This is a genomic window from Thermobifida fusca NBRC 14071 = JCM 3263 (assembly GCF_001592045.1).
GTDB classification, from domain to species: domain Bacteria; phylum Actinomycetota; class Actinomycetes; order Streptosporangiales; family Streptosporangiaceae; genus Thermobifida; species Thermobifida fusca.
The window spans coordinates 1-57,346 of sequence record NZ_BCWB01000044.1 but is presented as its reverse complement, the minus strand read 5'-3'; the positions used below and the strand labels follow the sequence as shown (position 1 = coordinate 57,346).

The following is a 57,346-nucleotide window of genomic DNA, read 5'->3' as shown; positions in this document are numbered from 1 at the left end:
CGCCGCCTGCTCCCGCACCGAAGACACTGTGACCCTCGACAGCCTGCGGAAACAGGGCTACATCCAGGTCGCGATCAACAACGAAGCCCCCTTCGGCTACATCGACGAGAACGGCGAAGTCACCGGCTCCTCCCCCGAACTGCTCCGCGCGATCTTCGCGGAACTCGGCGTTCCCGAAGTCCGTGCCGAATCCGTGGCCTGGGACGGGCTCATCCCCGGGCTGAAAGCCAAGCGGTTCGACGCGGTCGCCGCCGGAATGTACATCACCCCTGAACGGTGCGCCGAAGTCGCTTTCGCGGAACCGACCTACCGCGTCCTCCAGGCGTTCCTCGTCCCCGCCGGCAACCCGTACGGCCTGACCACCTTCGACGACATCGCCGCCAACCCTGACGTGACCGTGGCCGTGCTCAACGCCTCCGTGGAACAGGGCTACGCCAAAGGCGCGGGAGTTCCCGAAGCACAGATCGAAACCGTGGACAACCAGACCAGCGCCTACGAACTCCTCAGCAACGGCCGGGTCGACGCGGTCGCGCTGAGCACCCTCTCCCTCAACCGGCTCCTCAACCAGCGCGGCGGCGACTTCGAAGTCACCGAAGGCTTCATCCCCGTCGTGGACGGGGAAGAAGTCACCCCTGCCGGCGGTCTCGCCTTCCGGCAGAGCGACACCGAGCTCCTCGCCGAAGTCAACCGGGTCCTCGCCGACTTCAAAGCGAGCGGCCGTCTCCTCGAAATCCTCGAACCGTTCGGCTTCACCGAACAAGAACTCCCCGGAGACCTGACTACGGAGCAGCTCTGCCAGGCCTAAGGACGGATACCGCCGTGGAGTTCCTCATCGACCGGCTCCCGCTCTACCTGAGCGGGGCCGGAACCACCCTCCTCATCACCCTGCTCGGGGCCGTGCTCGCCTTCGCCCTCGCCATGGTCGTGGGGGTCATGGGCACCCTGCGCAACCCCGTAGCGCGCGCCATCGCCACCGGCTACACCGAAACGTTCCGCGGCGTAGCCGCGCTCGTCCTCATGTACTGGATGGCGTTCGCGATCCCCCAGCTCGTCCCCTACAAGATCGACGCGCTCTTCGCCGCCGTGCTCGCGCTCGGCCTCAACGTCGGCGCCTACGGGGCGGAAGTCGTGCGGGCCGCCATCAACGCGGTGCCCAAAGCCCAAGTGGAAGCCACGATCGCGCTCAGCATGTCGTGGTGGCGGCGCATGCGAGCGGTCGTGCTGCCCCAAGCGTGGGCGCAGATGCTGCCCACCTTCGGCAACCTCGTCATCGAACTGATGAAAGCCACCGCCATCGTGTCGCTCATCGGCGTCAGCGACCTGACCCGGGTCGCCCAAGAGCAGCGGGCCTCCACCGGGGAGACGGTCGCGGCCTTCACCGGCGCCCTCATCGCCTACTTCCTCATCGCCCAGCTGCTGATCGTGGGAATGCGGCTCCTGGAACGCCGCGCCAACCGGCGGCTGGGACGGCCCGTCGCCACCGGCTTCCTCGCCCTGCTGCGGCCCCCGCCCGCGACCGCGACAGGAGGTGGCCGGCGATGACCTGGGACTGGGAGTTCACCGGGCGGATCATCCCCGACCTGCTCAACGGCCTCGCTGTCACCGTGCAAGCCACGGTGCTGGGCTACACCCTGGCGCTCGTCCTCGGCCTCGCGGTGGCCCTGGTACGCCGCATCCCCGTGATCGGGACCGCGGTGTTCGCGGTCATGGAGTTCATCCGCTGCACCCCGCTGCTCGTGCAACTGGTCTTCGTGTTCTCCCTGGCCCCGAACACGCTGTCGGCGTTCACCATCGGCGTGGCAGTGCTGGGCGTGCACTATGCCGCCTACACCGCGGAGGTGTACCGGTCGGGCATCGAAGCCGTGCCCGCAGGCCAGTGGGAAGCCTGCCGGGCGTTGAGCCTGCCCCTGCACCGCACGTGGGGCGCGGTCATCCTCCCGCAGGCGATCCGCCGCGTCATCCCTCCGCTCGGCAACTACCTGATCGCCATGTTCAAAGACACGCCGCTGCTGTTCGCGATCACCGTCGGCGAACTGATGTACCAGGCGTCGCAGATCGGCGGCGTGTACTTCCGCTACCTGGAGGCCATGACCCTCGTGGGTCTGTTCTTCCTCCTGGTGAGCGTGCCTTCAGCCATCCTCATCCGACAACTGGAGCGACGCTATGCCGCAGTCTGACCCCCGCACCAGCACCGGCACGCACGAACCGCTCATCCGCTTCGACCAAGTCGTCAAACGGTTCGGCTCGCTCACCGTGCTCGACCGGTTGGACTTCACGGTCGACGCCGGCGAGCGGGTCACCTTGATCGGCCCCAGCGGGTCCGGGAAAACCACGATCCTGCGCCTGCTGATGACCTTGGAACAGGTCACCTCCGGGGTTATCTGGGTCGGCGGGGAGCCGCTCAGCCACCGCTACCAGGGCGACCGCCTGGTACGCGCCAACGAGAAACACCAACGCCGGGTCCGCAAACAGATCGGCATGGTCTTCCAGCAGTTCAACCTGTTTCCGAACATGACTGTGCGGCAGAACATCACCGAAGGTCCCATCCACAGCCTGGGGATTTCGCGCGAGGAAGCCGACCAGCGGGCTAGGGAACTGCTGGAGATGGTGGACCTCTCCGACAAGATTGACGCCCACCCTGCCCACCTGTCCGGCGGGCAGCAGCAGCGGGTCGCTATCGCTCGCGCCCTAGCAATGCGGCCGAAGATCCTGCTGCTTGACGAGGTCACCTCCGCCCTTGACCCCGAACTCGTCACCGGGGTCCTCGACGTGCTGCGCACAGTCGCCGAGACGACAGACATCACCATGCTGCTGGTCACCCATGAGATGCAGTTCGCCCGGGACGTCTCGCACCGGGTACTCATGTTCGACCACGGCCGTATCGTCGAGGAAGGCCCGCCGGAACAGATCTTCGGCGACCCGAAAGAAGAACGCACCAAAGCCTTTCTCCACGCCGTCCTCGACTGACCGGTCAGGCGGGTCCCGGAGTGAGATAGCCAGCCCAGTGCAGAAAGCACGCGGACTCCCGATAGCCCCGGGACCCTCTACTGTTGGGGGAAACCGTCGTCACCACCGTCCTGCGCCGGGACCGGTCCCGGCGCAGGACCAAAGTGGCGCCACGCAAAACACGGTGATAACTCCAGGGGGTCCCGGCTGCGCTAGCCACGGCACGGAAATCAACCGCGCCTAGTGGATCCAAACACTCACCGCATGCGCCGCCCCCGCACCTGCGAGGCACCCGGTCCTGCGCCCGCCCGGGAGCGAAGTGCCCAGCCAGATCGCGCTGCGGGGCCGGCCATGTTGACCGCTATCGTTGGGAATATGCCCGCTGCTGATGTGGTGATTCTTGGTATCCCGCCGATATTAGTTACCTGCTCGGCGCCCTCAAGCATTTTTTGATGTGATGCACTACCCCCTGCTTGGGAGACTTCGGTGGCTACCTTATGCGCTTTATACGCATGGCCATAACGACACCACTGGGCGGGATTGGCACCAGAAACTCTTGCTAAGGACATGTCCTGACGTCGGTATCTGTCACCAGCTGCCGTGGCAGGGGAATCCCACAAGCGGACCGGTCAGTATTGCGCAATACGCGTCTGGGTACACTCCCCCCGACTAAAAGCAAAAAGAGCGTCGGGTGCAGGCAATCCGGTCAAAGTCCGGAGCGGTCGCGCCACTGTAGACGGGCTCAAGCCCGTGAGCCAGAAAACTCACCCGGCGTAGTGGTCTCTGTAGGACGCGTCATCCTGTAAGGAGGACCATGTCGGCCGTCCATGCCCCTTATGTTGAGGCAGAGCTGGGGCCCATCCCGCTCGCACTCACCGCTACAGCGGTAACCCTTCTTGCTCTTCTCGTTCTCTACCTGGTCGGTTTCGACCAAGGAGCTGTCTCGCGTACAGGAATGTTCCTGCACGAGCTGATGCACGACGGCCGACACCTCATGGGGGTGCCGTGTCACTGACCTCCGCTACCCCCTCTGCTTCGGTCCGTCCGCTGCGGGGAACCTATCTGCGATTGCTTGTCCGCGGGCTGTTGGCCGGGCTACTGGCCGGCCTGGCCGCGGGCGTGGTCGCTTTCTTCCTCGGTGAACCCCACATCGAGGCGGCTATCGCTTTGGAAGAGCACGCTTCCCACGACCATGGCGCGCACGGGGGACACTCCCACGGAGACGATGCCCTAGTCAGCCGTACCGGGCAGCAGGTGGGGTTGTTCCTCGCCACCGGGTTTGCCGGCATGTCCCTAGGGGTGCTCTACGCCTCGGTGCTCTACGCGGTCCGGCGCCACAGCCGGCTTAGCGGACCGGCACTGGCGTTGGTCGCCGCTGGCCTGGGATGGGCAGCCATCGCTGCGGTGCCCTTCGTCAAGTACCCGGCCAACCCGCCTGCCGTAGGTGTCCCCGAGACAATCGACCAGCGCACCCTACTTTGGGTAGCCGCGGTGCTCCTCGGGCTCGTCGCGGTTACGGCGGCCGTTGCCCTCGCACGCGCACTGCCAGCAGAGACATCGCTGACCTCACGGATTGTGGCCTCCCTCGCCGTGTTCCTCGCGGTGGTCTGCGTCGGCTACCTCGCTCTTCCCCACATCAACGACGTCGGCGAAGACTTTCCAGCAACCCTGCTGTGGGAGTTCCGCATGGCCTCACTCGCCACCCAAGCCAGTCTTTGGCTGGTGCTAGGACTGGCCTTCGCCTGGTTGACCGAACGGTTTGACCGCCGCTTCGCGGCGCAAACAGTGGGAGTCCGATGAGCAAGGCGCAGGGGCTGCTGGTGGCCGGGACCTCCTCGGATGCAGGAAAATCCCTGGTCACCAGCGCCCTGTGCCGGGCCTTGGCCCGGCACGGGATCAAAGTAGCGCCGTTTAAGGCGCAGAACATGTCGAACAATTCCATGGTGGTCCCCGGGCCCGATGGCACAGGAGCCGAGATCAGCCGCGCCCAGTGGGTGCAGGCGCTCGCCGCGCGCGCCGAACCCGAGACCGCCATGAACCCGGTACTCCTCAAACCCAGCAGCGATCGCGGGAGCCACGTCGTGCTGCGGGGCCGTCCGTTCGGCCGCTTAGCCGCAGGCGAGTTTGCGGGCACGCGTGCAGTGCTCGCCGAGGCTGCGTACGCCGCTCTCGCAGAGCTGCGTTCCCGCTACGACGTGGTGGTCTGCGAGGGCGCGGGCGGCGTCGCAGAGATCAACCTGCGTGCCCACGACTACATCAACATGGGACTTGCCCGCGCCGCCGACCTGCCTGTCATCGTGATCGGCGACATCAACCGGGGCGGGGTCTTCGCGTCGCTGTACGGGTCGCTCGCCTTACTCGATCCCGCTGACCAGGCACTCGTTGCCGGGTTTGTGATCAACAAGTTTCGGGGGGATCCTTCGCTGCTGGATCCGGCGCTGAAAACCCTGGAAGACCTCACCGGTCGACCCGTTCTCGGCGTCCTGCCGTGGCAGCAGAACCTGTGGCTGGAATCCGAGGATTCGCTGGCGCTTACCGCACGCGAGGACGGTAGTGCGGGCACACCCGTGTTGCGGGTCGCTGTCGTACGGCTGCCCCGGATCGGCAACACCACCGACGTTGACGCCCTGGGCGTGGAACCAGGACTGCGCGTCGACTTCGTTACCAGCCCTCGCCTGCTAGCCTCCGCCGACATCGTCGTGCTCCCCGATACGCGGGCCGTGCTCACCGACCTGGAGTGGCTGCGGTCCCGCGGTTTGGCCGACGCGATCGCCAACCACGCCCGCCACGGCGGCACGGTACTGGGCATCGGTGGCGGCTTCCAGATGCTGGGCCGCACGATTGTCGACGCCGAGGGGGTGGAAGGACCGGCCGGGCGCACCGTTGCTGGGTTGAGCCTGCTGGACCTGGAGACGGTTTTCACCCGAAACCAGACGCTGAACTACTCTTCCGGCACCTGGCAGGGCATACCGGTCGGCGGATACCAGAGCCACTACAGCCGCATCCAGACCGGTGATGGCGAGGCGTTTCCCGGCGGGCTCCGCAACGGCTCCGTATTCGGCACGATGTGGCACGGCAGCCTAGAACACGACGCGTTCCGCGGTGCGTGGCTGGCTGCCGCGGCCGAGAATGCGGGATACGACGGCAGCGAATACGGACAGGTGTGCTTCGCTGAGGTCCGTGACGCCTACCTTGACCGGCTCGGCGACCTCGCGGAAGAACACCTCGACATGGATGCTGTGCTGCGGTTGATCACTGAAGGCGCGCCAAAGCTGCCGACCGTGCGGGGAGAACTGCGGTGAAAGTGCTCATCCTCGGCGGAACAGCCGAGGCGAGAGCCCTTGCTGAGGCGTTCGTCGCCGCGGGGATACCGGTACTGTCTTCCCTCGCCGGGCGGGTCAGCCACCCCAGGCTGCCCGCCGGTGAGGTACGCATCGGTGGTTTCGGGGGAGCCGCAGGACTCGCCGGATTCCTTCGCAGTAACGGGATCACGCGGGTCGTGGACGCTACCCATCCCTTCGCTATACGGGTGTCCACTAACGCGGCCGAGGCGTGCACCCAGGCCGGTGTGCCGCTGCTGCGTCTCGTGCGCCCCGGGTGGGAAAACGAACCTGCGGCGTCCCGCTGGATATGGGTGGACGACCACGACGAGGCAGCCTGGCAGGCCGCGAGACTAGGGCGCCGTGTCTTGCTCACCACGGGACGGCAGACCCTGCACCACTTCATTGGGCCGCTGGCCGAGCACACGGTGTTAGCCCGAGTGGTGGAAGACGTAGAGCTCGCATTGCCGCCTACGTGGATCCTCATACGCAGCCGTGGCCCTTACACCTGTGCAGGGGAACGGAAGCTCATGGCCGAGCATGCGGTGGAAGTTTTGGTCACCAAGGACTCTGGCGGAGTTCACACCCGGGCCAAGCTGGACGCCGCAGACGAGCTGGGGGTTTCCGTGGTGGTGGTGCGCAGACCTCTCTACCGGGGGGACGTTCCCACTGTTGCGGACGTTCCCGCTGCCCTGGAATGGCTTGGACTGTCTCAGACTCGCTGACCCCGCTGACACGACTGCTAAACGTGTTCCTTCTGTGGCGGTCGACGGCCATGCCCCTGGACATGGGTAGGACCGTTGCCGCGGGTTCGTGCTGTTGCTCTCGAGCAGCCAAGCCCTGCACTGTGAGGCTCAGTGCAGGGCTTGGCTGTGACGAGCGATCGTGTGCAAGCTGCCTGGGCATGTGCGCGCCGGTCCCGGCACTCTCAGCCGGGGCACGGTGCGGGATCAACAAGGCCGCTGGGTGGAGACTGCAGCCGCGAACCGGGCCGCGGCCTGCGGGCAGCCTGCCCAGTGGGTGTGCAGGTAGGAGGCGTGGAGTGTGGGACGGCCGATGCCTGCCGGATCGGAGGAGAAACCGTCGGGCTGCCCGTCCAACAGCCAGGCCGGACCCGCCTGCTCTCCAGTGGAGGTGACTGTGGTGCGGTGGAACGTGTGCCCGGGCACCCGGTCTCCCTCCGCCGCCACGAGTGTTTCTGCGGGGGCCAGCGCCGAGTAGTAGCCGAGAGCCAGGCGGGACGTCATGCGTCCCACCGCGTCCAAGGCCCCCACCATGGGGGCGCCATCCACGTCACGGCACAGATACAGCAGGCCCGCGCATTCGGCAACCGTCGGCACGCCTGAGCGCACCGCATCCCGCAGCGCGGTGCGCAGCGCCGTGTTCCCCGCCAGTTCTGCGGCGTACACCTCGGGGAATCCGCCGCCCAGGTAGATTCCCGCGGTGCCGTCGGGCAGCGCAGGGTCGGACATTGGATCGAACACCACCGGGCGGCAGCCCGCGGCGCGAAGCAGCTCCTCGACTTCGGCGTAGCGGAAGGTGAAGGCTTGCCCTCCAGCTACCGCGACCACGGGGTGGTCTCGCTGCGCGGAGACAGGGTGAAACCCTGCGGCACGGAGCGCCTCCTGCGCGGACCACGCTTGGGCGTGCAGCGGTGGCGCGGATCGTGCCACCTCTACCACGGCAGTCAAATCCACCTGTGCGGCGATGCGTTCCGCCAGCAGCTCCACGGCCGCTACTGCCTCGGCCCGTTCCTCGGCAGGAACCAAACCCAAGTGCCGGGAAGGAACAGCAAGTCCGCTGTCATGGCGCAGTGCCCCCAGCACGGGGACACCGACGTCCTCCACCGCGGAAGCGACCTCGGCGGCGTGCCGTCTGGAGCCCACCCGGTTCAAGATGACTCCGGCGATCCGAATCCGCTGGTCGAACACTGCCATGCCCGCCACGATCGCCGCGGCCGACCGCGACACGTGAGACACGTCTACGACCAGCACCACCGGAGCGTCCAGCAGGGCGGCGACATGCGCGGTGGACGCAAACCCGCGCCCCCCGAGCTTCCCGTCATACAGGCCCATCATGCCTTCGATCACGGCCAGGTCGGCCGGCCGCGGATGGGAGGCGCCGTGTAGCAGCAAGGGGCCCAGCAGGTTCTCACCGTGCAAGTGCACATCGAGGTTGCGGCCGGGCCGCCCGGTTGCCAGGGAATGGTAGCCGGGGTCGATATAGTCCGGTCCGGCCTTATGCCCGGACACGTCGTATCCGGCAGCGCGCAGCGCCGCCATGAGCCCGGTAGCCACGGTGGTCTTACCCGCCCCGGACGTGGGAGCGGAGATCACTAGCCGTGGCAGGACCGCGGCGGGAACGTCACCACTCAATACCGCGCTGCCCCTTCTGCCCGGAGTCCATGGGATGTCGCACTTTCACCATTTCCGTGACCAGATCGGCTGCGTCCAGCAGCGCGGGATGCGCGCGGCGGCCGGTGATCACCACGTGCTGGCGTCCCGGACGCTCACGCAGCGTCGACACCACGTCGTTGACGTCGACCCAGCCCCAGGTGATCGGATACGTGAACTCGTCGAGTATGTAAAGGTCGTGCCGTTGCTCGGCGAGGCGGCGCTTGATCTCGGCCCACCCCTCTGCGGCAGCGGCCGCGTGGTCGGCTTCCGTGCCCGGCTTGCGCGACCACGACCACCCTGACCCCATTTTGTGCCACTCGATGGGGCCTCCCACCCCTTGCGCACGGTGTACTGCGGCAAGCGTGTCGAATGCGGTCTGCTCCCCAACCCGCCACTTCGCGGACTTCACGAACTGGAACACCGCGATCCGCCACCCCTGGTTCCACCCGCGCAAGGCCAGGCCGAACGCTGCAGTGGACTTTCCCTTGCCGTCACCGGTGTGCACGATGAGCAGCGGACGGTAGCGGCGCTGGCGGGTGGTGAGTCCGTCGTCGGGGATGAACGATGGTTGTCCTTGAGGCATCAAGCCGCCCTCGTGGTTGCTCCGGCTACTGCTGACGTGATGGCTTCGGCGCTGACCTCGCCAACGTGGACGTACTCGGCACCCATGCGGCGGGCGAGCGCAGCGGCCAACCCCATCCGGAACCGTCCCGTCTCCGAGTCGATGACCAGCGCGGAGACCCCTTCGCGGGCCAGGTGGTCGGCGGCGTGCAACGAGCGCTCCACTGCCTTAGGGCCGGCAGTGGCCCGGCCGTCGGTGACGACCACGAGCAGGGCGCGGCGATCCGGGTCGCGTAACCGTTCGCGGCGCAGTGTCTCCGCGGCCTTCAATAGGCCCTCAGCTAGTGGGGTACGGCCTCCGGCAGGCAACTCCCGCAAGCGGGCTGCTGCTACGTCCACTGATCCGGTGGGTGGAAGTGTGAGCGTAGCCTCATGGTTTCGGAACGTGATCAACCCCACTCGGTCCCGTCTGCGGTAGGCGTCCAGCAGCAGTGCGAGAACAGCTGTCTTCACCTGGGACATGCGCCGCCGGGCAGCCATAGAACCGGAAGCGTCCACGCAGAGCAGCACCAGGTTGGATTCCTTGCCTTCACAGAGGGACCTGCGTAGATCACTGAGGGCAATAGAAAGCCGTGTGGTGTCCGGGGAAGAACGAGATGTCGCGTGCCGCAGCGCGGCTGTCCGAACCGTGGCGGCCAAGTGGATCGGCCCAGTTCCCCGGCCCGCGGGAACGTCGCCGACGGTGCGCCCCGATGTTGTGATAGCTCGTGAACGGCGGCCTAGCGTGCCTTTCCCCGTGCCAGCGACCGTGAAAAGCCGAGGGCGGTACGGTTCCTCGGGTGCTGTGACCGACACCGGGGCCGGAGCATCCGGCCGGGGATCGTCGTTGGACGAGGTGGGGGATCCGAGGCCGCTGGCGGGAGGGTCAGGAGTGGAGCCGGCGGTGGGCGGCGGAGTATCAGAACCGCTGTCCGATGGTGGACCGCCTGGCCCTCCGGAACCGTCCGGCCCAGGGTCCGGATCGTGATCTTCGCCGAGGATCTCGTCCAGCAGGCCCTCATCCATGCCGGGACTGTCGAAGGGGGTCCGCCTCCGTCGGTGCGGTAAGGCAAGGCGGGCGGCAGCGCGCACATCGGCTCGGGTGACGTCGGTGCGGCCACACCACGCGGCGTGGGCCACCGCGGCCCGGGCACACACTAGGTCGGCACGCATACCGTCCACATCGAACGCGGCGCACACCTCGGCGATAGCCAACAGTGCCTCCTGGCCGAGCACCACCTTGGGCAGCCGGAGACGTGCGTCCGCGATACGTTCCGCCAGTTGCTGCTCGGCAGTGGCGTAGGCGGAGGTGAAACCGGCGGGGTCGGCGTCGAAGGCGAGACGTCGACGGATGATCTCCGCCCGCACGGCCGGATCGCGGGGTGCTGCAACCTCCACGGACAAGCCAAACCGGTCCAACAGCTGGGGCCGTAGCTCCCCTTCCTCCGGGTTCATCGTTCCCACAAGGGTGAACCGGGCGGCGTGGCTGAGCGAGACACCGTCACGTTCCACGGTGGCCCGCCCCATCGCTGCCGCATCGAGGAGCAGGTCCACCAGGTGGTCGTGGAGTAGGTTGACTTCGTCGACGTAGAGGATGCCGCGGTTGGCACGGGCCAACAGTCCGGGCTCGTATTCGACACCGCTGCCCGACAGGGCTTTTTCCAGGTGTAGGGAGCCCACGACCCGGTCCTCGCCCGCGCCTACAGGAAGCTCCACGAGACGCACTGGGCGGGTCGCGGAAGCAACTGAAGGGGGATGCGGTCCGTCTGGACAGTCAGGGTCGGGGGCGGCAGGGTCGCAGGAAAACCGGCAGTCGGTGACTACGGTGATCGGGGGCAGCAGAGCTGCCTGCGCGCGTACCGCGGTTGATTTTGCGGTTCCCTTCTCGCCGCGGATAAGGACGCCCCCGATGTCAGGGCTGATACCGGTCAGAATGAGGGCCAGCACCAGGTCGTCCGAACCGACGATGGCGCTGAACGGATAGACGTGCACACGCTCCTCCACAGGCTCCCGCTGGGGGATCGGCAAAAACGGCAGCCATGCCGAGGCCGGTCTTCGGACTTCCTGATCAACACCGTCCGATCGCCTTCCCAGACTGCCGTCCAGTGGCTGCGCGATGCGCGTGATCGGCGGCTCCCAGGTCACCGCAGCGGGCCTGTGCCGGATTCGCACCGGCTTCCCGATTATCCCCGTGGATTGGGGCACCTCGGCGGTTCCGCCGTCGCCGAGTCTAGCCAGCGGCGGTCCGGGTGCCCAGAGCGCTGGGAGACTTCCCCGATCCGTTAAGGTGGCCCGCCATGAAGACACCGGTCACTGTCGTCGGCATAGGCGCTGATGGCTGGGAAGGGTTGCCGCCGGCGTCCCGCGACGCTATCCGCGAAGCCCAGGTACTCCTCGGCGGTACTCGACATTTGGCTTTGGTGCCCGACACGGGAGCGGTACGCGAACCGTGGCCGTCCCCGTTGCTGAGCGGTCTTCCAATGCTCCTGGACCGGTACCGTGACCGCCGTGTCGTCGTGCTGGCTTCCGGGGACCCCCTCCTGTCGGGGATCGGCACCACCCTGGTGCGACTGCTCGGCGCAGACCGGGTGCGGGTGCTGCCCGCGGTGAGCTCGGTCGCCCTGGCCCGGGCACGGATGGGGTGGAGCGCGGAGTCTGTGGATGTGGTGACGCTCGTGGGACGCGACGTCGACGCGGTGCGCCGCTACCTCACCCCCGGGCGGCGGCTGGTGGTGCTCTCCTCGGATGGGACGACGCCTGCCGCGGTCGCAGCCCGGCTGGTCGAACACGGCCTTGGCGATAGCCGCATGACGGTCCTGTCCGACCTGGGGAGCAGCAGAGAGGAACGGATCGAAGCCACCGCGGCCGAGTGGCGGGGCCGGGACGCGCCGCCGTTGAACGTGGTGTGCGTGGCGGTCACCGGAAACGGTGGGTACCCGCTTACCCCCGGGCTGCCGGATGAGGCGTTCGACCACGACGGGCAGCTCACCAAACGAGAGATACGGATTGCCGCGGTCTGTGCGCTCCGCCCCCAACCCCAGGCCCTGCTGTGGGATGTGGGAGCGGGAGCAGGGTCGGTGGCCGTGGAATGGCTGCGCGCCGACCCGCGGTGCCGGGCTGTTGCGATTGAGCGGCACCCCGAACGGGTGCACCGGATCACGCGTAACGCTGCCCGGCTTGGTGTGCCCTCCCTGCGCGTGGTCCACGGTAGTGCGCCTGACGCGCTGAGCGGACTGGAGCCACCCGATGCGGTGTTCGTCGGTGGTGGGGCTACCGACCCGTCCGTGCTGGACCGGTGCTGGGCGGCCCTGCGGCCCGGGGGCCGCATCGTAGTGCACGCCGTGACTTTGGAGACGGAAGCAGTCTTGGTGGAACGGTGGCGGCGCCACGGCGGAGAGTTGACACGCCTCTCGGTGGAACGGGCTGCCCCCCTGGGGTCGTTCACGGGATGGCGTCCGGCCCGTCCGGTTGTCCAGTGGGCCGCGACCAAAACAGATCAGGGAAGAGAGACATGACGGTTCATTTCGTGGGTGCTGGCCCCGGCGCAGCTGACCTGCTGACGCTACGCGCGGTCGAACTGCTGCGCACCACTCCTGTCTGCTTGTATGCGGGTACCTATATCGACGCTGAGATCCTGGCCCACTGCCCTGACGACGCGGAACTAGTGGACACCCAGCACCTCGACCTGGACCAGATCATCGCCCACCTGGTCGACGCGGACCGGCGCGGTTTGGACGCGGTCCGGCTCTGCTCTGGAGACCCGTCGCTTTATAGCGCGCTAACCGAGCAGACACGAAGGCTTGACGAGGCAGGGGTGGCGTGGGACGTCACCCCTGGGGTGCCCGCCTATGCGGCGGCCGCGGCCCTGCTCGGCACCGAGTTGACGGTTCCGGAGGTGGCGCAGACGGTGGTGCTTACCCGCACCCGGGCACGCTCCACGAAAATGCCGGAATCGGAGGCGTTGGAGAACGTCGCGAAGATCCACGGGACTCTCGTCTTGCACTTGGCGATCCGACACATCCGGGTTCTTGCCGAGCAGCTGGTCCCCGAATACGGGGCTGATTGTCCTGTGGCGGTCGTCGCTCACGCGACCCGACCCAACGAACTCGTGCTCCGCGGCACCCTCACCGATATCGCCGACCACGTGGAGGCGGCAGGGCTGCGCCATACCGCGGTCATCCTGGTGGGGCGGGCGCTGGCCAGCCGCGAGTGGGATGTGTCGGAGATCGTCTGCTCGCACTTGTACGACCCGGCCCGTGAGCGGAACCGCGAGGCGAGCTAAATCCCCTGGCAGCGGATGTGGGGAAACCGGGACGTCCGTGAGCGAACCGCAGTTGGGGCGGGAAACGGGTAGAGCAGGCCGTGGGCGGCTAGGACCTGCCGAGAGGGTGTGGGCGGGTGTACCCGGCCGCGCAGTGCCGCCCTGTGCGGCGCGCGCACCGCACCCCGCCAGCCGCGGCACGGCCACGAGAGTTCCCCGCTGCAGCGCAGGGGTGTTTCCCGCCGCGTGCTTGCCCGGAAGCGGGATTTGCGTGAGCTATTCCGCCACAAACCGCGGTGTCCACACCGCTCCCGCAGCCGTCACGGAGGTGCTGGAGGAGCCCACGATGAGCAGGCACCGCATGTCGATGCCTTCCGGGTCGAGCTTTCCCAGCGTGGTGACCTCCACCGACTCGCCCTCGCGGCCCACGTCACGGCCGACCACCACCGGGGTGTTGTCCCGCCGGTGTCGCAACAGGACGTCGCGGGCTCGCGCCACCTGGGTGCGCCGGGAACGGGACGCAGGGTTGTAGATCGCCAGCACTAAGTCGGCGCGGGCTGCCGCCTCCAACCGGGCTTCGATCACCTCCCACGGTTTGAGCCGGTCGGACAGGCTCAGCACCGCAAAATCCCCGCCAATGGGCGCGCCCGCTCGTGCCGCCACTGCTTGCACCGCGGTCAGCCCTGGCAGTACCCGCACAGGAACGTCCGCGTAGCGGGGATCCTGGGCCGCTTCGAAGACCGCCGAGGCCATCCCGAACACGCCAGCGTCCCCGCCTGAGACCACGGCCACCCGCTCCCCGGCTAAGGCCAGGTCAAGAGCGAACCGGGCCCGATCCAATTCGACCGTGTTGCCGCTGGAGTGCCGCTGCTGACCGGGACGCACCGGAACGCGGTCCACGTACGGGCCGTAGCCGACCACGTGGTCGACGTTGGCGAGCGCCTGCGCTGCTTCCGGGGTCAGCCACTGCTCGCCAGCGGGGCCGAGACCCACCACGAGTAGTTCGGCGGGCGAGTCCGGATGATGGGGGGCTGGGGTGCGCTGCGGTGCACGGACTCTGCCTCGCGGTCTCCGGTTGCGTGGCGTGCTGTCCCCGGAGCTGAGAATCAGCGAGAAATAGGGGACATCGTCGGAAGCTACGTCCCCTACTGGAAGTATCCGCTGTTCAGCCATGGAGGCGCGTTCCACGTAGACAGCGTCCTCCAGTCGCCCTGCCTGGGCTAGCGCCTCGCGCACACCGGCGAAGGTGCGGCGGCCGAGCTTCAGTACTGCGGCAGCGTCAGTGTCGGCCAGTCGCCGGGCCAGCTCGGGTGGGGGCAGGGTCCCTGGGAGGATCGTCAACACGTCGGTGCGGCGCACGAGCGGGCACGCCGCCGCAGCAGAAGCCGCGGATATCGACGTCACACCGGGGACGATCTCGGTGGGAAACCGGGAGGCCAGCCGGTCGTGCAGGTACATGTACGAGCCGTAGAACAGCGGGTCGCCCTCACACAGCACCACGACGTCCCGCCCTTGTGACAGGTGGGCGGCGAGCCGTTGGGCGGACGCGTCGTAGAACTCGGTGATGGCGCCCTCGTAGCCGCCCGGATGGTCCGTGGTTCCGGTCGTCACCGGGTAGACGAGTTTCTCCTCGATCACTCCCTCCGGGATCACATCTGCGGCAATAGATCGGGCGATAGAGCGGCCGTGTGTCCCTGAGTAGTAGGCGATGACGTCGGCTTCGGCAATCAGTCGGGCTGCTTTGCGGGTGATGAATTCCGGGTCTCCAGGACCTAGGCCGACGCCGTACAGGCGGCCGGGGGTGCTGCTCATTCCTCCTCCTGCGCGAGAGCGTTGACCGCGGACGCGGCTAGCGCCGAGCCTCCGCGGCGGCCACGTACCACCAGGTAGGGGATGCCTGCGGGGTGGGACATGAGGGCTTCTTTGGATTCGGCCGCGCCGATGAACCCGACGGGCACGCCGATGATCGCGGCTGGTCGGGGCGCGCCGGAGTCGATCAGCTCTAGCAGGTGGAATAGGGCGGTGGGGGCGTTGCCGATCGCGATGACTGCGCCTGCCAAGCGGTCCGTCCACAGCGACACCGCGGCCGCGGAGCGCGTCGTCCCCCACGCCGTGGCGAGTTGGGGAACACGAGGGTCGTTGAGCAGACACAGCACCTCGTTGTCGGCGGGGAGCCGGGAACGGGTCACCCCGGACGCCACCATGCGTGCGTCGGTGAGGATGGGGGCCCCGCCGCGCAGCGCGTCTCGGGCCGCGGGCACCAGGTTGGGGTGGATGACCAGGTCACGGGCGAGGTCGGTTTGGCCGCAGGCGTGGATCATGCGGACCGCAATCTTTTCGGCGTCCGTGGGGAGCCCGGACAGGTCGGCTTCGGCCCGGATGGTGGCGAAGGAGTGCGCGTAGATGGTTGCGCTGTCGGTCTCGTAGGTGTAGCGCCGAGGCGGCGGGGAGAGCGGGGTGGGCCTGTCGGAATGCGGTGTCACGTGCTGCTCCCGAGAAGGACGAGGGTGTGCGGGGTGTGCGGGGCACCGCAGGCGCGTTCGCACCCGGCGATGTGGTAGGGGGATCCGTCGTCGGATGTGTCGGGGGAGGATAGGCGGCGGACGAGCTTGACGGCTTGAGACCGGGTGTCGCCACGGCTGCGAGCACAGCCGGGGGAGCCGATGCAGGCGCTGATCCGGCTCCACGGCGATGCCGGGTCGAGGACCAGCCCGGCTTCCTGGAGCAAAGCTGCGACGTTGCTGGCCTGGTCGGTGGGGACAGGGGTGACGATCACTCCCCGCCACGGGGTGAGGATGATCGTGCTGTCGCTGTGCTCCGCTGCATCCAAGAGAGCCCGCTGCATGGGCGGGGTGAGAACGCCTAGCGGCACTGAACCCGCCACAGCGGATTCAGCGGTGGAAATGGTGATAATTCCGTGAAGGATGTTTCTTCGAAACCGTTCAACGCTCCAGCGATCGCCGCTTTTTGTATGGCGTAAAAAATTGGAAAACTCGACGTTGTTGAGTAGTTCTCGTCCTTTTTTTGGTAGCTGAACGACATTCCATTTTCCCTCGCTTATATCGAGAAAACGGTGAGCGAGATCAAGGATTATATCAACGATTTCTGTAGATGAAATCACAGGCCCTGAAAAGGTGCCGACACGTATTTGTGCCGACCGTTCGTCGATCGCGTAAATTCCTAAGTCGATAGGCATTCCAGCGAGATCGCCGCGGCCGTCATCAAGACCGAAAAGGAACCGTCCGGGCAGCTCTGCCAGTCGTGGATCAGTGCACAGTGCCCGGTCTAGAGCGGAGACGAGGGGGCGAACATCCATTCTGCCACCGATTATTCCGGAAAGGGGAGAAGCGACAATATTGCGTACCCGATCATGGGTAGATGAAGGCAGGAATCCGGATGCTGCCACAATATGAGGTAATTCGTTGGGAATCTGTTGATCATCTGTGACGGGAATCCCTCTGATTTGCACGTTTCCACGTGAAGTTAAATGGAGATTACCGTCGCCGAATTTTGCGGTGATCTGGCTAAGCGTGGCTATCCCGCGACGGCTAATATGCCCCCCGGGAATACGAATACGCAGCAGAGCGCCGTCGGCTGCGAAATGGGGACGCAGCACGCCGGGGCAGCGGTCAGGTGGCTGTAGACAGAACACCGGAACATGGTTGCATACGCTTTCTTGCCCTGCGCTATGGTGGTCGCGTCGTGGTGAACGGGAAGACCGGTGCAAGACCGGCGCGGCCCTCGCCACTGTGATCGAGGAGTCGTCGAGCTTTGCTTGGGGAAACCACCCCGCGGCCACCGGGCACCAGCCTGGGAAGGTCAGCTCGGCGGCGGTGACTCGTCAGCCAGGAGACCGGCCACGACGCGTCATGTCCACGAGGGTTTGGAGACCATGACCATGGCTGATGCTGTGCCGCGTCCTGTACCGCCCGCCGCGGGTCCACCGACTCCCTCGATTGTTGGGGCTGGGACAGGTCGCCGATGCCTCGCATAGCACTGCTTTCCACCTCGGACACCGACCTGCTGTCGGCACGTGCCAGCGGCGCAAACTACGTCTGGGGCAACCCGTCGCGTCTCGACGTCACCGGAACAGATCCCGGTTCGCTCCACGCCCTGCTTCACGGCGCTGACCTGGTAATTGTGCGCATTCTGGGGTCTGCGCGCTCGTGGCAGGAGGGCCTCGACCAGGTTTTAACCCATGGCGTCCCCGTTGTGGTGCTGGGCGGAGAGCAGACCCCGGACGCGGAGCTGATGAGCCATTCCACCGTACCCGTCGGGATCGCTGCTGAAGCCCACCGCTATCTGGCCCACGGGGGGCCCGACAACCTCGCTGCGCTGCATGCCTTCCTCAGCAGCACCGTGCTGCTGACCGGTGGGAGTTTTGATCCGCCGACAGAACTGCCCGAATGGGGCCTGCTTGAGCGGTCCACGCCACCACAGGCGGACCGGGACGGGCTGCCGAGGATTGGCATCCTCTACTACCGCGCCCACCAGGCCAGCGGGAATACTCGTTTCGTCCACGACCTGGCTGACGCGGTCGACGCTACCGGCGAAGCGGTCGCCGTCCCCATCTACTGCACGTCGCTGCGCAGCGCATCCCCGGAACTCCTCGCGGAGCTCGGCACCCTGGATGCGCTGGTCGTCACCGTGCTCGCCGCGGGAGGAACCCGCCCGGCCACAGCCAGTGCTGGAGGCGACGACGAGGCGTGGGACGTTGGTGAACTAGCGCGACTCGACATTCCGATCCTGCAGGCGCTCTGCCTGACGTGGGGGCGTGATCAGTGGAAGGCTTCCGACGAGGGGACGTCCCCCCTCGACTCTGCATCCCAGATCGCCGTCCCCGAATTCGACGGGCGCATCATCACCGTGCCGTTCTCCTTCAAGGAGTTCGACGACGAAGGACTGCCCCACTACGTCACCGATGCGGAACGGTGCCGCCGAGTAGCCGACATCGCCGTCGCTCATGCCCGGCTGCGGCACATCCCACCCGCCCAGCGCCGGGTCGCGATCGTGCTGTCGGCCTACCCCACCAAGCATTCCCGAGTCGGCAACGCCGTGGGCCTGGACACCCCCGTCTCCGCGGTGCGGTTGCTGCGGGCCATGCGGGACGCCGGATACGACCTGGGAGACGGGTTTCCCGGTGTGGACCTGGCGGACGAGACCGAAGCGGGTAACACCCTCATCCACGCCCTCATCGAAGCCGGTGGACAGGACGAGGAGTGGCTGACCGCCGAACAGTTAGCGGGAAATCCGGTGCGCATCCCGGCCGAACGCTACCGGGAGTGGATCGCCGACCTGCCCGGTGAACTGATTGACGCGGTGAACGAGCACTGGGGAGAGCCGCCCGGCACGCTTTTCGTCGACAACGGCGACATCGTGCTCGCTACCCTCCAGGCAGGCAACGTGGTGCTCATGATCCAGCCGCCGCGTGGTTTCGGAGAGAACCCGGTGGCGATCTACCACGACCCCGACCTGCCGCCGTCCCACCACTACCTCGCCGCATACCGGTGGCTGGAATGCGGCTTCGGCGCCCACGCCATCGTCCACCTCGGCAAACACGGCTCCCTGGAGTGGCTGCCCGGCAAGAACGCCGCACTGTCCGCGGCGTGCGCCACCGATGCCGCACTCGGCGCGGTGCCGCTCATCTACCCCTTCCTCGTCAACGACCCGGGTGAAGGGGCGCAGGCTAAGCGGCGGGCCCACGCGACGATCATCGACCATCTTGTGCCCCCGATGGCACGCGCCGAGTCTTACGGCGACATCGCCCGGCTGGAGCAGCTCCTCGACGAGCACGCCAACATCGCCGCGATGGATCCGGCGAAGCTTCCCGCGATCCGGGCGCAGATCTGGACTCTCATCCAGGCCGCCAAACTCGACCGTGACCTGGGGCTGTCCGAGCGGCCGCATGACGCGGAATTCGACGACTTCCTGCTGCACGTCGACGGCTGGCTGTGCGAAGTCAAAGACTCTCAAATCCGCGACGGACTGCACGTGCTAGGTGGGGCGCCTGTCGGCGAGGCCCGCGTCAACCTGGTGCTGGCCATCCTGCGTGCTGTCCAAGTGTGGGGTGGGCAGGCCGGTGCTGTGCCTGGACTGCGCCGTGCTCTCGGCCTGGCGGGAGACACCGGAAACCGGGCGGAGGTTGACGCCGTCGAAGCCCGGGCCCGCGCCCTGGTCGAGGCCATGGAGGAAGCCGGCTGGGATCCGGAACAGGCACAGGTCGTGGCGGACCGGCTCGGCGAGACCGCTCCGGACGTGGTCCGGGTGCTCCGGTTTGCGGCCGAGCACGTCATTCCACGGCTCGCAGACACCCGTCAAGAAATCACCGCGGTACTCCATGCCCTCAACGGCGGCTTCGTTCCCGCCGGACCGTCGGGATCGCCGCTGCGTGGCCTGGTTAACGTACTGCCCACCGGCCGCAACTTTTACACCGTCGACCCCCGGGCCATCCCGAGCCAGCTCGCCTACGAGACCGGGAAAGCATTGGCTGACGCGCTTATTGAACGCTACCGCGCCGAAACCGGCGAGTATCCGCGTTCGGTGGGGCTATCAGTATGGGGAACCTCAGCTATGCGTACCTCTGGAGACGACATCGCTGAGGTGCTCGCTCTCCTCGGGGTGCGCCCCGAATGGGACGAGGTGTCCCGCCGGGTGCGGGAGCTGAGCGTCATCCCGCTGCCCGAGTTGGGACGCCCACGCATCGACGTCACCGTCCGCATCTCCGGGTTCTTCCGAGACGCCTTCCCTCACGCGGTCGCCATGCTCGACGACGCCGTCCGCATGGTGGCGGAACTCGACGAACCGGACGACGCTAACTACGTGCGGGCTCACGTCCGCAGCGACCTCGCGGAACACGGTGACCGTGAACGCGCGCTGCGGCGCATCTTCGGTTCCGCCCCCGGTGCCTACGGGGCAGGCCTGCTCCAGCTGATCGACTCTGGTGACTGGCGTAGCGACGCTGATCTCGCCGAGGTCTACACCGCGTGGGGCGGTTTCGCCTACGGGCGCAACCTGCACGGTGAGCCTTCTGCGGAAGACATGCGTGCCAACTATCGGAGGATCGCGGTAGCCGCGAAGAATACGGACACCCGCGAGCACGACATCGCCGACTCGGACGACTACTTCCAATACCACGGCGGCATGGTCGCCACCGTGCGCGCCCTCACCGGCATCGAGCCGAAGGCCTACATCGGCGATTCCACCACACCGGACCAGGTGCGCACCCGGTCGCTGCGGGAAGAGACCGCCCGGGTTTTCCGTGCCCGAGTGGTTAACCCCCGGTGGCTGGCGGCGATGCGGAACCACGGTTATAAGGGCGCATTTGAACTGGCCGCCACTGTCGACTACCTGTTCGGCTACGACGCGACCGCGGGGGTGGTCGACGACTGGATGTATGAGACCCTCGCCCAGACCTATGTCCTGGACACCGAGAATCAGGAGTTCCTCCGGCAAGCGAACCCCTGGGCGCTCCAGGGCATTGTGGAGCGGCTCACCGAGGCTGCTGATCGTGGCCTGTGGCGGGAGCCCCACCCACAGACAATGGAGGCGCTGCGCCGCGTCTACCTGGAAGTCGAGGGAGAACTGGAGGACCGGGGGACGAATCGGACGTGACCCGGAAAGCCCTGCTCATCGGTATCGGGCCGGGCGGACCCGACCAGCTCACGGTCGAGGCTGTCCGGGCGCTCAACGAGGTCGACGTCTTTCTTGTCGCGGACAAAGAGGCAGCGGCAGGCCGGGAAGGCACCGGTGACTTGGTGGCGCTGCGGGAAGAAATCTGCCGCCGCCACATCACTGGAAACAACTACCGGATCGTGACGGTGCCTGACCCGCCGCGAGACCGTGCCCCCGTGGCGGACCACGGCTACGGCCGGCAGGTCCGGGACTGGCATGCTGCCCGAGCACGCGCCTATACGGACGCCATCGTGAAACACACCCGCCCCGATGAGGTGCTTGGTTTTCTCGTCTGGGGTGATCCAAGCCTCTACGACAGCACGATCCGGGTGGTGGAACGCATCCGATCTTGCGGAGTGGACCTGGACTACCAGGTGATTCCGGGAGTGAGTAGCGTCCAGCTGCTCGCAGCCCGACACCGGATCGTGCTCAACCGCATCGGCGGCCCGATCACGGTGACGACCGGACGGCGGCTCGGCACCGATGTGGCCCGCGGGGCCGACACTCTGGTGGTGTTTCTCGACGGCTGCCTGTCCTGTGCTGAGCTGCCCGGTGCGGGCTGGGATATCTGGTGGGGCGCCAACCTTGGCACCGCAAGCGAGGAGCTGGTCGCAGGACGGCTTGGTGAGGTGATGGACGCGATCCGCGCCGCCCGAAAACGCGCCAAGGCGGCGCAAGGCTGGGTGATGGACGTCTATCTGCTGCGCCGGGCCGCTGTGAGCTGAGCAGTGGACGGACGGAGCCGTGGGAAGAGGCACGGCGGCGTGGCGTACGGGCCTGATCGGCTTGGCCACGGTGGTGCGGGGATACTGGGGACATGGCCCGACTGTTGATCGTGCACCACACCACGTCTCCTAGCACCCAGGCGATGCTGGAAGCGGTCCTGGAAGGAGCACGAACCGACGAGATCGACGGCGTCGAAGTGGTGACCCGCGCGGCACTGGCCGCTACCGCCGTGGATGTGCTCGCCGCCGATGCGGTGATCCTCGGCACCCCCGCCAACATCGGCTACATGTCCGGCGCCCTCAAACACTTCTTCGACCAGGTGTACTACCCGTGCCTCTCAGAGACCGCGGGCCTGCCCTACACGCTCTACGTGCACGGCAACAACGACACCACCGGCGCGGTCCGCTCCGTGGAGACCATCGCCAAAGGCATGTCCTGGCACCGGCACCGGCCGCCCGTCACCGTGGTCGGCGAACTGTCCCGCGCGGACCGGGAAGCGTGCTGGGAGTTGGGCGCGGTCACTGCACTGGCCGCGGCTGAGCGTGCCGCTTCCCGCACCGCCTGAGCCTGGCCGCCGCGGACGGGCGGCGCCGATTCCGACCGGGCCGCCCCGCGGCACGGACACGGCGGTGTCAGCGGTCGATCCACCCCAGGAAATGCCACCGGTACACAATGTCCCCGGGCACCGGCTCGTAGACCGCCCGCTGAGTGTGCCCCGGAATGGTCAGGTAGGCGCCGACCGTGACGTCCTCGTCTGGCCCGAGCTCCACGATCTTGCCGTCGAGCGGGCCGCCAATGTACTCCACACGTTCGCGTCGCATACGTCCCAGGATGGCGGGAACAACCCGCTGCTGTCCGTGAAATAGCGAAAACACCCCGCTACCAAGGGGTAGAAATCCGCGTTCCGCGGCGGGGCCGTGGCCCGCAGCACCCGACCGGGCATCCCGTGCCTCTCCGGCGTTCCGCCGCTTCCCCGCCGGTCTATTCATCACAGAACGTTACGTGGCATATGCCTAAAGTCCCCCGGTGGGCGTTTTGGGGTTCACTGTTCCGGGGCATGTTGCCTGAATATCACAGGGGTCAGCGGGGCGTCGGTGCCCGGATGCACGGGAAGTGGGGGCAGCTTCGCATGGTGCAGAAGAAGACAGCGGCCGTAGCGGTGAACGCAGCGCAGATGCTCACCCGAGACAGAGACCTCCTGCCCCCCGACCGCTTCATGAACCGGGAGATCGGCTGGCTCCGCTTCAACCAGCGGGTCCTGGAACTCGCGGAAGACACCACGCTGCCGCTGCTGGAACGGGCCCTGTTCCTGTCCATCTTCTCCAGCAACCTCGACGAGTTCTTCATGGTGCGGGTCGCCGGACTCAAACGCCGCCTCGCCACCGGGGTCCCCGTCTCCTCCCGGCAGGACCCCCGCGAACAACTACGGGAGATCAGCAAAGTCACCCACGAGCTCATGGAACGGCACGCGGCATGCTTCCACACCTCGGTAGCGCCGGCGCTCGCCGAAGCCGGGATCCGCATCGTGCGCTGGAACGACCTCACCACCGAAGAGAAGCAGCAGATGCACCGCTTCTTCCGCCGCACGATCTACCCGGTGCTCACCCCGCTCGCCGTCGACCCGGCCCACCCGTTCCCCTACATTTCCGGGCGCTCCCTCAACCTCGCGGTCCGAGTGTGCGACCCGCACACGGGACGGCAGACGTTCGCGCGCATCAAAGTCCCCCCGGCGCTGCCGCGCTTCACCGAACTCGGCGGCCAGCGTTTCGTCCCCGTCGAAGACGTCATCTCCGCGCACCTGCCGCAACTGTTCGAAGGCATGGAGATCCTGGAACACCACGCGTTCCGGGTCACCCGCAACGCCGACCTAGAAGTGGACGAAGACGAAACCGACGACCTCGTCAAATCCCTGGAACGGGAACTGCTGCGCCGCCGCTTCGGACCCCTCGTGCGCCTGGAGGTCGAAGAGACCATCTCCGACGAGATCCTCACCCTCCTCCGCGAAGAACTCGGCGCGGACGAAGAAGAGACCTACCGCGTGCCCGGCCCGCTGGACCTCTCCGGCCTCGCCCAACTCCACGAACTCGACCGGCCGGAACTCAAATACCCGCCGATGGTCCCGGTCGAGCCGCGCGTCCTCGCCCACAACGACTTCTTCGAAGTGCTGCGCCGCAGCGAACTCCTCGTCCACCACCCCTACGAGTCGTTCGCCACCACCACCCAGCGGTTCATCGAACTCGCGGCCTCCGACCCGAAAGTGCGGGCGATCAAACAGACCCTGTACCGCACCAGCGGCGACTCCCCGATCATGGAGGCCCTCATCGAAGCCGCCCGCTCCGGCAAAGAAGTCATCGTCCTCGTGGAGATCAAGGCCCGCTTCGACGAGCAGAACAACATTCGCTGGGCCCGCAAACTGGAGATGGCGGGCTGCCACGTGGTCTACGGGGTGGTCGGGTTGAAGACCCACTGCAAGCTCGCCCTCGTCGTCCGGGAAGAAGACGACGGCAGCCTGCGCCGCTACTGCCACATCGGTACCGGCAACTACAATCCGCGCACCGCCCGCATCTACGAGGACTTCGGACTGTTCAGCGCCGACCCGGAAGTAGGCGAAGACCTCAGCGACCTGTTCAACCACCTCACCGGCTTCTCCCGTAAAAAGCACTACCGGCGGCTGCTCGTGGCCCCGCACGCGCTGCGGGAAGCCCTGCTGCGCCAGATCCAGCACGAGATCGCCAACCATGAGCAAGGGCTGCCAGCCCGCATCCGCATCAAAACCAACTCGCTGGTCGACGAGGAGATCGTCGACGCCCTCTACCTCGCGTCCCGGGCCGGGGTCCCCATCGACCTGTGGGTGCGGGGCAGCTGCGTCCTCCGCCCCGGGGTGCCAGGGCTCTCCGAGACGATCCGGGTGCGCAGCATCCTCGGCCGGTTCCTGGAGCACTCCCGCATCTTCGTCTTCGCCAACGGCGGAGAGCCGCAGGTGTGGATCGGAAGCGCCGACCTCATGCCGCGCAACCTGGACCGCAGGGTGGAAGTGCTGGTCCGCATCGTTGATCCGGGGCAGCGTTCCCGGCTCATGACCCTCATGGACCTGGCCATGGCGGACAGCACGTCGTCGTGGCACCTCAACCCGGACGGCAGTTGGACCCGGTTCACCCACGATGAGGAAGGAAACCCGCTCGTGGACGTACAGAGCACCCTGCGCGGCGACCGCTACCTGAGGGTGGTCGATGACTGAGCCGCCGCCCACTCCTGACCGGCATCCGGACGCCGTGGAATCCGCCGCGCCCGGCGGCTACCTGGAACCTGTCCGGGCCGCGGGGACCGTCCTGTGGCGGGACACCGGCCGCGGCCGCGAAATAGCCCTGGTCCACCGGCCCCGCTACAACGACTGGACCCTGCCGAAAGGGAAACTGGACGAAGGGGAGCACGTCCTCGTCGCCGCGGTGCGGGAAACCGTGGAAGAGACCGGGGTCACCCCGAGGCTGGGCCGTCGCCTGGCCACGCAGCGCTACTGGAAGTCCGGTTGGCCCAAACAGGTCGACTGGTGGGCCGCCACCCCCGCACCGGGCACGACCGCCCAGTTCACCCCCACCGCGGAGGTGGACGCGGTCGAATGGCTGCCCGCGGCAGAAGCCCGCGCCCGGCTCACCTATCCCAGCGACGTCCGCGTCCTCGACGACTTCCTGCACGGACCCGCACAGACCGTGCCGCTGGTGCTGCTGCGGCACGCCTCGGCCGGGAACAAAAACGAATGGCACGATTACGACCTGCTTCGGCCGTTGGACGAGGCAGGGCGGGCCCACGCGCGCGCAGTAGCCGACATCCTCGCCGTATTCGGGCCTTTGCGCGTGGTCTCCTCGACGGCCGCGCGCTGTCTCGAGACCGTGGTGCCGTACGCGGCCGCCCACGGGGTAGAGATCCGCACGGAGCACACGTTCACCGTGGGGGTGCTCCGCTCCGGGGCCCAGGCTTACGACCCGCAGGCCGCCCGCCAGACGATGCGGGCCCTGGTCGAGGAGCGGCAGCCCACTCTGGTGTGCACGCACGGCGAACTCGTGGCGGATCTCATGGCGGAAGCCGCCGCCCAGACCGGTGCCCCCGCCCGGTCGCGGTGGGCGCTGCGGAAAGGCGCGTTCTGGGTGGTGCACCGGGACGCCAAAGACGGTTCTCTTGTTGCGGTAGAGCACCACGGCCTGCCCGGCTAGCCGGGGCCACTCGGTTAAGTTGGGCCCATGGCCACACAGAAGGTGTCCCGCAGCATCACCGTGAACGCCCCTGCCGAACGGATCTTCGCGATCCTCACGAATCCGCGCCGCCACCCCGAGATCGACGGGTCCGCCATGGTCAGCGGCTGCCTGCACGGACCGGAAACCCTCACCGCGGGCTCCGAGTTCCGCATGGACATGTCGATGTTCGGCGTGCCCTACCGGATGACCAACCGGGTAGTGGAATACGAGAAGAACCGGCGCATCGCCTGGCGGCACATCGGCCCGCACCGCTGGCGCTGGCAACTGGAACCGGTGGACGACCACACGACCCGGGTCACGGAGACCTTCGACTATTCGCCGGCGGGCCCGTTCGCGATCCTCTACCAGCTGGCGGGCTATCCCGCGCGCAACGCCCGCGCTATCGAGCAGACGCTGCTGCGGCTGAAAGCCCTGGCGGAAGCAGAGTAGGAGCCGGGCGCTCACCTCGCGGAGTAGGCCACGGCAGTCCGGCCCCGCAGCCCGCCGCTCACACCGGATAGCACTCCACTTCGGTGGCTTTCACCGCGGCCCACACCCGGTCCCCCGGACGGAGGGAGAGGTCGGCGAGCGCGGCCGCGGTGATGTCGGCGTTCACCTCCACCGCCCCGGACAGGCGGACCCGCACGTGGGGGCCGAACCGTTCCACCCCGTCCACGGTCAGCAGCCACGTGTTGCGGGGACTGCCGTGGGGACGCTCCCGGTACAGGGCCACGGCATGCGGCGGGAACGCGGCAAACACCTCCCCGTCGTGGGGAGACGCCACCGTCAACGCCACGGCTGAGCCGTGGGGCCCCGCAAGCTGCACCCGCGTGCCCGCGGCCCGGCCCCGGTACAGGTTCACCCCCACCAGGCGGGCCACGTAGTCGGTGCGGGGCCGTCGCGCCACGTCCCCAGGCGTCCCCTCCTGCACGGACACCCCGTCCTCTAGGACCAGCACCCGGTCGGCGAGCACCATCGCGTCCAGCGGGTCGTGGGTGACCAGTACGGTCGCCCCGGAGAAAGCGGTGAGCCGGCAGCGGAGCATAGCGCGGACCGACATCCGCGTGTCCGCGTCCAACGCGGCCATCGGCTCGTCCAGCAGCAAAAGCCGGGGCCGGGTCGCCAACGCCCGGGCGAGCGCCACCCGCTGCTGCTGGCCCCCGGAGAGCGTGCGCGGCCGCGCACGCGCGTACTCGGCCACCCCCATGTCGGTGAGCAGGTCGAGCGCGAGCCGGCGGGCCTGCCGCGCGGGCATGCCCTGGCAGCGCGGGCCGAATGCCACGTTCTCCACCACGGTCAAGTGGGGGAACAGGAGAAAGTCCTGGAACACGAAACCGACCGGGCGCCGCTCCGCGGGCACGGACAACAGGTCGACCCCGTCCACCCGCAGGTGTCCCTGCGCGGGGAGCAGCCCGGCCAGGGCGCGCAGCACCGTGGACTTTCCCGCACCGTTCGGGCCGAGCAGCGCCAGCACGTGGCCGGACGCCACCTGGAAGCGGGTTTCCACGGTGAAACCGGGATGGTGGACGACCAGGTGGGCGTCCACGACGGGGACGGGCGCGGTCACCGTGCCCCCAGCCAGTGGTCCCGCAGCACGACGAGGATGAGAACGGAGACGGCGAGCAGCACCAGGCTGAGCACGACCGCCGCCTCCGGACTGCGCTGCATCTCCAAGTACACCGCAAGCGGCATCGTCTGGGTGCGGCCGGGGTAGTTTCCCGCGAACATGATGGTCGCCCCGAATTCGCCGAGCGCCCGCGACCAGCACAGGACCGCGCCGGCGAGAATCCCCGGCGCCACCATGGGCAGCGTCACCCGGCGGAACACGGTCCACCGGTTCGCCCCTAGCGTGGCCGCAGCCTCCTCGTAGCGCCGGTCCATGCCGCGCAGCGCGCCTTCCACGCTCATCACCAGGAACGGCATGGCCACGAACACTTGCGCGGCCACTACCCCGGCGGGGGTGAACGGCAGCCCGTAGCCGGTCCACTCGGCCGCGTAGCGGCCGAGCAGCCCGTTGCGCCCCCACACCATGAGCAGCGCCACCCCGCCCACGACCGGAGGCAGCACCAGCGGCACGGTGACCAGGGCCCGGACGAGGCTGCGTCCCGGAAACTCGGTGCGGGCCAACAGCCAGGCCAACGGCACCCCCAGCACGAGGGAGACCACGGTGGCTGCGCTCGCTGTGGCCAGGGAGAGCAGGAGCGCGTCGCGCACCCCCGTGGAGAACAGTTGGGCGCCCAGCGTGGACCACGGGGTGCGGGCAAGCAGGCCGAACAGCGGCAGCACCAGGAAGCCGAAGCCGAGCAGCGCGGGCACCAGCAGCAGTCGGGGAACCCGGCCTGTCAGCGGGGCACCGGCAGGCTTAGGGGAGGAGGAAGCCGGCATCGTCCAGCACTTTCGCGTTGTCCGGGGAGGTCACGAAAGCCGTCCACGCTTGGGCGAGTTCCGGTTCGGCCGCGTCGGCGAGGACCGCGATCGGATAGTCGTTGACTGCGGCCGCCGCTTCCGGAATGTCGATGCCGTGCACGTCGCCTCCGGCGGCGACCACGTCGGAGCGGTACACGAGGGCGGCGTCCACTTCGCCCAACCGGACCCGGGTGAGCGCGGCCCGCACATCCTCCTCCCACGTCACCGGGTCCACTGCCACTCCGGCGGCGTCCAGGACCGCGCGGGATGCCGCACCGCACGGCACGTGCTCGGCGCAGAGCGCCACCGTTGTCCCGTCCGCGGCGAGGTCGTCCAGCGAGCCGATACCGGCAGGGTTCTCCGGTGGGACCGCGATCTGCAGCGTGTTGCGCGCGAACACCACCGGTTCGTCGGCGACGCCGACGTCAGCGACGACCCGGTCCATGGTGGCCTGGTCGGCGGAGGCGAACACGTCGGCGGGCGCGCCCTGCGCGAGCTGCTCGGCGAGCGCGGAGCTGCCCGCAAAAGCGAACTCCACGGTGGTGCCGGGATGCTGCTCCGCAAACTGGGCGCCCCACGTCCGGAAGACGTCGGTGAGGGAGGCCGCGGCGAACACGGTGAGCGTCCGTTCGGGGGGTCCCGAGGCGGAGCCGTCGGCGACGGGGGTGCACGCGCTTCCGACCAGCACAGCGCACACCGCAACGACACATCGGGCGAACCTCACGCAGCAGACCCTACCGAGGACGGTAGCCTGTCTCCCCATCCCCACCAGCGGAAACCGACGCACCACCCTGTCCGCTGTGCCCCTGGCGCTGCGGGACGCAGCACGGCACACCCGGTGCAGCAGCGCGGCGAGAACAGGAAAGTCGCTGCTTGGTAGTGCTGACACCACCGTGATCTGACGTGCTGCCGTTCCTGTGCCGGATCCCGTTGTTTTCTACCGTGAAAGCGTTCGATGAACCAGCGGGCGAAACGGAGCGGCAGATGGCAGACAGCCGAGTGGGGGTGTGGCGGGAACGCCTGGTCGCCGTGCTTTCCCTGTTGACCTCGTTCGCGCTGGCTCCCGTCTCCCTTGTGCCGGCCGCGCTGCTGGCGGTCATGGTGGGCGCCTTGTCGTCCACGACCGTCGAGGTGGTGCGCGGCACGACTCCTGCGGACTGGCGTCTGCTGCTCCTCTCCGCCGCCACCCTGGGGTCGGTCCCCGTGGCCACGCTCCTGGCCCGGCTGGGAGTGCACATCCACAAACGGCGGGCGGGGGCCCTGTTCGGCATCGTGGAGACCACGGTTCCCGCGGGAGACGGGACGCTCCGACTGCTCCGCGGCATCGGGTTCGTGGTCGGCCGGGACGCCTGGGCCGCGGTGGGGCACACCACGGTGATCGGACTCGCCGGGCTGCTGTTCGGCGGGCTTGCCGTGCTGTTGATCGCCTATGGGGCGGGCGGGGTGATCGGTGGGATCGGCGCGCTCGCCGCCACTCTCCTCACGAGCGGATCGGTGCAGGTCACCGGTATGGCCTTGGTGGTGGCGGTGCTCGTGGCGGGGCCTCCCCTGGTGGTGGCCGGACTGTGGGTTGCGCCCTGGCTGGTGCGGCTCGACCTCGCCGTGATGCGACGGACCCTGTTCGACTCTCCCCAGGTGCGTGTCCGCCGTCGGTTGTGGGAGCTGAGCGACACCCGTTCCCGCATGGTGGACGCGGCCGAAGCGGAACGCCGCCGGATCGAACGGGACTTGCACGACGGTGCGCAGCAGCGGCTGCTGTCCCTCACGCTGACCTTGGCACGGGCGCGCGCCAAATCCGACCGCGACCCGGAGCAGGCTCGGGAACTGGTGGAGGAAGCCCAGCGCGAAGCCCAGGCAGTGATGGCGGAACTGCGGGAGGTGGCCCGCGGGCTACACCCGAAGGTCCTCACCGACCATGGGCTTGACGCCGCGCTCCCTGTGGCTGCCGGACGGTGCCCGGTGCCGGTCCGTCTCGAAGTGCACCTCGACGAACGACCGTCGCCACGGGCTGAAGGCGTCGCCTACTACGTGGTCTGCGAGGCGCTCACCAACGTGGCCAAGCATGCGCAGGCGTCCGCGGTCACGGTCCGGGCCGAACGGATTCGGCGCCGCCGGGACGACCTGCTCCGCATCACCGTCATCGACAACGGCCGCGGAGGCGCCGACCCGCAGTCCGGCACCGGGCTGCACGGACTGTCCGACCGGGTCGAGGCGGTCGACGGTGAACTGTTCATCCACAGTCCGCCCGGTGAGGGCACGGTCCTCACCGCTGACATTCCGTGGAGGGCGTAACCGTGCGCGTGATCATCGCTGAGGACTCGGTACTGCTGCGGGGCGGCATGGCCCGGCTTCTGGAAGACGCGGGTATCGAGATCGTCGCCCAGGTCGGTGACGCCGACGCGCTCCTCGCCGCAGTGGCCCGCCACGACGACGTGGACTTGTGCCTGGTGGACATCCGCATGCCGCCAACCTACTCGGAAGAAGGCATGCACGCCGCGATCCGGATCCGCAAGGAGCATCCCGATGTCGCGGTGCTGCTGCTCTCCCAGCACGTGGTCGGCACCTACGCCTCGCAACTGCTGGGCGGTGGCGCGTCCAAGGTCGGCTACCTGCTCAAAGACCGCGTGGCCGACATCGACGAGTTCCTGCAGACCCTGCGCCGTATCGCCGACGGCGGGACCGCCATCGACCCGGAGGTGGTGGCGCAGTTGCTGAGCCGCAACACCGACAACGTGCTGGACCGGTTGAGTCCACGCGAAACCGAGGTGCTCGCCGCTATGGCCGAGGGCCTCAACAACGCCGGGATCGCGGCGCGGCTGTTCATCACGGAACGCGCGGTAGAGAAGCACATCCGGTCCATTTTCACCAAGCTCAACCTGCTTCCCGACACCCACGAGCACCGCAGGGTGCTGGCCGTCCTGCAATACCTGCGGGCCAGCTCCCGCCAGCCGTGACCCTCCCCACACCCACGAAGGAACGGACACTGCCATGACGTTTACGGCCAGAGGACTGTACGCGTCCTCCAGCAAGGAACCCCGGGGCCGCCGCGGCCGGTGGTGGCTGGTCATCGGCGCAATCGTCGGCCTGGCCGCCCTCGGCACGGGCGTGCTGGGCATCCTCACTACGGCGGTCTCGGAGACCACCACCGACACAACGGAGTTTCCTGCGCCGTCCCGGCTCGAGATCGACAACAACACGGAAGGCAGCGTGACCCTCGTCGCCGAGGACACCGACACGGTCACCGTGCGCGTGGACGTGTGGTCCTCCATGATGTCCCAGCCCTCCTGGGACACGGAGACGGAAGGCGACACCCTGCGGCTCGCCGCGAACTGCAGTCTCATCTTCACCGTGTTTGGTCGCTGCTCCGTCGACTACGAGGTGGCGGTCCCGGAAGGAACCGAAGTCTCCGTGCACACCGTGACCGGGGACGTGGACGTCACCGGGGTCTCCGCCCGCGTGGACGCGTCCACCGACACGGGCGAGATCCGGCTGGCCGACGTCACCGGGGAGATCACCGCGGAGAGCGCTACCGGGAGGATCACCGCCGCAGGCTCCGGGCCCAGCGCCGTGGTGACCAGCGACACCGGCGAGATCAACCTGGAGGACTTCCAAGCCGCCGACGTCCAGGCGACCAGCGCGATCGGTGCGATCCGCATCGGTTCGGGCTTCGACACTGCCCGGGTGCGCAGCGACACCGGCGCGATCACGGTCACCACGGACACCGAGTTCCAGACCTTGCATGCCACCACGGCGATCGGGAACATCGAACTGCAGGTGCCCGACCGGGTCTACCGGGTGACCGCGGACACCACTGTCGGATCCCCCAAGGTCGCCGTGGACCAGTCCAGGGACGCCACCTCCGTCATCGAAGCACGCAGCGACACCGGGGACATCACGATCACCCCCCGCTGAGCCTGCGGCCCCGCCCGTGCACCGCCCGGGCAGGGCTTCCGCGTGCGCACCCGTCCCGTTTTGCCGGGACAGCTCCGGAACCGTCACGGCCGCACCAGAATGGCTAGAGTTGCGTAGCAGCCGAGACGGAAGAGGGCACATGGCAGCCAACTCGTTCTCCCAGGTGTGGCAGGACGTCTTTTCCGTGCAGCCCGACCCCCCGCTGTGGGTCGTCATCGCCACCGGGGCGGTTGCGCTGCTCGTCGTGGTGTCGGGAGGCCGGGTGTGGCGGGTGGCCCGCAACGTGGTGACCATCGCCCATGAGGGCGGTCACGCGCTTGCCGCCCTGCTCAGCGGCCGGCAGTTGAGCGGTATCCGGCTGCACTCCGACACCTCAGGGGTGACCGTCTCCCGGGGCCGCCCCGACGGTATCGGCATGATCGTCACCATCTTGGCGGGCTATACCGCCCCCGCCGTAGTGGGCTTGGCCGGGATCATCCTGCTCACCGCCGGGCGGATCACCGGTCTGCTGTGGATCAGCATCCTGCTGTTGGCAGCGATGCTGCTGCTCATCCGCAACGTCTACGGTGTGGTGGCGGTGGTGGGCACCGGAGCCGTGGTTTTCGCGGTCTCCTGGTGGACCCCCAGCGCAGTCCAGAGTTTCTTCGCCTACCTGTTCACCTGGTTCATGCTGTTCGCCAGCGTGCGTCCCGTGTTCGAACTGCAGTCCCAGCGCCGCCGCCATCCGTCCCCGCACTCGGACGCCGACCAGTTGGCCCGGCTGACCGGGGTTCCCGGCACGATGTGGGTGATGGTTTTCGCGGTGTTCAACCTGGCCATGGTGGGGTTGGGCGTCTGGCTGCTGCTGTTCACCTGACGGGAGGCCGCGGTCGCGGGAAGCGGCGCGGCCTGCTCGTGGGTCACGCGGCAGGCGCTGCCAGAGCCGCTTCGACGGTCGGGTGGACGGGGATCCGCGTGTCGATCGCCGTCACCCGCAGGATTTTCGCGACCCGCTCAGGCGGAGCCGCGATCCGCAATTGGCATCTGTGCTCCTGTGCGGCCTTGTAGCTCTGCACCAGTACGCGAAGGCCGCTGGAGTCGATGAATGCGAGACCGGCACAGTCCAGCACGACACAACCGCCGGGGCGCTGTTCCAGGGCGCTGGTGACCGCGTCCCGGAAGTCGTTCTCGGTGGCGATGTCGATCTCTCCGTCGAGCACGATGACAGTGGCGTCGTTGCGCTCGTCAACGGTGATCTGCAACGCGGACATGGTGACTCCGGAAAGATACGCCGATGCTGGCATCCGGTCGGGGACGGGCGCAGGCGTGGAGACCTTCCACTGACCGGAACACTGGGACGAGGCGCGAAAAGGCCTACGGACAGGCATACGGACCGGCCGGGAGATCTGTGTCATATCGTGTGCCACTCCTCGTTTCGACGATACGAGTCGCCGAACGCCTGCGAGTCTTTCGCGGACCGTGGTGGATCAGTACGTCTGGGGCGGTTCGCTCCCGGCGCGATGGTGGACGTTCGAAGTGGTCCTACACGGCACTGCTGCGCCTGATCGCTGTTTGTGCGGAACGCCAGCGGGGACGTCCGTCCCGGACGATATCACACGGCAGTCGGCGAATTTTGGCTTTTCTCTCCGGTTTTGATCACACAGTTGCGGTTCGACCACATACCGAAACCGTGGGGGGTTGGGAAAGCGGCACGGTCTGTTGCAGTACCCACACGCAGGACGCCAGGGTGAGGGGGACCGCAACGGTCAGCGCGAGCGCCGGAATAGCGATTCCTGAGTCGTTGAATGCAAACCCTGCAAGCCCGGTGACCAGCGATCCGGTGAGTCCGGCCCGCAATGTCGGCGCGTATTCGTAGACCCGCGAGAGCACCCCTACCCGCCAGTTCAGCGGATTGTTCAATACGACAAAGAGGAACAGCAAAGCCCCCGCGGCCAGGAGGGTGAGCTGCCAGTTGCCCAAAGAACCCAGCATTGCATCGATTTTGCGGGATACGACCGGCCATGCGGTGCCGTCAAGGACCTGTCCCGCGAACAAACCGAAATGGCTGCGTTCGTTCGGTGGCCGGAGATAATCCAGGAACGACAGGAGGCCGATCGTGGCTACCGCGGCAACGCCGATCACCGCGATCCGGCCCACGGTGACCCGCAGCCCGGCGATCATGAGCATGGTCACCGCGAGCCCGGGGACGAGTGCCAGCACCCCGCCGAAGTCGGTGCCCAGCCCCGGCCAGCCGATGGCGAACAGCGCTGCCGTCCCCAAGACGAGGGACACGGCGACGGCCCAGGTGCGACGGCCGTGGCCGAGGAGGTGGTGGGCGATCCCCGCGGCGGTCATCAGCACGCCGGTGGCGAAAGTGGCGAACGCGATATTGCCGAGCCCGTAGAACCGGCCCGCCACGATCGGGGTGTACCCGGTGGGGGAGTTCATCTGCAGGTGGGATCCGGTGCACAGGTCGGCGAAGAGGACCACGGTGGTGATCGCCGCGACGATCGTGGTAGGGGCCAGGATGTCCCGCCGCCACGGCCCGGCCAGCGCCACCGCCACGACTGCGGCGTCGGCGAGCAGCACCCCGCCGAGCAGGGCCGCCTGGGGGAAGGGCGCCGACCACCACGGCACCAGGTTGACCAGGTAGCTGGAGACCGGGAAAGCAGCGCCGGCGAGTGCCACCACTCGGGTCGCGGACAGGACGAGGCGCCGTTTCGCGAGGTCGCGCCCGCCGTAGCGTTTCAGGGCGTACGCGGCGCACACGTAGAGGAGGAGCTGGGTGGCCACCAGCCCGCTGAAGAAGCCGGGAACCAGCGATTCCACGACTTCGGCCGCGGTAGCGAATTTCCGGAGCTGGTCGACTGCCGTGTCGAACTCGGCGGGCCGGGGCGTCTGCCGCCACGCCCGCCCCACCATGCCCTGCTGCGGCGGGAAGTCCAGGGTGTACAGCAGGGTGGTGGTGATGTCGGTCAACGCCACCAGTCCGGGGCGCCGCGTGGACTCGGAGACGAGGTAGCCGCCGGTGAAGACGGTGCCGTCAGGGCCGGGCCCGTGCAGCAGGGCGGTGTTGAGGCGGGACGCGCCAGCTTCCACGGAGATCCCGGCGACGAGCAGGGTCGAGTCGGGGGGCAGCGTGGCCTGGATGGTGGCCAGGTCCCGGTCGATCGCGGCGAGCCGTTCGTGCCGCTCCTGGAGTTCGCTGGTTTCGGTGAGGTCCGGTTCCGGTTCGACCTCTTCCTCGTCGTCGAACGGGTCGGTGTCTCCGGGGAGCCGCAGGGGGACTTGGAGGTCGCGGGGGACCCCGTCCACGGTGCCGGTGCCGTCGACAAGCTCGTCGCCGACCGGTTCCGGGGCGGGCGGGTCGAGGTACAGGTCGGCGAGGTCTTTCAGGTCGATCACGCCGAGGGTGACCCCGTCCCACGATTCGCGGGTCAGCCCGGAGGTGCCGCCCAGGTAGCGGTCGACCCGTCCGTCGCTGCCTGCGGCGGCCAGGGCAGCGCCCGGCCCGACGGCGAGAGTGGTCCCGCCGTAGGAGCGCACCGTGTCGCCGAGCAGTCCTACCCGCGCGCCGAAGCGGGAAGCGGCGTTGTAGGTGACGTGGTCGGAGTAGTCCGGGATGACCGCGCCTTCCCCGTCGATCTCGGGGAGGCGCGGCAGTTCGCAGATGGAGTAGGTCTGCCGTTCGCTTGCGGCGCGCTGTCCCGCGGCCACGGTCAGCCAGCCGTCGACGGGGCAGGTGCGTGAGGTGACGGTGCGGATGGACAGGTTGCCGATCGCGCTGCGGCGCGCCAGCTCCCACAGGTGGGGAGTGGTCTGCGGGGTGATCTCGTCCCAGCGGAGGCCGGGAACCCCGACGAGGACGACCGGCCCGCGGCGGGGTGCGGTGTGCGGCGCAGCGGCGGTCCCCGGAGGCGGGGGCGCCGCCGAGACCAAGATGATCAGGACAGCCAGCGTGGTCAGCACATGGGCGAGCCACCTGCCTACAGCCACACCGGATCCCCCTCCCACGATTAGGCCGTGAAAACTACTCTACGTCACCTAATCGACACGGAGAGGGAGGCGCAACTGGGGAAGGGTCAGCTCTTCCCGAGCGGTGTGCGCGCAGGCGTCCTGCCGCGGAGTTCCGCGTGGGCCACCGCGCCCACGCCGCTGAGCAGCGACAGGATGGTGCCGCCCGCGGCCAGGTTAATCAGCGAGGTGGCGACGGTGACGACGACGGGGCCGTCTTGGGCGAATGGGGCGACCGTGGCCCCTGCTACGGCCAGGCCGACAATCCAGGAGAAGAAGTGCAGCGGTCGAGGTGTGTTCGGGAGCAGCAGGTGCAGCAGGCCGGTGGCGGCGAGCGCACCGAAGGCGGCGAGTGCCGCGTAGGCGGTCATGCCGAGAGCGCTGAAGCGCCAGGACCCTTCCGGAGAGAGCACTGACGCGCCGAGCAGGCCGTTGACGAGCAGGGTTCCTACGAAGATGACGAGTGCCGCGACCACGGCGGTGGCTAGTCCCCCGGTCCAGAGGCGTACCGCCGTGACGCGCCGCAGGCGTCCGGCATCGGAGCCATATTCGGTCATGCCGTTACCCCCCGATACGGCACTTATATGGTCGTTTCGGTACATACCCTCTGTAGGAAATCGGTAACCCCGCGGTAAGCCCCGCCGGGGGGAGGGGTGTGCCCTTCCGGCGCAGGTCACGCAGCCTTCCGCCCGGCCCGCTTCCGCCGGTCGCTCGGCACCACCATGGGGGTTCCGGTCTCCGGGTCGGGGATGATCTGGCACGGCAGCCCGAAGACCTCCGCCACCAGCTCCGCGGTGACGATCTCCTGCGGGTCCCCTTGGGCGACCACTGCGCCGTCCTTCATCGCGATCAGATGGGTGGCGTACCGGCAGGCCTGGTTCAGGTCGTGCAGCACCGCCACCAGCGTGCGCCCGCGCTCCTGGTGTAGCTCAGCGCAGAGGTCCAGCATGTCCAGCTGGTGGGCGATGTCCAAGAAGGTGGTCGGCTCATCCAACAGCAGCAGCGGGGTCTGTTGCGCCAGCACCATCGCCAACCACACGCGCTGCCGCTGGCCCCCGGACAGCTCGTCTACGAGCCGGTCGGCGAGGTCGGAGACCCGGGTCGCCGCCATCGCCTCGGCGACCACCCGTTCGTCCTCCCGCGACCACTGCCGCAAAAACCGCTGGTGCGGGTAGCGGCCCCGGGAGACCAGGTCGACCACGGTGATCCCGTCCGGCGCGATCGACGTCTGCGGCAGCAGTCCCAGCCGCCGTGCCACCTCTTTCGACGAATACGAGTGGATGAGCTTGCCGTCCAAGTACACCGCGCCCGTCGTCGGACGGATCATCCGCGACAGGGCGCGCAGCAGAGTGGACTTGCCGCACGCGTTAGGGCCGACGATCACGGTGAACGAGTGGTCGGGGATCGCCACTTCGAGGTTCCGGGAGATGACGCGCTGGTCGTAGGCCAGGGTCAGGTTCTCTCCCCGCAACCGGGAGGAAGTGGGCTGGGACATGTTCTCACCTCGTGTGTCAGGCACGGCCGCTCCGCCACTCCGCGTACAGCAGCCACACCAGGTAGGTTCCGCCAACAACCGTGGTGACCACGCCCACAGGAAGCTGGACCGGTGCCAGCAGCCGCAGCGCCACCAGGTCCGAGCAGAGCAGGAGTGCTGCTCCCATGAGCGCAGAGGCCACGAGAGTCGTCCCGTCGGCGCGGGTCAGCCGGCGGGCGAGCTGAGGGGCAGCCAAAGCGACGAAAGCGATCGGGCCGGAGACCGCGATAGCGATCCCGGTGAGCGCGCTCGCCGCGAGCAGCGCCAGTGTCTGGGTGCGCTGCGTGGCCACGCCCAAGGCCCGCGCGGTGTCTTCCCCCATTTCCATGAGCCGCAACTGGGCGCCTAGCCGCAGCAGGAACGGGATCAGCACGGCGCAGCCGATCCCCACCGCGGCTACGTGCGGCCACTCGCGCGAGTTGAGGGTACCGACCAGCCACACCTGGGCGGACAGCGCATCGGTGAGTTCCGCGCGGGTGATGAGGTAGTGGGTCACCGCACCGAGCATGGCGCTGATCCCGATGCCCACCAGGATGAGGCGGTAGCCCTGCACGCCGCGGCGGAGGGCGAGCAGGTAGACGAGCACGGCCGTACCCACTCCGCCGAGCATCGCCCCCAGCGCAGTGGACAGCATGCCGCCGCCGACCACCAGGATGGTGAGCACCGCCCCGGTGGAGGCTCCCGCGGTGAACCCGATGATGTCCGGACTGCCCAGCGGGTTGCGCGACAGGCTTTGGAACACGGCGCCTGCCGTGCCTAGGGCCGCGCCCACCAGGGCCGCGGTGAGCGCGCGCGGCAGCCGCACGTCGCGCACGAAGAACACGTCGAGCCGCTCCCCGGAGCCGAACAGCGCGGCGGGGATGCGGCGCAGCGGAATCGAGTAGTCGCCGACGATGAGGCAGGCCGTCAACGCTGCGAGGACGAGGACAGCCAGAGCCAGGCAGGAGACGAGTACGCGCGGGCGGAGGCGGAGCGCTACCGGCCCCACACGGAGCGAGCGGAGGGGGATCGCGGTCACGGTTGGACCAACCTCGCACGACGGACGAGGACGATGAAGACCGGGGCGCCCACCAGTGCGGTGATGATGCCGACTTCCAGCTCCCCGTTGGGCAGCACCACCCGGCCCAGCGTGTCGGAGAGCACGAGCAGGATCGCCCCGAACACGGCCGAGAACGGCAGGAGCCAGCGCTGGTCCGGTCCGGTGAGCAGCCGTGCCGCATGCGGCACGGCGAGGCCGACGAAGGCGATCGGCCCGGTCGCGGCGGTCGCCGCCCCGCACAGCAGGACGATGGCGATCGCGGTCCACAACCGGATGCGGCCGATCCGCGCGCCCAGCGCGGCGGCGAGGTCCTCACCGAGCGCGAGCGCGTTCAGCGACCAGCCCAACGCGAGGGCGATCAGCGCGCCGACGGCGAGGAACGGGGCGACCGTGCCGAAGATCGCCAGGTCCCGTCCGGCCAGGGAGCCGACCTGCCAGAACCGGATCTCTTGGAAGACGAAGTCGTGGAAGAGGATGACGCCGTTGGTGAGGCCGAGCAGGACGGCGCTGACCGCGGTGCCCGCGAGAGCGAGCCGGACCGGGGTGGCGCTGGTGCGGCCCCGCGTGCCGAGGAAGTAGACGAGGAGGGCGGTCAGCGCAGCCCCCGCGAAGGAGAACCACACGTAGGCGTCGATACCGGTCAGGCCGAACAGGTAGATGGCTGCCACCACGGCGGTGGTGGCCCCCATGTTGACGCCGAGCAGCCCGGGGTCGGCGATCGGGTTGCGGACCAGCACCTGCATGAGGGCTCCGGCGAGGCCGAGGGCCGCGCCGACCGTGACCCCCAGGACGGTCCGGGGACCGCGCAGCCCCAGGATGACGGTGTGGTCGTAGGAGCCGTCGAAGTGCCAGAGCGCGTCCCACACCACGGACAGCGGGATGGGTTTGGCTCCCACGGCCAGGCTGAGGAGTGCCGCCAGCACGAGGACGCCGAGGGCCGCAGCAAGTCCGCCTGCGCGCAGCGCATGGGTCGTGGCCCGCGCGGACATGTGCCGGACCAGTGCGGCACGGGCAGTGGAAGCGTCGTCGAGGTCAACGTGGTCGCGGACGACTGTAGCCAACTGCTCTCGACTCACCGGATGCCAACCCGGACAGGGGAGTGCTGTAGCCGCAAAGGCACCGTAGTCCTCCGTGGACACACCGCCAAAAACTTAGACAAGGCTAACCTATTGTTCTGGCGTTGGGTAGCGGAGGAGAGCCGGAAACCCCGATCCGTGCGGCGATCCGGTGGTCAGTGCTGAGGCGGCGGCGGATACGGCCACGGGCCGTCTTCACGGCGGTCGGGTCCGGTCTCCCGACGCTCGTGGTCCGCGAAAAGGTCGCCCCGGTAGCCCGGGTAGTGGCTCACTCCCTGGGCGGGGTAGCGGGGGACGGTTCCGCTGTTCGGAGGGGTGGGCGGCCCGCCAAGCGGGTCTGCCGGGGGCGCTCCCTGGCCCGGAGCGGGACCGCCGCCGAGGATGTCGCTCGCGGAGTTGACACCGCCGGTCGGGTTCGAAGCCCACGGGGTGCGCTCCTCACGAGGCGCAGCCTCCCCTGCGGGACGCCACGGCCCGGAGGCGGGGGCGGGGCCACTGAGCGGGTCGTCGGCGAAAGAGCTCGGCGGTGTGCTGCTGGGACCGCCGGAGTACGGCGTGCTGTACGGCGGTGCGGGAATGGTGGGGAAACCACCGGTGTCCCCCGCTTCCGGGGCGGGCGGATCCGCCAGCGGGGGAGTGGGCGCTGGGCCGGAGGACGGTGCGGGACCGGGGGGAGGCGGCGGAGTGCTGTCGGGTTCGGACGGGGTGGCGTCCCAGCGAGCCCCGACGATAGTGTGCTCGGCGTCCTGGACGGGAGGAGCCGCAGCGTCCGCAGGAGGCGGGAAGCCGCCAGTGTCCCCCAAGGCAGGGCCGCCAGTGTCCCCTGGGCTGAAGACAGCGGTCGACCCCGCTGCACCACCGCTGGGCGGCGGATTCCACACCGCAGTGGTCTCCCCGGAGCCGCCGGGGCCGTCGTAAGCGCCGTCAGCAGGAGCGTCGTACGCGGCCTCGTCCGCGTGCGCGGGGCCCTCAGGGGCAGCCCGGTCCGCGTCGTCGTAACCGTCGCCGTAACCGTAGGCGCTCTCAGCGTCGAAACCTTCCCCCACGCCAGGGTACGGAGGCTCAGCGGCGCGCTTCTTCTTCTCCGCGGCAGAGGCCGCGACATAGGTCCACCATGCGAAAGCGCACGCCAGCGCGCTCACCCCGGTCAGCGCCCACGCGGTCACCCCTTGCGTCGTGGTGAAACCGCCCGCCATGACGTTGATGAGAAGCGACCCCAAGGTGAGCGCGGTGGCGAGCACCGGCAGGGCGAGCCGCAGCAGCGGGCCGAGGGAACGGCGGCCCGGGCCGGAGCGCTGGCGCTGCGACGAAGGCCGGGCAGATCGGGCAGGCCGCGAAGAGGATCGACGTTTCATGGTGGTTTGCACTCCAGGGGATTGAGGGACCCCAGGGGGAAGTCCTCCCGGTCAATGGGTGTGTCCGACGATACGCGGGGGGACGAACGCGCGTACCGGGGGCGGCGCACCGTCGAACCGTTCGACCTCGACTAGTGTCACCTGGCCGGTGCAGCCTTGGCTCAGCCGCGATGCGCCCACGTCGATAGTGACCGCATTCGGGTTGCCGTGCACGCAGGTCGCCGTGTCCGGCGAGGACGGGTCGAACCAGGCACCCGTGGACAACTGCACCACACCCGGCCGCACCCCGTCGTCCAGTACGGCGCCCGCCAGGCAGGAGCCCCGGTCGTTGAACAGGCGTACCACATCGCCGTCGGTGATGCCGCGCGCAGCCGCGTCGTCCGGGTGCAGCCGCACCGGGGCACGATCGGCGATCTTACCTGCCCGGCTGTGGGCGCCCATGTCCTGCTGGCTGTGCAGTCGGTCCTTGGGCTGGTTGGCGACCAAGACGAGCGGCCACTGCTGGGCGCGCGGCGTCCCCGGCCGCTCGGGCGGGTCCAGCCACGTCGGATGCCCCGGGCAATCGGGGTAGCCGAACCCGGCGATCGTCTCCGAGTACAGTTCGATGCGTCCGCTCGGCGTGCCCAGCGGATGCGCCTGCGGGTCGGCACGGAAAGCACCGAAAAATGTGGTATCCATCACGCGGTGCGGGATGTCGACGCCCCCATCCGCCCAGAAGCGGTCGAAGTCCGGCAGCTCCACCTCCGGCCCTTGCCGTTCACGCCACTCCTCGTACAAGTGGCGGAGCCACTGCCGGACGTCGCGCCCTTCCGTGAACTCCTCCACTGTGCCCAGCCGCTCCGCCAGACCGGTGAAGATGGCGTACTCGTCACGGGCCGCACCGTGCGGCGGCACCGCCCGCCGCATCACCCGCAGCCGCAGATCCCCGCGGCTCGCCGCGAAATCCTCGCGTTCCAGCGACGTGGTCACCGGAAGCACCACGTCGGCGTGGCGGGCCGTCGCCGTCCAGTGCGTCTCGTGAACCACCACCGTGTCCGGGCGGGCGAACGCCCGCCGCAGCCGGGCCAAGTCCTGGTGGTGGTGGAAGGGGTTGCCGCCCGCCCAGTACACGAGGTGGATCTCGGGGTAGCGCAGCCGCTGCCCGTTGAAGTCAAACGGCTCTCCCGGGCACAGCAGCATGTCAGCGATCCGCGCCACGGGGATCAGCGTGTCCACCGGGTTGCGGCCCTGCGGCAGGCGGGGCAGCGCGCGCGGAGTGAACCCGCCCCCGTAGCTGCCCATCGACCCGTACCCGGTGGCGAACCCGCCCCCGGGGAGACCAATCTGCCCCAGGCAGGCGGCCAGGGCCAGCCCTGCCCACAGCGGCTGCTCCCCGTACCGGGCGCGCTGCACCGACCAGCCGACATTGATCAACGTGCGCCCCTGGGCCATCCGCAGCGCCAACTCCCGCAGCTCAGCCGCGGGGATTCCGCTGAGCGCCGCCGCCCACTCCGGGGTCTTCGCCACCCCGTCGCGCTTCCCCAGCACGTAGTCGCGCAGGTGCGGCCAGCCCACCGTGTACCGTTCCAGGAACGCGGTGTCGACCCGGTCTTCAGCGATCAGCGTGAAGATGAGGGACAGCAGGATCGCCGTGTCCGTGCCCGGGACGGCCGGAAGCCAGCGGGCGTTGAGCTCGGCAGCGGCGTCGTCCCGCAGCGGACTGATGGACACGAACTCGGTGCCCCGACGCGCCGCCTCCCGCATCCCCCCTTCCGCGGTGTGCGCGGCCCGCCCGCCGGAGGCCACCCACGTGTTGGACACGCGCAGCCCGCCGAAGCTCACCAGCAGGTCGGTGTGCTCCGCGATCGTCTCCCACGTCGGGGCGCGGTACAGCAGTGCGTGGGCGCCCTCAGCACCCACCACGTGCGGCAGGAACACTTCGGCGGCCCCGTGGCTGTACGTGGCCACCGACCGGGTGTAGCCGCCGATCGTGTTGAGGAAACGGTGCAACTGGCTTTGCGCGTGGTGGAAGCGTCCCGCGCTCGCCCACCCGTAGGAGCCGCCGAAGATCGCCTCGTTGCCGTAGGTGCGCCGCACCCGGTCGAGTTCGGCGGCGAGCAGGTCGAGCGCGGTATCCCAGTCCACTGCCACGTACTCGTCGTCGCGCTCCCCGCGCTGCGCATCCGGACCGGGGCCGTGCTCCAGCCAGCGCCGGCGCACCGCGGGCCGATCGATCCGCGTGGGATGGTGCTGGGCGTCCGGCACGTTGTCGATGAGCGGGGAAGGCGCCGGATCCGCCGGGTCGGGGCGAACCCCCACCACGCGGCCGTCGCGGACCAGGACTTCGAACGTGCCCCAGTGCGCGCTGGTCGGATACGCCTCCACCGGACCGGTGTTCGTCATGGCCCTCCCGTCTCCCGCATCGACTGCTCCGCGCGCCAGCTTAGGGGCCCCGCGCCGGCTCCCCAACCCCTGTTTTGTCAGGATGGGGGCGGTAATACCGGTGTTTTCTCAGTTCAGGGAGTCAGCCATGAATGCGGTCGCGTCGCGTTCGCGACGGTCGGTGCTCGCGGTCCCGGCATCCAACCCCCGGTTCATTGAGAAGGCCCGCGGGCTTGCGGTAGACGCCTTCTTCCTCGACCTGGAGGACGCGGTCGCGCCATCGGAGAAAGAGAGAGCCCGGGAGGCCGCGGTCGCCGCGCTCAACGAGGGCGGCTGGGACGGCAAAGTGCGCACCGTCCGCATCAACGACGCCACCACGGCCTGGGCCTACCGCGACGTCATCACCGTGGTGGAAGGCGCCGGAGCCGCACTGGACTGCCTGGTGCTGCCTAAAGTCACCGGTCCCGCCCCCATCCTGTGGCTGGACACGCTGCTCACTCAGATCGAACGCGCAGTCGGCCTGGAAGTGGGGCGGATCGGGATCGAAGCGCAGATCGAAGACGCGCGCGGACTGACCCGGATCAACGAGATCGCTGCCGCCTCACCCCGCGTGGAAACCCTCGTCTACGGCCCCGCCGACTTCATGGCCAGCATCAACATGAAGACGTTGACGGTGGGGGAGCAGCCCTCCGGCTACGACGTCGGCGACGCCTACCACTATGTGCTCATGCGCATCCTCACTGCCGCCCGCGCCCACGACCTGCAGGCGATCGACGGCCCCTACCTGAAGATCCGCGACGTGGACGGCTTCACCCGCGCCGCGCGGCGCACCGCGGCCCTCGGCTTCGACGGCAAATGGGTGTTGCACCCCGGCCAGGTGGACGCGGCCAACGAGGTCTACGCCCCCACCCAGGAGGACTACGACCACGCGGAACTCGTCCTGGACGCCTACGACTACGCCACCAGGGTGCAGCGGCGCGGCGCGGTCATGCTCGGCGACGAGATGCTCGACGAAGCGTCCCGCAAGATGGCGCTGGTCATCGCGGCCAAGGGACGCGCGGCCGGTATGAAACGGACCAAGACGTTCGTGCCCGACACCGAGTAGACCCGCATCCTTGCGGGGACGCAGGCCCGTTCCCGCTCACCGCACGGGGCAGGGCGGGCGCATCCCGTCGATGAGCAGGGTCAGCCCCATGCCGACCAGCCACACGTCTTTGGCGAGGGCGAGGCCTTGGGGAGTGGGACGGATCCCGTCCTCCATGCGCGCGCCCGGCTCCGTGAAATAGTGGCCGAGCAGCCCTGCCCCGAACACGGTGAGCGCCGCGCCCACCAGGGCACTGGGCAGCAGCGGCAGCAGCAGGGCGGCGCCCAGCCCGATCTCGCTGTTGCTCAGCATCCGGGTGAACTTCTCCGGCGGCATGTCCCGCAGCGTGGGCAGCACTCGGGAAGCAGCGGAGTGCAGGTAGGCTGCGGTGTCCGCGTCCGCTTCCCGTTTGTTCAGCCCGGAGTTGAGGATGTACGCGCCCGCGGCGAGCCGGATCGGCAGGTGGGCGATACGGAAAGCCATATGCTCCTCCACAGAGGTGGTGGACCGGAAAACGGCCTTCCACTACCCGTTTTCCGCGGGCCAACCGCACGCCCGGCTTTTCTCACCACACTTGGCGCTTCCTCTTACCGACCACTAACCCCCATGGGTGACGATGAGGATATGAGCCCTGCCCGCACCGTGCTGATCGCTGACGACGACCGCGCTATCCGCGAGTCCCTCGAACGGGCGCTGCAACTGGAGGGATACCAGACCCGCACCGCCGCCGACGGTGTGGAGACGCTCGCCGCAGTGCACTCCGACCCCGTGGACCTGCTCATCCTCGACGTGATGATGCCGGGGGTCGACGGGCTCGGCGTGTGCCGGGTGCTGCGTGCTGAAGGGGACCGCACCCCGATCCTCATGCTGACCGCGCGGGTGGAAACCTCTGACCGGGTCGCTGGACTGGACGCCGGAGCCGACGACTACCTGCCGAAGCCTTTCGAACTCGACGAGCTCCTGGCCCGTATCCGGGCGCTGCTGCGCCGTGCCGCGCCCACCACGGGGGAGGGGGCCGCGGAGCCGCTGATCCAAGTCGGCGACCTCCGCATCGACCCGGGGGCGCGGCGCGTCTGGCGGGCCGGACGCGAAGTGGAACTGTCCAAAACCGAGTTCGACCTGCTGGAGCTGCTGGCCCGCAATGCGGGGATCGTGCTGGACCACTCCACGATCTACGACCGGATCTGGGGGTATGACTTCGGTCCCGAATCGAAGAATCTGGCGGTCTACATCAGCTATCTGCGCCGCAAACTGGAGCCGGAAGGCACCACACCGCTGATCCAGACGGTCCGCGGCGTCGGCTACACCCTCAGGCCGAAGTAATGGGCGCTGCCGCTGCCCTAGGGGAGAAGGTCCGCGGCTGGGTCCGCGGGCTCGGGGGTGCCAGTCTCGGCACCCGGTTCGCGGTGACGTTTGCCGCGGTCGCTGCCGCGGTGATCGTGCTGATGGGGTCGCTCGCCTACAGTGCTGCCGCCACCCTGATCCGCAACAGTGCGGAACAGGAGTTCAACGCCACCGTCTCCAACGTCGCCCAGACGCTGCGGAACTCGTCGACCGGCAACAGCCGGTTCCACGAGTTCACCCTCGTCCACTCGGAGAGGTTCTCGTTCCAGCTCATCAACGGGGCGGGCGAGATCATGGTGCCGCTGGGCGGCGGCCGCGCTTCGGCTCCGCTGCCGGTCACCGAAGCCGACCGCGCTGTGGCCGGGCACTACGCTGGCGGGCTGGTCCACTTGCGGGACGACAATGCGCTCGGGGAGCCGCTGCGCGTGGCCACCGTCTCCTTCGGCCAAGGGCTGGGCGCGGTGCAGATCGTGCAGCGCCTGCAACCGACCGAGCGGCTGCTGGACACTCTGGCCGCGCAGTTGGTGGTGGTCGGCGTGGTGGCGCTTGTCGGTGCCGGACTCGCCGGCTGGCTGGTGGCGCGTCGCATCACCAGCCGCCTGGTGCGGTTGACTGAAGCCGCCGAATACGTCACGTCCACGGGGCGGCTGGACCGGGCCGTCTCGGACGGCGGGACCAGTACGGGAGGCCGGGACGAGGTGGGACGGCTCGGCGCCGCGTTCAACGAGATGCTGGGCAGGCTGGCCGCCGCGAAAGAAGAGCAGCGGCGGCTGGTGCAGAACGCTTCCCACGAGCTCCGCACCCCCCTGACCAGCCTGCGGACCAACGTCAGTGTGATGAAGCAGTTCGACCGGCTCTCCCCGGAAGCGCAGCAGCGGCTCGTCGACGACCTGCAAGGGGAGACCCGGGAGCTGACCGACCTGGTCAACGAGCTGGTCAGCCTGGCGACCGAGACCTACCAGGACGAGCCGGTCCAAGAAGTCGTGCTGCGGGAGGTCGCGGAGCGGGTAGCGGCGCGCAGCCGCCGCCGCACCGGCCGGGAGATCATTGTGGACGCGGACGACAGCGCGGTGCTGGGGCGGCCTGGTGCGTTGGAGCGCGCGATCTCCAACCCTGTGGAGAACAGCGCCAAGTTCGACCCGGAGGGCACGGCCCCGATCGAGATCCACATCCGCGACGGGGTGGTGGAGGTCCGGGACCGGGGGCCCGGGATCGCGGAATCCGAGCTCGCTCACATCTTCGAACGCTTCTACCGTTCCCCGGCCGCGCGCGGCCTGCCCGGCTCCGGGCTCGGCCTGTCCATGGTCCACGACATTGCGGCTGCCCACGGCGGCACCGTGTTCGCCTACAACCGGGAGGGCGGCGGCGCGGTGATCGGCATGCGGCTGCCGACGATCCCCGACGAACCGCCGCAGTGACCGCACCCTGGGCCCGCTCGAGACACCACAAGGCCGCAGACGGGGTGGACCCGTCCGCGGCCTTGGTACTAGCTGCTCACGCAGCGCACGCAGGGGTCAGCGCGGTTCAAGCTGCTCTTCCAGCTCGTCCACCCCGATGAGGTCCCGGCGGACCCGTCCGGTCCGATACGCCACCCGGGCCGCAATGTGCGAGGCGACCGGGACGGTGAGGATCTGGAACAGCACCACTAGGAACAGGAAGCCGACTCGCGGGTCGGGGAACAGGCGCAGCCCCAACCCGACCGAGATGAGCACCAGGCCCATCACCTGCGGCTTCGCCGCGGTGTGCATGCGGGACAGCAGGTCGGGGAACCGCACCAGGCCGACTCCTGCCGCGAACGACAGCGCCGCCCCCAGCAGCAGGAGGATCACGGAGATCCAGTCGAGTATTTCCGTCCCTGTCACTGGTCGACCCCCTCCGACTCGTCAATCCCCCGCTGCCGCCGTGCCACGAACCGGGAGACACTGACCGAACTCACGAATCCCAGCACCGCCAGCACCAGCATGGTGGGCAGCACGGTGGGGTCGCGGTGGAATGCTGCGTACGCTCCGATCCCGGTGATCGCCGAGGCCAGGAGCACGTCGACCGCGAGCGCCCGGTCGAGGATGGTCGGCCCCAGCAGCAGCCGCGCCATGCCGAGCAGGGACGCGGCACCGAGCAGCACCCCGATCACGGTCCACAGGTAGATCATGTGTCGCCTCCCGCCTCGACGCGTTCGATCTCCTCCCGGGTGCCGAACGCCCGCGCCACCCGCTCTTCCAGGGCGAAGACCTTGCGCCGCGCGTCTTCCGCGGCGTCCACGTCGGTGCCGAGCATGTGCACGAACAGGGTGAAAGTCCCGGAGCGGACCTCCACGATCACACTGCCGGGGATCACCGAGACGCAGATGGCGGTGATGGTGAGCAGCAGGTCGGAGCGGGTGCGCAGCGGGATGGCGAGGATCGAGCTGCGCGGGGGGCGCCGGGCGAACGACTGCGCGACCACGCGGGCGCTCGACACCACCAGGTCCACGATGAAGTGGCCGAGGAACACTGCGAGCCCCACCGGGTGCAGGCGCAGGCCCAGCGACACGGTCGGCAGCGGAAACACCAGCATGATGAGCGTGCCGACCAGGACGCCGCCCAGTGCCATGGTCAGCGACAGCTCCCCGAACAGCAGCATCCACACCACGGTCAGGGTGAGCAGGGTCGGCAGGTTGATGATCCGCCGCCCGATCCGCAGATCCAGCGGCGACCGCTTCGGTATCACCGACGGCGGGGTCACTGGGCAGCACCTCCCGGGATCACGGCGTTCAGGTAGGACGTCCGGGCCGTGAGTTCGACCGCGGCCTCATAGCTGTAGTTGATGAGCGGTCCCGCGAACACGGTGAACGCCACGCCCAGCAAGACGAGGGCCACCGTCGCTCCCAGCATCAGCGGCGGGAACACGTCGGAGGTCACCACGGCTTTCCCGCCGATCCCGGTCGGGGCTCGGCCTGCCGGAATCGGCACGGCGTTCCCGTTGGGCAGGTCGGAGGATTCGTCCTCGGAGCTTTCCAGCAGGGTGCCGAGCGCGACAGGCCGGCCTTCCTCCGGGGCGCGCCAGAACGCGTAGTTCCACAGCCGCACGATCGAGTACAGGGTGAGCAGGCTGGTGGCCACGGCCCCGCCCACCAGCAGGTAGGCCAGCGGCGACCCGTCCTGGACGCCGGCCTGGATGAGCCCCAGTTTCCCGAGGAACCCGGAGAGCGGGGGAATCCCGGCCAGGTTCATCGCAGGGATGAAGAACAGCACGCCCAGCACGGGGGAGATCTTCGCCAACCCGCTCACGTTGTTCAGGGACGAGCTGCCGCAGCGCCGCTCCACCAGCCCGGCGACCAGGAACAGGGTGGTCTGCACCGTGATGTGGTGGGCGACGTAGAACACCGCGCCCGACATGCCGTGGACACTGGCCAGCCCGATCCCGAACACCATGTAGCCGATGTGGCTGACCAGGATGAACGACAGCATGCGTTTGATGTCGGTCTGCGCCATCGCGCCGAAGATCCCGATCACCATGGTGGCGAGCGCCGCCCACAGCAGGAGCGTGTCCACCACGCTGTCCTCGGGGAACAGCAGGGTCTGCGTGCGGATTATCGCGTAGACGCCGACCTTGGTGAGCAGCCCCGCGAAGACCGCGGTCACCGGGGCGGGCGCGGTCGGATAGGAGTCAGGCAGCCACGCCGAGAGCGGGAACACCGCGGCTTTGATGGCGAACGCCATCAGCAGGATCGCCTGGAGAGTCAGTTGCAGTTCGGTCGGCAGTTCCGCGAGCCGCAGCGCCAGGTGCGCCATGTTCACGGTGCCGGTGGCCGCGTAGATCAGGGCGATAGCGATCAGGAACACCACGGACGAGAGCAGCGACACCACCACGTAGGTGGATCCCGCCCGGATCCGGGCGAGGGTGCCGCCCTGCGTCATCAGCACATAGCTGGAGGTCAGCAGGATCTCGAACCCGACGTACAGGTTGAACAGGTCCCCGGTGAGGAAAGCGTTGGACACCCCCGCCACCAGGATGAGGAACGTGGGGTAGAAGATCGCGAGCGGAGTGGCTTCCTCCTGGTCGGCGATCCCCTGCCCGATGGAGTACACGAGGACGCCCAGGGTGATCGCTGAGGAGACGGTCACCATCAGCGCGGAGAGCCGGTCCGCGACCAGGGTGATCCCGATCGGGAACTCCCAGCCGCCCACCTGCACGACCTGGGGTCCGTAAGCGTGCACCCCGAACAGCAGTGCCCCGCCCGTGGCCAGTACCACGACCAGGGCGACCACGCTGATCATCTGGTTGAGGAGGGGGGAGCGGACACCGATCGCGAACTTCAGGCCGGCCGCGAGGAGCGGCACCACCACCGGCAGCGGCACCAGGTAGGGAAGAAGGGCCTCCATCAGTAGTCCACCCCCTGCATGTCGCTGTCTTCGGCTCGGGCCAGGCGTTCGCGTTCTGCGCGGATGCTCGCACGCAGCTGCCGTTTCTGGGCGCGGATGCGCTGGCGCAGCTCCCGCCGCAGGCGGCGTTCGTACTCCCGGTCGGCACGCCGGTGCTCAGCGAGCTCCTTGCGGGCTTCCCGCACCCGCCGTTTGGCCTCATCCAGCGCGGCCGCTTGCGCGTGGTCGGCTTGGAAGATGATCCGCTCCCGGTCTTTGTCGTCCGCGGCTTCCAAGCGTTCGTCCAGGTCGCGGCGGGCCTGGGCGATCTGTTCGCGGAGGATCGCCCGCTCGGCTTCTTCCAGTTCGTCCTGCGCTTCGATCTGCGCTTCCAGTTCCATCCGCTGGGCGCGGATCGCCTGGCGCAGCGCCCGTTTCTGCGCGCGGATGTACTGGCGCAGGCGCCGCCGCTCCCCGCCGGTGGCGATACGCCGGTCTTCCGCGTCGTCCTGGACTTCGTCGTTGCCCTGCAGCTGCCAGCTCCGGTAGGCCATGGCCAGCAGGAACGCGGTCACGCCCAGGGTGATGACGATCGCAGTGAGGATCATCGCCTGGGGGAGCGGGTCAGCCATCTCCCCTTCCGGGGTGAGGCTGAGGAGCGGTGGTCCCCCCGCGGCGCCCCCTGCGGACAGGATGAGCAGGTTGACGCCGTTGCCGAGGAGGACCACGCCCAGCAGGATGCGGGTGAGGCTCCGTTCCAGCAGCAGCGTCACCCCGGCAGTCACGAGGACACCGATCACGATGACGAGCAGGAGGGTAGGGGTGTCGTTCACGCGGTCACCTCCTCGCTTTCGTATTCGGGTGCCTTACCGGTACGGCTGTCCTTCTCAGCCTGTTCGTCGATGCCCGCGCCGAGGCTGTACAGGATGTCCTGGATGAGGCCGATGACCAGCACGTAGACACCGAAGTCGAAAGCGAGTGCCGAGGTGAGGTGGATCGGCTCCAAGAAGGGCAGGTGCAGGTCGAACGCCCCTCCGGCGAAGATCTCGGTTCCGAAGATGGCTCCGGCCAGTGCCGTGCCCGTGGTGATGGAGAGCCCGAGGCCGATGAGCAGGCCCGGGGGGAGCCGCAGCGAGAGGTACAGCTCGTGGCGGCCGCCCGCCAGGTAGCGCACCATGAGGCCGAGGCCCGCGACGATGCCGCCCGCGAATCCTCCTCCGACGTGGCTGTGCCCGGTGAGCAGGAGGAAGACGGAGATGAGGATGATCACGGGGAACATGAGGCGCGCCACGACCTCGAAGATGATCGACCGGCGCTCTTGCGCGAGGGTCAGCACCCCAGGCAGCCACAGCGGCTTGTGCGCCACGCGGGGGGTGATGATGTCGCCGACATAGGTCAGCGGCAGCGGCGACCATTCGCTTTCCCCGTTGGAGGGCGGCTGGGGGAGCCGCGCCACGATTCGCCCGGTTTCGATGTGGGTGTGGGGCAGGCGGGTGCGGCGCCGGACGAACAGCAGGCTCGCCACGCCGGCGGCGACCGCGGCCAGCACCGAGATCTCCCCCATGGTGTCCCAACTGCGGACGTCCACCAGCAGCACGCTGACGATATTGCTTCCCCCGGCTTCTTCCGCCGCGGCGGGGAATCCTTCGGAGATGGATTCGGCCTGCCGTCCCGCGAGAGTGAGGTAGGCCATGACAGCCACCAGGATTCCGCTGCCGATGCCGATCGCCAGGTTCACGAGGCGGCGGCTGCGGAGCACCGGCGTGGAGAACTGGGGTGGGAGGCGCCGCAGCACGAGCACGAACACGACGAGGCTGACGGTCTCCACTAGGAACTGGGTGAGCGCCAGGTCGGGGGCGCCGTGCAGGGCGAACAGGGTGGCGGTGCCGTAGCCGGTCATGCCGACGAGCACTACCGCGAACAGCCGCCCGCGCACGATCAGCGTCCACAGCGCCGCAATGATGATGATCGCGGCCGGGATGAGCTGGGGCGGCGTGTCGATCCAGCGCACCGGCGGCACGTCCAGCGTCCACAGCCGTCCCCACACGATCGGCGCCGTGCTGACGACGAGCAGGGACACGAGGATCGTGCCCAGGTAGAGCGGGAGGGACCCGCGCTGGGTGAGGCCGGTGACCTGGGTGGCGAAGCTGGAGAGGTAGTAGACGATCCGCCGGTAGACGTTCCCGGCTTCGGGAAGCGCGAACCGGGCGCCCAGCCACGCGACCATGACCCGCCAGCGGAACAGCAGGAGACCGCCGGCCAGGCAGAGCGCGGTCAGCAGCAGCGGGAGGGAGAGGCCGTGCCAGAGCGCTAGGTGGGCGGGGTCGTGCCCAGCGCCGGGAACGGTGTCGGCGTAGCTGGCGAACACCGGGTCGGCGAGGGACGCGCCGAACCCGCCGAGGAGGCTGAGGGCCGCGAGGACGATGGCGGGAGCGACGAACAGCGGTCCCGGGGGATGGAGGAGCGGAGTGGGGGAGGTGTTCTCTTTGTCGAAGAACGCGCCCCAGAGGAACCGCAGGCTGTAGCCGACGGTGAAGAGCGTGCCGACCACCACTCCGGCCAGGGCGAGGGTGGCGAGGAGGGTGTCGGCGTGCTCGAACGCGCCGAACGCGGCCTCTTTGGCGGCGAACCCGGCCATGGGCGGCAGGCCGGCCATGGACATCAGTGCGACTACCGACGTCCAGAACACGACGGGCATCTTCTTGCGCAGCCCGGACAGCTCCCGCAGGTCCCGCGTTCCGGTGCTGTGGTCGATGATGCCGACGACGAGGAACAGCGGGGCTTTGAACAGTGCGTGCGCGCACAGCATGGCCAGTCCGGCGAGTGCGGCATCCCGCGTCCCTATGCCGAAGATCGCGGTGAGGAAGCCGAGCTGGCTCACGGTTCCGTGGGCCAGCAGCAGTTTCAGGTCGTGCTGGCGCAGGGCCCGCCACCCGGACCCGATCATCGTCGCTGTGCCGAGGATGACCGCGGTGTACTGCCAGGCCGGGATGTCACCGAAGGCGGGGGTGAGCCGTGCGATCAGGTACACCCCGGCTTTGACCATGGCAGCGGCGTGCAGGTAGGCGCTGACCGGGGTGGGGGCCTGCATGGCTGCGGGAAGCCACAGGCTGAACGGGAAGATCGCCGACTTCGACAGGGCACCGACCAGGATCAGGACGAGCGCCACGGTGACGGCGGTCCCGCTCGGCGGCTCGGCAAGGATGCCGGAGATGAGGTAGGTGCCCGCGCTTTCCCCCAGGATGACCAGGCCGACCAGCATGGTGAGGCCGCCCATGGTGGTCACGTTGATCGCCATGGCTGCGGCACGCCGGCTGTCGCGCCGCTCGGGGTAGTGGCCGATCAACAGGTAGGAGAAGACGGTGGTCAGCTCCCAGTACAGGTAGAGCTGGATGAGGTCGTTGGCGAGGACCAGGCCGATCATGGCACCGGCGAAACCGGTGAGGACTCCGGCGAAGCGGCCGAGGCCCGGTTCGTCGTCGCTGAAGTAGCGGGCGCAGTAGAGGAGGATGAGGGCGCCGATCCCCGCTGCCAGCAGCAGCATGACGAGGCTGAGCGCATCCATGCGGAAGGCCAGGGCCAGCTGGTAGTTGGGCGCCCATGGGAGGAAGAACAGTTCCGGTTCACCGGCGATCACGCCTGGCGCCCGGGGGAGTGCCCAGATTGCGGCGCTCGCGGGGACAAGTGCGAGCGCGAAGAAGGCCTGCCGCCCCCACTTACGGACTAGCGCCGGAGCTAGTGCCGCAGCCGTGAAGTGCGCAACCAGTAGCCATATCAATATGCGCCCCCCTCACAATGGTCGATACGGTTGCCGGATTTTCCGCCTTCTTATGTGACTTGACTAATTATTGTCTATGCTAACTAAAAGCGCGGAGTAACCGTCGAGCGAGGTACAGAGGTGGAGCGCAGCGACGCTGAGTTCGCGGAGTTCTCACACGCATGGGGAGAACTGGTGCGAGCAGTCGCTCGTGCCCGGGGCCGTGTGCCGAGCGGAACGGAGCCCCGCCTGACTCTCGCCCAGGCCCTGCTGCTGGAAAGTGCCCTCGCGGTCACCCACCCTACGGTCGGCGAGATTGCTCACGCTGCTGGGATCTCCTCTCCTTCTGCCACCCGGATGCTCCAGCAGTTGGAGCGGAAAGGGATGGTGCGGCGCCGCCGCTCCGAGGAGGATGAGCGGGCCACAGTCGTCAGTGTCACTGACGAGGGTATGCGGGCGCTCCACGCGCATCAGACGCTCGTCCGCGACCGGTTGCACGACCTGTTCCACCAGGTCGACCCGAGGCTGCGCCCGGTGCTGGTGGACCTCCTGCACACTATGCGTGACCTCGCTGATCGGCTGTGATCTGTGGTGTTCCGGTATTTTTTCTGAGCCGGGGCCGGCCTGTCCGGGGTGACGCCGGTCCGGTGTGCTGTCCAGGTCAGCCGAGCCAGTAGTCTCCACTTTGTCCCCCTTTCAGGGTCCCGACGTTTCGCCCGCGACGGGGGGCGATTGCTGGAACCGTCGCGCACCGCGGACACCGGAACGCTTTTCCGGAGGTGCCGCGTGCCGTGCGCCGCTGTCAGGCAAGGGGCTGGTCTATGACGGGGGCCATCATCGCTGCCGCGCTAGGGGCGGTTGCTTTCGCGACCGGTGCGGCACTCCAGGAACGAGCGATTCTGGGGGGTGTCCCGGCCGAGGTGTCGGGGCAGTGGGAACTGCTGCGCTGTCTGCTCCGCAGCCCGCTCTGGCTGATAGGCACCGGACTCAGTGGAATCGGCACGGTCGCCCATGTCTGGGCGCTGACCGGAGCGCCGCTCATGATTGTCCAACCCATCGGGGTCGGTGGCCTGTTATGCGCTGTGGTGGTGTCGGCGGTGCTGCACCGGCGCGCACTCACCGGAACAGAGATTGTGGGATGTCTCACAGTCACGTTCGGTCTGGTCGCGCTGGTCGGGACCCTGTACGGGCATTCCGGTCCCCCTGTCGACCCTCCTCCGTCCACCGCGTGGATTCTGCCCACGGCAACGGGGGTGGTCATGCTCGGCGGCCTGCTCGTCTCCCGGTTTGTCTCCGGGGCGCTGCGGGCGTGGGTGCTGGCCCTCTGCGGGGGTGTCGGGTTTGCGACCCTGTCCGCCCTGGTCAGGGTCATCGGGGTGGCCGCGCTCGACGACCCGCTCTCGGTGCTCCGCCCGTTGACGCTGGTGACCGCGGTGATCGGGGTGTGCGGCTACCTGCTCGTCCAAGGCTCCTACCGCACCGACCACTTCGCTCTCGCCTATGCCACGCTACTGATCAGCGACCCGCTCACCGCGGTGCTCATCGGGGTCTCGCTGCTCGGCGAGTCCCTGCCCACGGGGGCGCTTCCGCTCACCGTGATCGTGGTCAGTGCGCTCGCCACGGTGGGCGGCACCATCACCTTGGCCCGTTCGTCGGTGGCCCGCCAGCGCAGGACTCGGCTGCGGGCCGCGCCCTCGGTGGTGAGCGACGGCCCGCAGCCCTCTCCCCGGCCTGAGGATGCGGGCCGTAGGAAGGAACGGCCGGGGAAGTCTGGCGACGTTCCGACGCGGACGACAACCGTCAGTTGTCCAGCGACTGGGCGGCCAGCGTGACCGTGGTCTGCGCGGTCTGGCCGCCGCGCTGGTAGGTGATGGTGACGGTGTCCCCGGGACGGTGGGAGCGGATCTCGGCGATGAGCACGTTGGGGTCGGTCACCATGCGGTCTTCGATCCGGATGATGACGTCGCCCTTGCGCAGCCCGGCCTGGTCTGCTGCGCCGCCCCGGTTCACTTCCACGAGTTCCGCCCCGGGACCGTCCTCAGCCACGGTGACGGAGGCTTCGATCGCGGCGTAGGTGGCCTTGCCCGTGTTGATCAGCTCTTCGATGATGGGTTTGGCCTGGTTGATCGGGATGGCGAAGCCGAGTCCGATGGACCCGGACTGCGACATGAAGTTGCCGCTCGTCGTCGCGATCGCCGTGTTGATCCCGATGACTTCGCCGTTCATGTTCACGAGCGGTCCCCCCGAGTTCCCGGGGTTGATCGGGGCGTCGGTCTGGATCGCGTCGATCACCGTCGACGTGGTGGCCTGCGGCTCCTCCTCGTCGGGGGAGGGCAGGAGCGGGCTGTCCTGCTGTCCGCTGACACCCGTGTTGACGGGGCGTTCCACCGCGCTGACCACGCCCGAGGTGACCGTGCCGGACAGGCCGAGCGGCGCGCCGATGGCGACTACTTCAGCTCCGACTTCCACCTGGTCGGAGTCGCCGAGGGACGCCGGGGTGAGCCCGGAGACGCCTTGAGCCCGGATGACGGCGAGGTCGGAGACCGGGTCGGTGCCCACGATCGTGGCGGACGCCTGCGAACCGTCGTGGAACAGCACGGTCAGCTCTTGCGCGTCAGAGACCACGTGGTTGTTGGTGACGATGAGCCCGTCGTCCCTGATGATGAACCCGCTGCCGCCGCCTTCGGCGGTGGCGATGGACACCACGCTCGGCAGGGCTTTCGCGGCGACTTTGGTGACGTCCCCCGAGGCCGCCGAGGTGGCAGCCGGGTTGGCTGCCACCTGCTCGCTGAGGAAGTAGGCGGTGGCGACGGATGCTGCCGGGCCGACGATCAGACTGGTGATGAGGGCGGTCACGGCAGCGATCAGCACTACCCGGCCGCTGCGCTGCGGCTTGCCGGGCGGTGGGGCGCCTTCGAACGGGGAGGAGCCGTGCAGTGTCGGGAATCCCCCGGTCGGCGGGAAGAACCCTCCGGGGGACGGCGGCACGGCCCAGG

General features: G+C 68.5%; 51 protein-coding genes and 3 riboswitches (1 of these 54 cut by a window edge). Of the genes, 25 read left to right on the top strand and 26 right to left on the bottom strand.

Annotation, left to right across the window (positions count from 1 at the left end):
• From ehuB to TF1_RS11675, 8 genes are all read left to right on the top strand, one after another.
• Positions 1-805 carry the 3' portion of an ectoine/hydroxyectoine ABC transporter substrate-binding protein EhuB gene (gene ehuB / locus TF1_RS11710; RefSeq protein ID WP_016188113.1) on the top strand. Its footprint begins 86 nt before the window's first position, so the window shows 805 of its 891 coding nt (coding positions 87-891); its start codon lies off the left edge, out of view; it ends in the stop codon at positions 803-805.
• A gap of 14 nt (positions 806-819) precedes the next feature.
• Complete coding sequence (gene ehuC, locus TF1_RS11705; protein ID WP_011290751.1) at positions 820-1,542, top strand: ectoine/hydroxyectoine ABC transporter permease subunit EhuC; 723 nt, start codon at positions 820-822, stop codon at positions 1,540-1,542.
• Positions 1,539-2,177 carry an ectoine/hydroxyectoine ABC transporter permease subunit EhuD gene (gene ehuD / locus TF1_RS11700; RefSeq protein WP_011290752.1) on the top strand — a complete coding sequence of 213 codons (639 nt, stop codon included), beginning with the start codon at positions 1,539-1,541 and terminating at the stop codon, positions 2,175-2,177. The genes ehuC and ehuD overlap by 4 nt, the downstream gene beginning before the upstream one ends.
• Positions 2,164-2,967, top strand: coding sequence for an ectoine/hydroxyectoine ABC transporter ATP-binding protein EhuA (ehuA, locus tag TF1_RS11695; RefSeq protein ID WP_061783891.1), 804 nt, complete (start codon positions 2,164-2,166; stop codon positions 2,965-2,967). Before ehuD ends, ehuA begins: the two co-directional genes overlap by 14 nt.
• A gap of 651 nt (positions 2,968-3,618) precedes the next feature.
• A riboswitch (cobalamin riboswitch) is annotated at positions 3,619-3,732 on the top strand.
• Positions 3,733-3,760: 28 nt separating this feature from the next.
• On the top strand, positions 3,761-3,961 hold the full coding sequence (locus TF1_RS11690) for a CbtB domain-containing protein (protein WP_011290754.1): 201 nt from the start codon (positions 3,761-3,763) through the stop codon (positions 3,959-3,961).
• Positions 3,952-4,746, top strand: coding sequence for a CbtA family protein (locus tag TF1_RS11685; RefSeq protein ID WP_011290755.1), 795 nt, complete (start codon positions 3,952-3,954; stop codon positions 4,744-4,746). Before TF1_RS11690 ends, TF1_RS11685 begins: the two co-directional genes overlap by 10 nt.
• A complete protein-coding gene (locus TF1_RS11680; protein ID WP_011290756.1) occupies positions 4,743-6,248 on the top strand; it encodes a cobyric acid synthase in 1,506 nt (501 codons plus the stop codon). The genes TF1_RS11685 and TF1_RS11680 overlap by 4 nt, the downstream gene beginning before the upstream one ends.
• A complete protein-coding gene (locus tag TF1_RS11675; protein ID WP_011290757.1) occupies positions 6,245-6,991 on the top strand; it encodes a cobalt-precorrin-6A reductase in 747 nt (248 codons plus the stop codon). The genes TF1_RS11680 and TF1_RS11675 overlap by 4 nt, the downstream gene beginning before the upstream one ends.
• Positions 6,992-7,216: 225 nt before the next feature.
• Here TF1_RS11675 and TF1_RS11670 read toward each other — a convergent pair whose 3' ends face one another.
• The 3 genes from TF1_RS11670 to TF1_RS11660 are packed head-to-tail and all read right to left on the bottom strand — an operon-like array spanning position 7,217 to position 11,254.
• Positions 7,217-8,641 carry a cobyrinate a,c-diamide synthase gene (locus TF1_RS11670; RefSeq protein WP_011290758.1) on the bottom strand — a complete coding sequence of 475 codons (1,425 nt, stop codon included), beginning with the start codon at positions 8,639-8,641 and terminating at the stop codon, positions 7,217-7,219.
• Positions 8,631-9,245 carry a cob(I)yrinic acid a,c-diamide adenosyltransferase gene (cobO, locus tag TF1_RS11665; RefSeq protein WP_011290759.1) on the bottom strand — a complete coding sequence of 205 codons (615 nt, stop codon included), beginning with the start codon at positions 9,243-9,245 and terminating at the stop codon, positions 8,631-8,633. Before cobO ends, TF1_RS11670 begins: the two co-directional genes overlap by 11 nt.
• A complete protein-coding gene (locus TF1_RS11660; RefSeq protein ID WP_016188116.1) occupies positions 9,245-11,254 on the bottom strand; it encodes a VWA domain-containing protein in 2,010 nt (669 codons plus the stop codon). The genes cobO and TF1_RS11660 overlap by 1 nt, the downstream gene beginning before the upstream one ends.
• Before the next feature lie 37 nt (positions 11,255-11,291).
• A riboswitch (cobalamin riboswitch) is annotated at positions 11,292-11,486 on the bottom strand.
• 73 nt (positions 11,487-11,559) lie between these two features.
• Between TF1_RS11660 and TF1_RS11655 the strand changes: the two genes are divergently transcribed.
• Complete coding sequence (locus TF1_RS11655; protein WP_011290761.1) at positions 11,560-12,777, top strand: bifunctional cobalt-precorrin-7 (C(5))-methyltransferase/cobalt-precorrin-6B (C(15))-methyltransferase; 1,218 nt, start codon at positions 11,560-11,562, stop codon at positions 12,775-12,777.
• The gene (locus TF1_RS11650; RefSeq protein WP_011290762.1) at positions 12,774-13,544 is read left to right on the top strand and encodes a cobalt-precorrin-4/precorrin-4 C(11)-methyltransferase; all 771 of its coding nucleotides are present in this window, start codon (positions 12,774-12,776) and stop codon (positions 13,542-13,544) included. Before TF1_RS11655 ends, TF1_RS11650 begins: the two co-directional genes overlap by 4 nt.
• A gap of 255 nt (positions 13,545-13,799) precedes the next feature.
• Here TF1_RS11650 and TF1_RS11645 read toward each other — a convergent pair whose 3' ends face one another.
• The 3 genes from TF1_RS11645 to TF1_RS16655 are packed head-to-tail and all read right to left on the bottom strand — an operon-like array spanning position 13,800 to position 17,139.
• Entirely contained in the window at positions 13,800-15,335 is a 1,536-nt protein-coding gene (locus TF1_RS11645; protein WP_011290763.1) for a precorrin-2 C(20)-methyltransferase, read from the bottom strand.
• Positions 15,332-16,006, bottom strand: a complete 675-nt coding sequence (locus TF1_RS11640; protein ID WP_011290764.1) for a precorrin-8X methylmutase — start codon at positions 16,004-16,006, stop codon at positions 15,332-15,334. Before TF1_RS11640 ends, TF1_RS11645 begins: the two co-directional genes overlap by 4 nt.
• Positions 16,003-17,139 (bottom strand): nitrite/sulfite reductase, encoded by a 1,137-nt coding sequence (locus tag TF1_RS16655; protein WP_196794328.1) that lies wholly within the window; start codon positions 17,137-17,139, stop codon positions 16,003-16,005. Before TF1_RS16655 ends, TF1_RS11640 begins: the two co-directional genes overlap by 4 nt.
• A 70-nt stretch (positions 17,140-17,209) precedes the next feature.
• A riboswitch (cobalamin riboswitch) is annotated at positions 17,210-17,399 on the top strand.
• A 105-nt stretch (positions 17,400-17,504) separates the two neighbouring features.
• Here TF1_RS16655 and cobN point away from each other — a divergent pair.
• The 3 genes from cobN (at position 17,505) to TF1_RS11620 (ending at position 22,485) form a co-directional block, all read left to right on the top strand.
• Complete coding sequence (gene cobN, locus TF1_RS11630; protein WP_061783890.1) at positions 17,505-21,134, top strand: cobaltochelatase subunit CobN; 3,630 nt, start codon at positions 17,505-17,507, stop codon at positions 21,132-21,134.
• Positions 21,131-21,919 carry a precorrin-6A synthase (deacetylating) gene (gene cobF, locus TF1_RS11625; RefSeq protein ID WP_011290767.1) on the top strand — a complete coding sequence of 263 codons (789 nt, stop codon included), beginning with the start codon at positions 21,131-21,133 and terminating at the stop codon, positions 21,917-21,919. The genes cobN and cobF overlap by 4 nt, the downstream gene beginning before the upstream one ends.
• A gap of 92 nt (positions 21,920-22,011) precedes the next feature.
• The gene (locus tag TF1_RS11620) at positions 22,012-22,485 is read left to right on the top strand and encodes a flavodoxin family protein (RefSeq protein WP_011290768.1); all 474 of its coding nucleotides are present in this window, start codon (positions 22,012-22,014) and stop codon (positions 22,483-22,485) included.
• 67 nt (positions 22,486-22,552) lie between these two features.
• Here the strand turns inward: TF1_RS11620 and TF1_RS11615 are convergent, their stop codons facing one another.
• The gene (locus tag TF1_RS11615) at positions 22,553-22,741 is read right to left on the bottom strand and encodes a hypothetical protein (RefSeq protein ID WP_016188119.1); all 189 of its coding nucleotides are present in this window, start codon (positions 22,739-22,741) and stop codon (positions 22,553-22,555) included.
• A 308-nt stretch (positions 22,742-23,049) separates the two neighbouring features.
• Here TF1_RS11615 and TF1_RS11610 point away from each other — a divergent pair, with 308 nt between their 5' ends.
• From TF1_RS11610 to TF1_RS11600, 3 genes are read left to right on the top strand one after another with little or no spacing between them, the layout of a single operon-like run.
• Positions 23,050-25,158, top strand: coding sequence for an RNA degradosome polyphosphate kinase (locus TF1_RS11610; protein ID WP_011290770.1), 2,109 nt, complete (start codon positions 23,050-23,052; stop codon positions 25,156-25,158).
• Positions 25,151-26,128: an NUDIX hydrolase gene (locus tag TF1_RS11605; RefSeq protein WP_011290771.1), complete on the top strand. Its 978-nt coding sequence runs from the start codon at positions 25,151-25,153 to the stop codon at positions 26,126-26,128. The genes TF1_RS11610 and TF1_RS11605 overlap by 8 nt, the downstream gene beginning before the upstream one ends.
• A 27-nt stretch (positions 26,129-26,155) precedes the next feature.
• Positions 26,156-26,599 carry an SRPBCC family protein gene (locus TF1_RS11600; RefSeq protein WP_061783889.1) on the top strand — a complete coding sequence of 148 codons (444 nt, stop codon included), beginning with the start codon at positions 26,156-26,158 and terminating at the stop codon, positions 26,597-26,599.
• Positions 26,600-26,657: 58 nt separating this feature from the next.
• Here TF1_RS11600 and TF1_RS11595 read toward each other — a convergent pair whose 3' ends face one another.
• Genes TF1_RS11595 through modA form a run of 3 tightly spaced genes read right to left on the bottom strand, consistent with a single transcriptional unit; the run spans position 26,658 to position 29,243 of the window.
• The gene (locus TF1_RS11595) at positions 26,658-27,716 is read right to left on the bottom strand and encodes an ABC transporter ATP-binding protein (RefSeq protein ID WP_011290773.1); all 1,059 of its coding nucleotides are present in this window, start codon (positions 27,714-27,716) and stop codon (positions 26,658-26,660) included.
• Positions 27,713-28,534 carry an ABC transporter permease gene (locus TF1_RS11590; protein ID WP_061783888.1) on the bottom strand — a complete coding sequence of 274 codons (822 nt, stop codon included), beginning with the start codon at positions 28,532-28,534 and terminating at the stop codon, positions 27,713-27,715. The genes TF1_RS11595 and TF1_RS11590 overlap by 4 nt, the downstream gene beginning before the upstream one ends.
• Positions 28,512-29,243: a molybdate ABC transporter substrate-binding protein gene (modA, locus tag TF1_RS11585; RefSeq protein ID WP_016188120.1), complete on the bottom strand. Its 732-nt coding sequence runs from the start codon at positions 29,241-29,243 to the stop codon at positions 28,512-28,514. The genes TF1_RS11590 and modA overlap by 23 nt, the downstream gene beginning before the upstream one ends.
• A gap of 296 nt (positions 29,244-29,539) precedes the next feature.
• Here modA and TF1_RS11580 point away from each other — a divergent pair, with 296 nt between their 5' ends.
• From TF1_RS11580 to TF1_RS11565, 4 genes are all read left to right on the top strand, one after another.
• Positions 29,540-30,847, top strand: coding sequence for a sensor histidine kinase (locus TF1_RS11580; protein WP_061783895.1), 1,308 nt, complete (start codon positions 29,540-29,542; stop codon positions 30,845-30,847).
• A gap of 2 nt (positions 30,848-30,849) precedes the next feature.
• On the top strand, positions 30,850-31,509 hold the full coding sequence (locus TF1_RS11575) for a response regulator transcription factor (protein WP_016188122.1): 660 nt from the start codon (positions 30,850-30,852) through the stop codon (positions 31,507-31,509).
• 34 nt (positions 31,510-31,543) lie between these two features.
• Entirely contained in the window at positions 31,544-32,467 is a 924-nt protein-coding gene (locus TF1_RS11570; RefSeq protein WP_011290778.1) for a DUF4097 family beta strand repeat-containing protein, read from the top strand.
• Positions 32,468-32,606: 139 nt separating this feature from the next.
• Positions 32,607-33,323: a M50 family metallopeptidase gene (locus TF1_RS11565; protein ID WP_011290779.1), complete on the top strand. Its 717-nt coding sequence runs from the start codon at positions 32,607-32,609 to the stop codon at positions 33,321-33,323.
• A 43-nt stretch (positions 33,324-33,366) separates the two neighbouring features.
• Here the strand turns inward: TF1_RS11565 and TF1_RS11560 are convergent, their stop codons facing one another.
• The 8 genes from TF1_RS11560 to TF1_RS11525 form a co-directional block, all read right to left on the bottom strand.
• Positions 33,367-33,717, bottom strand: a complete 351-nt coding sequence (locus tag TF1_RS11560) for an STAS domain-containing protein (RefSeq protein WP_061783887.1) — start codon at positions 33,715-33,717, stop codon at positions 33,367-33,369.
• Between the two features lie 385 nt (positions 33,718-34,102).
• A complete protein-coding gene (locus tag TF1_RS11555; RefSeq protein WP_011290781.1) occupies positions 34,103-36,442 on the bottom strand; it encodes a membrane protein in 2,340 nt (779 codons plus the stop codon).
• A gap of 86 nt (positions 36,443-36,528) precedes the next feature.
• A complete protein-coding gene (locus tag TF1_RS11550; RefSeq protein ID WP_016188124.1) occupies positions 36,529-37,017 on the bottom strand; it encodes a DUF6069 family protein in 489 nt (162 codons plus the stop codon).
• A gap of 116 nt (positions 37,018-37,133) precedes the next feature.
• On the bottom strand, positions 37,134-37,955 hold the full coding sequence (locus TF1_RS11545) for an ABC transporter ATP-binding protein (RefSeq protein WP_061783886.1): 822 nt from the start codon (positions 37,953-37,955) through the stop codon (positions 37,134-37,136).
• A 16-nt stretch (positions 37,956-37,971) separates the two neighbouring features.
• Entirely contained in the window at positions 37,972-39,012 is a 1,041-nt protein-coding gene (locus TF1_RS11540; RefSeq protein WP_011290784.1) for a FecCD family ABC transporter permease, read from the bottom strand.
• The gene (locus TF1_RS11535) at positions 39,009-40,022 is read right to left on the bottom strand and encodes a FecCD family ABC transporter permease (protein WP_041428183.1); all 1,014 of its coding nucleotides are present in this window, start codon (positions 40,020-40,022) and stop codon (positions 39,009-39,011) included. Before TF1_RS11535 ends, TF1_RS11540 begins: the two co-directional genes overlap by 4 nt.
• A gap of 242 nt (positions 40,023-40,264) precedes the next feature.
• Positions 40,265-41,464, bottom strand: a complete 1,200-nt coding sequence (locus TF1_RS16580; protein ID WP_011290786.1) for a hypothetical protein — start codon at positions 41,462-41,464, stop codon at positions 40,265-40,267.
• Between the two features lie 51 nt (positions 41,465-41,515).
• Positions 41,516-43,846: a molybdopterin guanine dinucleotide-containing S/N-oxide reductase gene (locus TF1_RS11525; protein WP_016188127.1), complete on the bottom strand. Its 2,331-nt coding sequence runs from the start codon at positions 43,844-43,846 to the stop codon at positions 41,516-41,518.
• Between the two features lie 127 nt (positions 43,847-43,973).
• Here TF1_RS11525 and TF1_RS11520 point away from each other — a divergent pair, with 127 nt between their 5' ends.
• Positions 43,974-44,930, top strand: coding sequence for an HpcH/HpaI aldolase/citrate lyase family protein (locus TF1_RS11520; RefSeq protein ID WP_016188128.1), 957 nt, complete (start codon positions 43,974-43,976; stop codon positions 44,928-44,930).
• A gap of 36 nt (positions 44,931-44,966) precedes the next feature.
• Here TF1_RS11520 and TF1_RS11515 read toward each other — a convergent pair whose 3' ends face one another.
• Positions 44,967-45,392, bottom strand: coding sequence for a hypothetical protein (locus TF1_RS11515; protein WP_011290789.1), 426 nt, complete (start codon positions 45,390-45,392; stop codon positions 44,967-44,969).
• Positions 45,393-45,533: 141 nt separating this feature from the next.
• Here TF1_RS11515 and TF1_RS11510 point away from each other — a divergent pair, with 141 nt between their 5' ends.
• Positions 45,534-46,232 carry a response regulator transcription factor gene (locus TF1_RS11510; RefSeq protein WP_011290790.1) on the top strand — a complete coding sequence of 233 codons (699 nt, stop codon included), beginning with the start codon at positions 45,534-45,536 and terminating at the stop codon, positions 46,230-46,232.
• Positions 46,232-47,671, top strand: a complete 1,440-nt coding sequence (locus tag TF1_RS11505) for a HAMP domain-containing sensor histidine kinase (protein ID WP_011290791.1) — start codon at positions 46,232-46,234, stop codon at positions 47,669-47,671. Before TF1_RS11510 ends, TF1_RS11505 begins: the two co-directional genes overlap by 1 nt.
• Before the next feature lie 96 nt (positions 47,672-47,767).
• On the opposite strand, the gene mnhG is transcribed toward TF1_RS11505, so the two are convergent.
• The 6 genes from mnhG to TF1_RS11475 are packed head-to-tail and all read right to left on the bottom strand — an operon-like array spanning position 47,768 to position 54,371.
• The gene (gene mnhG / locus TF1_RS11500; protein WP_011290792.1) at positions 47,768-48,115 is read right to left on the bottom strand and encodes a monovalent cation/H(+) antiporter subunit G; all 348 of its coding nucleotides are present in this window, start codon (positions 48,113-48,115) and stop codon (positions 47,768-47,770) included.
• Positions 48,112-48,402, bottom strand: coding sequence for a monovalent cation/H+ antiporter complex subunit F (locus TF1_RS11495; RefSeq protein WP_011290793.1), 291 nt, complete (start codon positions 48,400-48,402; stop codon positions 48,112-48,114). Before TF1_RS11495 ends, mnhG begins: the two co-directional genes overlap by 4 nt.
• Positions 48,399-48,974, bottom strand: a complete 576-nt coding sequence (locus TF1_RS11490; RefSeq protein WP_011290794.1) for a Na+/H+ antiporter subunit E — start codon at positions 48,972-48,974, stop codon at positions 48,399-48,401. The genes TF1_RS11495 and TF1_RS11490 overlap by 4 nt, the downstream gene beginning before the upstream one ends.
• Entirely contained in the window at positions 48,971-50,614 is a 1,644-nt protein-coding gene (locus TF1_RS11485; RefSeq protein ID WP_011290795.1) for a Na+/H+ antiporter subunit D, read from the bottom strand. Before TF1_RS11485 ends, TF1_RS11490 begins: the two co-directional genes overlap by 4 nt.
• The gene (locus TF1_RS11480) at positions 50,614-51,426 is read right to left on the bottom strand and encodes a Na(+)/H(+) antiporter subunit C (protein ID WP_011290796.1); all 813 of its coding nucleotides are present in this window, start codon (positions 51,424-51,426) and stop codon (positions 50,614-50,616) included. The genes TF1_RS11485 and TF1_RS11480 overlap by 1 nt, the downstream gene beginning before the upstream one ends.
• The gene (locus tag TF1_RS11475) at positions 51,423-54,371 is read right to left on the bottom strand and encodes a Na+/H+ antiporter subunit A (RefSeq protein ID WP_061783885.1); all 2,949 of its coding nucleotides are present in this window, start codon (positions 54,369-54,371) and stop codon (positions 51,423-51,425) included. Before TF1_RS11475 ends, TF1_RS11480 begins: the two co-directional genes overlap by 4 nt.
• A gap of 174 nt (positions 54,372-54,545) precedes the next feature.
• On the opposite strand from TF1_RS11475, the gene TF1_RS11470 reads away from it, so the two are divergent.
• Positions 54,546-54,935, top strand: coding sequence for a MarR family winged helix-turn-helix transcriptional regulator (locus tag TF1_RS11470; protein WP_234351620.1), 390 nt, complete (start codon positions 54,546-54,548; stop codon positions 54,933-54,935).
• A gap of 236 nt (positions 54,936-55,171) precedes the next feature.
• A complete protein-coding gene (locus tag TF1_RS11465; RefSeq protein ID WP_016188131.1) occupies positions 55,172-56,182 on the top strand; it encodes a DMT family transporter in 1,011 nt (336 codons plus the stop codon).
• On the opposite strand, the gene TF1_RS11460 is transcribed toward TF1_RS11465, so the two are convergent.
• Positions 56,151-57,346, bottom strand: a 1,196-nt coding sequence (locus TF1_RS11460; protein ID WP_061783883.1) for a S1C family serine protease, incomplete at its 5' end; no start/stop codon positions are given. The two genes, TF1_RS11465 and TF1_RS11460, sit on opposite strands and share 32 nt — an antisense overlap.

Bases quoted from the DNA above. Each gene is read 5' to 3' on its own strand.
- TF1_RS11535 (WP_041428183.1), bottom strand. From the start codon at position 40,022: ATGTCCGCGCGGGCCACGACCCATGCGCTGCGCGCAGGCGGACTTGCT.
- TF1_RS11600 (WP_061783889.1), top strand. From the start codon at position 26,156: ATGGCCACACAGAAGGTGTCCCGCAGCATCACCGTGAACGCCCCTGCC.
- TF1_RS11645 (WP_011290763.1), bottom strand. From the start codon at position 15,335: ATGAGCAGCACCCCCGGCCGCCTGTACGGCGTCGGCCTAGGTCCTGGA.
- TF1_RS11465 (WP_016188131.1), top strand. From the start codon at position 55,172: ATGACGGGGGCCATCATCGCTGCCGCGCTAGGGGCGGTTGCTTTCGCG.
- TF1_RS11565 (WP_011290779.1), top strand. From the start codon at position 32,607: ATGGCAGCCAACTCGTTCTCCCAGGTGTGGCAGGACGTCTTTTCCGTG.
- TF1_RS11615 (WP_016188119.1), bottom strand. From the start codon at position 22,741: ATGCGACGCGAACGTGTGGAGTACATTGGCGGCCCGCTCGACGGCAAG.
- TF1_RS11620 (WP_011290768.1), top strand. From the start codon at position 22,012: ATGGCCCGACTGTTGATCGTGCACCACACCACGTCTCCTAGCACCCAG.
- TF1_RS11495 (WP_011290793.1), bottom strand. From the start codon at position 48,402: ATGATCTACCTGTGGACCGTGATCGGGGTGCTGCTCGGTGCCGCGTCC.
- TF1_RS11605 (WP_011290771.1), top strand. From the start codon at position 25,151: ATGACTGAGCCGCCGCCCACTCCTGACCGGCATCCGGACGCCGTGGAA.
- ehuD (WP_011290752.1), top strand. From the start codon at position 1,539: ATGACCTGGGACTGGGAGTTCACCGGGCGGATCATCCCCGACCTGCTC.
- TF1_RS11655 (WP_011290761.1), top strand. From the start codon at position 11,560: ATGAAGACACCGGTCACTGTCGTCGGCATAGGCGCTGATGGCTGGGAA.
- cobN (WP_061783890.1), top strand. From the start codon at position 17,505: ATGCCTCGCATAGCACTGCTTTCCACCTCGGACACCGACCTGCTGTCG.
- TF1_RS11510 (WP_011290790.1), top strand. From the start codon at position 45,534: ATGAGCCCTGCCCGCACCGTGCTGATCGCTGACGACGACCGCGCTATC.
- cobO (WP_011290759.1), bottom strand. From the start codon at position 9,245: ATGCCTCAAGGACAACCATCGTTCATCCCCGACGACGGACTCACCACC.
- ehuA (WP_061783891.1), top strand. From the start codon at position 2,164: ATGCCGCAGTCTGACCCCCGCACCAGCACCGGCACGCACGAACCGCTC.
- TF1_RS11550 (WP_016188124.1), bottom strand. From the start codon at position 37,017: ATGACCGAATATGGCTCCGATGCCGGACGCCTGCGGCGCGTCACGGCG.
- TF1_RS11690 (WP_011290754.1), top strand. From the start codon at position 3,761: ATGTCGGCCGTCCATGCCCCTTATGTTGAGGCAGAGCTGGGGCCCATC.
- TF1_RS11610 (WP_011290770.1), top strand. From the start codon at position 23,050: ATGGTGCAGAAGAAGACAGCGGCCGTAGCGGTGAACGCAGCGCAGATG.
- TF1_RS11525 (WP_016188127.1), bottom strand. From the start codon at position 43,846: ATGACGAACACCGGTCCGGTGGAGGCGTATCCGACCAGCGCGCACTGG.
- TF1_RS11650 (WP_011290762.1), top strand. From the start codon at position 12,774: ATGACGGTTCATTTCGTGGGTGCTGGCCCCGGCGCAGCTGACCTGCTG.
- TF1_RS11680 (WP_011290756.1), top strand. From the start codon at position 4,743: ATGAGCAAGGCGCAGGGGCTGCTGGTGGCCGGGACCTCCTCGGATGCA.
- TF1_RS11485 (WP_011290795.1), bottom strand. From the start codon at position 50,614: ATGGAGGCCCTTCTTCCCTACCTGGTGCCGCTGCCGGTGGTGGTGCCG.
- TF1_RS11515 (WP_011290789.1), bottom strand. From the start codon at position 45,392: ATGGCTTTCCGTATCGCCCACCTGCCGATCCGGCTCGCCGCGGGCGCG.
- TF1_RS16580 (WP_011290786.1), bottom strand. From the start codon at position 41,464: ATGAAACGTCGATCCTCTTCGCGGCCTGCCCGATCTGCCCGGCCTTCG.
- TF1_RS11580 (WP_061783895.1), top strand. From the start codon at position 29,540: ATGGCAGACAGCCGAGTGGGGGTGTGGCGGGAACGCCTGGTCGCCGTG.
- TF1_RS11570 (WP_011290778.1), top strand. From the start codon at position 31,544: ATGACGTTTACGGCCAGAGGACTGTACGCGTCCTCCAGCAAGGAACCC.
- TF1_RS11520 (WP_016188128.1), top strand. From the start codon at position 43,974: ATGAATGCGGTCGCGTCGCGTTCGCGACGGTCGGTGCTCGCGGTCCCG.
- TF1_RS11590 (WP_061783888.1), bottom strand. From the start codon at position 28,534: ATGCCGGCTTCCTCCTCCCCTAAGCCTGCCGGTGCCCCGCTGACAGGC.
- TF1_RS11545 (WP_061783886.1), bottom strand. From the start codon at position 37,955: ATGTCCCAGCCCACTTCCTCCCGGTTGCGGGGAGAGAACCTGACCCTG.
- TF1_RS11560 (WP_061783887.1), bottom strand. From the start codon at position 33,717: ATGTCCGCGTTGCAGATCACCGTTGACGAGCGCAACGACGCCACTGTC.
- TF1_RS11505 (WP_011290791.1), top strand. From the start codon at position 46,232: ATGGGCGCTGCCGCTGCCCTAGGGGAGAAGGTCCGCGGCTGGGTCCGC.